We start from the raw sequence: 57,671 nt of genomic DNA, 5'->3' as shown, positions 1-57,671 counted from the left end.
CCAGTATCGTTTTTGATTAGGCTTATATAAGATGATCACATTTTTATGATAAACCCTAAGGATACGCTTTACCCAAAGGTTATAGGAAACTTGATGATCTATAAGCTGATTCAGCTTTGATTCTATATTACTGATAGTATCGGGGATTTCCATTTCCGGCTGATCACCCAAAACAAATGGATAAGCTATAAATTCATTTCCACGGATTGGATTAAGTGGTTTGAAGTCGTCATAAATTGAATTCAGTATTTCACAGTACGTTTGTCCAAATTGCTTAAGTTCCTTAGTGTTTACTGAATTTAGAACTTCACTTTTTTCACCTTCCTTTCTGAAATCAGAAATAAAGTTTGAAATATCACTTAATATGACTTTTTCGACATGGTTTAAATCAATCTTTGGGTAAGGTAATGAGAGAATGTCTGCCATTAACGGAACTCCTTCCCTTACTGTAATTACCTTGCCACTGATTAACCATATTAACCCAATATTTGCTTTGTCAGAAAGGAAATGTTGAATATGTTCCAACTCTTCTTTGTCATCGGTAGGTGTATGAATTCCAAACAAAGAGTCTTTAAAGGTTACATAATCATCCCTTAGATAAGTTGGGATTATGCCATTCCGCACATGTTCATGTACAATTAAGTGAGGTGACTCAAATAAGCTCTTCTTCCTAGGCCACTGAAAAAATTTAGTTTGGCAGGTAGTTATTTCACCATTTGTATCTATAAATTTTTTGCCAGTAATCCAATCTGCTCTATGCTTATTTTCTAAAGTTTTTAGCTCATTTTTTTCATTTTCAGAAATATCAGCTTTCGACATTAATCTTTTGATGTCTCTCAAAGGTTTAGAATCAGGACACTCCTGCCATCCTTCACCATATGCCCATTTTCGACTACCTTTTTTTTCCTTTAAGAAGTCCTTAAGTGTATTCTTCCCTGTAATTTTTTCTATTACTTGGAACAATCTACCTCCTCCCATAAAGTTAGCCTGCCAAATCCTTGGAATACTCAACGCTCTTTGCAAAGCCACCCAATGAAAATCATAGTGGTCAATTTCAAATTCAATCTTTTCACTTGATGCCCTTGTCCGCCTAAAAATCAAATGTTGAATGGGTTGTTCTGTATGGTCAGATTTTTCAGCTAAAACAGCTACCACGGGAGGCTTAGCACTGGAGCTACTCCCAATAAACAACTTGGCTCTTAACGGCGTAAAATCGAAAATCGTTTTGAAACGATTTGTTTCAATCAAGTAACTTCTAAAGTTGTGAACTTTTGTGTTGTAAAGAACGGGACCGGCCGGTAATATTAAACAGGTATTTCCACCTTCTTTCAGTAGCTTGAAAGATTGTTCCAAGAATAATAAAGCAATCTGTTTTTGAGGAACTTCAGGCCGTTCTCTATCTTCACTTTTTGCTTTATCATCTACAGAGGATGCCCAATCAGTAAATCTCTCCTCAAATGGAGGGTTTCCAATAACCAGATCGAATAGAGGTTCTAGTTTGTTTTCAAAAAGAGTTTTGAAGAAGTCACCTGAAATGAGGTTTTGATCGATAAGGTTATCAAAATGGACATTTTTCCAGATCTCTTTTGGTGATAGGGCATCTAGGAGTGCCAAACCGAGACTAAAGTATGTTAATGTTACTGCCTCTTCTTCCAGATCACAACCGTATATGTTGTTTTTTAGTAATGCTTTTAATTCATCAACATTATCCTTGGTTGGTTTTTTCCAATTATTTCTAACTCTCCACCATTGAATCATTCTTTTGTAAGCGCCCACAAGGAAAATTCCCGAACCACAGGCAGGATCGAGAACTTTAAAGTGCTCTTTTGGCGTACTAAGCGGCATAGTACGATCTACCAGAAACTGAACAAGGTATGGAGGTGTATAAACTACTCCTTTTTTCTTGTTTCCGTTTTCATCGGCTAGAAAGTCCTCATAGATATGACTAATCAATTCGATTGGTAAGTAGTTGAATTGATATAGTTTCCAAAGAGAAAGATTACCTAAGCCATGTTTTGAAGATGGAAAAATGGCAGCATCTCCTCTAACAAATAATTGAAAAATCCTTAAATCTACTTTCCTAAGTTCATTCAGTTCATCTTGGCTTAAATAAAAAATTTGTCCGTTGAAGTGTTCCTTGCTGGAAAGATCCTTTAGCATAGCGGAAAACGTCTCTACATTTTCCAATACACCTTCTAAAGTAGGATCATCTTGGTTATAATCTCTATAAAACTCTTCTGGGTTTAAAGCACCTTTTCCATCCTTATCTTTACGCTCTTCCAGGTATTTTATGAGGATAAGCATCATCAAAACTTTCTTAACCAAAAGAGCTTTTTCTTGTCCAACTTGACTGATAATATTTGCCTTGGCGTTTTTAAGCTGAGTCAATAACTGTTCATAGGCGCTTTGTCCATATTTGATGCCGCTTCCTGTTTCAGAATCCCAAAATAATCCTGAATCAAATTGACGTGCATGATATTGTTGGATATTGGATTGAACATCACTCAACAAGTTAATTACATCATGTGCTTTGGTTATGAATTGAGGGTCATCCTTATTCCAATCGGGTTTTAAACCACAGTTATAAACTAAAACTTCAGATTCACGAAAAATAAAAGCATATGGAACAACGCCTGCATTCCATAGGTGATGATGAATCTGAGCTGGAGAGTTTTGGTCTAAGTTAATTTCGGAATATTCGTAAATATATATTTGAGGTCTAGGAGGTCGTATATCCTCACTAAAAAACCTAAAGTATATAGCCTTTGCATTGAAGCGCTCAGCTTGTTCAAGTGCTAAATATATATGCTCGTTATCCTTCTCATTTTCTTTATCAGAAACCCATCGTAAACCATAGGAGCCATTCTTCATCCCCAAAGCTTCCAAACCACTTATCAACGATATGTTTTTATTTAAGCTCATCCCACAGGATATTTCTACATCTTATAAACTATAACAATTTTGGTTCACAGTTTCGAATATTTCTGTTTCAGAAATATTCAATTTCAGTTTCCATTCACCATTGTATTTTCCTTCGTTTTTTCCCAATGGATCTAAAGGATTGTAGGTTTGTGTAAGGAGGCCTTTGGCAAAACGGATAAAGGTTTTCATGCCTTTTTTGTCTAGTATCTCTGCCAAGTAGCCCATACGTTTTGTGCTAGCCTGGTTATTTACAACCCGGCAGTATTGAATCATTTTTTCGGCAGAGAGCTTCGCTGTATCAAAGGCTCGAATTAGTTCGGCATAGCCACCTGAATGTTGGGGAAGGTCAAAGCAATCCACTATAGTTTTCTCCACATCGGTAATCGCATAGCTGTGGTTGCCATAGCCTTCTTTTATAATGCCTGTTCTTTTGGTCGGAGCGATCTTTACAAACTGATAGTTTACACCAAAAACTTGTTTTGCTGGTTTTACTTTGGCGGTTTGGATGAATACGGAATTGGGAAATTGCTCCGTAAGCCCGTGCAGGTTTAAAGCTGACCAATAGGCTACAGCTCCGTCCTCTACTAATCGGGTGCCGATCACTTTTTCATCTCGAAAGCTTGAACGGCAGTATTTACCTCGTTCAATGCGGGAAAGGATTTTTTTGTGCGCCAAGTTTTCAACCAGTTCATTAATGTTATCAAATTGGTTTGAGGCGACTTCTTTTAACTCTTGTAGTGTGAATATGTCCATTTCATACTCGTCTAAGAGGAGCATCAGATTAATTTGATATTGAGTCAGGTTTTCGGAAATGTATGTGCTTCTAGCCATTATATTTTGGTTCGCTATAAACCCTAATAAATAGGGTTTATTCTTTCTTGAAACATTATCCAAATATAGATTTATTTTAAGAGAATCAAAATATTTTAGGTGGTTTATTCATTCTCATTTTCTAAGCATTTTTAATGGATATGAGGTGAAATGGCTATCTCAACCTGCCACTAACTCGATAGCCCTATCAGCTTCCAATTATTCTAATTCATAATTTGGATTAAACCTGATGGAATTTTATCCTCTTCATAAGTGTCTTATTATCTAATCGTTTTTAACACTTTTTACTAGAAATTTACTGAAATGAAGATTTTAGATAATGTGCCATAAAGCAATATCAACATGAGCTTTATGAATGTGTGAAGTTGTTATTTTAGCATTCAAATTGAAGATAAATTGAAATTGCTTATCAACCTGAGGAATTGTAATTAAACTGATAATTGGTTTGTCTGATGAATAAAAAAGCCTTCCGTTTTCACAGAAGGCTTTTAAATGTCGGGGTGGCAGGATTACAACCACCCCGTGCAAATCTTTATGTATCAGTAAGTTACAAAACGTAATTTCAGCGGGTTCACCGTTCAGTTCTCAATTTATCCGAACTGGTTTGAGTGCATTTGGTGAACTCCGAAACCTTTACAAATATACAAAAAAGCCTGCTTTTTGGGTTCAAATCGTGGCAAAAAGTGCTAAATTTTATTGGTAACTGGCGATAGATTTTAGTGCCGTTTGACTGCCTTCATCTGGCAAGGTCAATCGGTGATGTAGCGCTCTACAATGGACGGTGCAAGGCCAGTGAATTCGCAAAATTCGTTTACGCTCACGAACTGGTGTGACTCTTTAGCAAGCTCCTCCCTAATCCTGTTAAGGAGCTTCCTGCCGTATCGTTCACTCTTGCCAGTGATCCGCTGCACGTCTTTTGGATAAATACAGGCTCGTTTGGTTTCGATCATACTTTATCTATACTTCATGTATGCTTTTGGTGTACTGTAAATATACGGAATGCCATTGGCAGTTCATTTTGAACCATTCGGAATAAACGGTATTCAATGTTCCTAACCGGAACCTGTTTTTTGTCTGCCCTTCGTAATTATCGGATTTTCGAAGAGTTGCAACGAAGCAACAAATCAAAATTCAAATGATATGGCAAGACAAGCTGGGATTATCAAGTTGAAGGGCAAAGTCGGTGACATGTCCTTTTACAAAACGAAAGATGGCTACCTGGCCCGGGAAAAGGGTGGGGTGGACAAAGACCGGATCCAGAATGATCCGGCTTTTCAGCGTACCCGTGAAAACGGTGCTGAGTTTGGCCGTGCCGGTGCAGCCGGACGGACTTTGAGAACGGCCTTTAGGCCGCTACTTCTGCGTACCTCTGACAGTCGGTTGACCTCCAGACTGACCAAAGAAATGGTGAAGGTGATCAAAGCGGATGCAACCAGTGCCCGTGGAGAACGGAACGTTCTCGATGGTGAGCTGGAGCTTTTGCAGGGCTTTGAATTCAATGCAAATGGCCGTCTGGGAGCTACAATATATGCGCCATTTGACGCAAGTATTGACAGAGCTACTGGTGAAGCTGTAGTCAATGTGCCGGGCTTTGTTCCCCAAAATACCATTGCTGCGCCTCAAGGTGCTACGCACCTGAAATTTGTATCTGCTGCGGTGGAGATTGATTTTGAGGCCGATGACTTCACCCTGGTTGCTTCTGAAAGTGGAGAGATTGAAATCGGGCCACAGGCGGAAGCTGCGGTGAACCTGTCCAATGGTTTGCCTGCAAACAGTACCAAGGCACTAATGCTGGTTTTTGGTGTGGAGTTCTATCAGGAAGTGAACGGTAGCTTCTACCCACTAAAAAACGGCTCCTACAACGCCCTGGCGTTGGTGGCTATTGATGGTGCTCCTGCAGTTCAGCAAACCTAATTTTGGTTCGGATGGAATTGATTCTCACAAGAAGCTATTATCCGGAGGGAACCAACGGAAAGCTCTGTGATGGTGAGCAGCTGGTCTGCTCCACCATCGAGCTTCCCTGGAGGGAAAACCAGCGGATGGTATCGAGCATCCCGGAAGGGAGGTATGAGCTTGTAAAGCGATACACCGATAAACGGGGCTGGCATTTGCTGGTGAAAAATGTACCCAATAGAAGCGGCATCCTTTTTCACCCTGCCAATGACGCCCTGAAGGAACTGAAGGGCTGTATAGCCCCGGTTTCAAAGGTCATCGGTCCAGGTAAAGGGACGGATTCCAAAACTGCCGATTCCAGGCTGAAAACACTTGTGTTTGAGGCCATGGAAAGAGGCGAAAATGTATTTCTCAATATTCAAAAAGCAAAAAGCGTATGACGATCATAGAAAGGGCGAAAGCCCCAACACCCAAGTTTTTCAAAGTGCTCCGAAACGTGGGTTTGGCACTAGCGGCAGCTGGTGGCGCTCTGTTGGCAGCACCAATCAGTTTACCGGCCGGAATAGTTGCCCTGGGCGGCTATCTCACCGTAGGTGGGACGGTACTGACTGCAGTCAGTCAGGTGACTGTAGAGGATGGTGCAAAAGCGGACAGGAAAGATGGCTAACCTGGTAAGTGGAGGAGGCACGAAGGCAGGAACTGCCGGAGGCACGTTGCTGAGTGTCCTGGTGAATATCAGCTCCGGGGATATCCTCCACACCTGTGTATTAGCTGCTGTTGGAGCGGTAGTGAGCTTTACCGTGTCCATTCTGCTAAAGGTGCTATTCCAACGGTTCAAAAGAAAACATCCACCTCCGAAGGGGATGTGATTCCCGCAAGTCGGGAAAGTTTGTGTTCCTCTCAATTAAAAGGCCTCCTCGTGGGGTCTTTTTTCATTCCAGGAGGATCCGGAACATAATTGCTCTTTTTACCTGCTTCACAAGCTCCACCTGCTTTTGGAGAATCTTGGCTTTCTTCTCAAAGTCCTGAAGGAGTGCCAATGACTTTAGGTACTTCCCACGGTCTTTCAAGGCCTTTTCCTGCCCTGCCAGCAATACCGCTCTGGCATCACCTATCCTGATGAATGGGACAACAGAACCGGTCAAGTGTGGCGTGAACGCCTGTGCCTGCCAAAGACCGTAAGAGAGCCAGAAATAAAAGTTCCGTGCCTCTTCCGATTCTGTGGTGATGGCGAAGCAATTGGGACAAGGGGTATCGAGCGGCTTTCCCGCATTCAGCCCTTTGGACAAAATGAAGAAATGTGGCCGGGCACTGGAGAAGCCTGCATTGTAGGTTTTGATCTGAAAAGTGTGCATAGTATGAGCATTTAAAGTTTTGCTCGCTGCGCTTCGCACACATTTCAAAAGAGAAAAGAAAAAAGGGAAAAAAAGAAAAGAGAAAGCCTTTGGTCAGGTGGGCATGGACAGGGCAGTCAAGGTTTTTTGGAAAAATACTTCCGCCAATTGGCGGAGGAGATTTTTTCAAAAACCCGAAGGGCTTGACCTTGACGGTCCTGATTAGGGTTGGCCTAGTGCGGCCCGCCTAACTTAGCTGCACTCTTTGTTTTTGTTCTTCTTTGTCCGACACCAGAGAAAAAAAGAGCCCCCCTAAAAGGGAAGCTCTGAAAGGCACAACTCGAACCATAGAAAGCGAAGCGTATAATCTGTGATACCACAATGCTGAACGCCTGCATGGAACGGACGACCTGAGGTGCGAACGCCCGCCAGCAACCACCGGCTGCCGCAACGGACTCTAAATAATAACTTAAACATAATGCCCTTCATCACAGGAACGGTGTGATTGCGGCAAGGGCTGTGAAAAAAAAATACTACCTGAAGGGTGGAGATTTTTTTTGAAACAGGCGAAGCGGACCCTTGCAAGCTCTCACATCCGCATGCCTGTAACTTTGCTTTATGTTTTGGTTATTTTGAACCCGCTCTAATTGATGTTATTTACAATATCTCTTTCATTCAAGTAGTTGTTCAATTCATCAAACCTTAAATCCTTTAATTCATTATTCTCCCTGAGCTGGTCTATCATTATTCTTAACGAACGCCTTTGTCTATCCTTCCCTACTATTTCATTAAACCACTCAATACCATTGAGATTAGGGTCGGGTGACCTTTTATTGGTGAATTTGACGATGCTTTCGAGTCCTGACTCTGGAATAATATCCCATGAAATACAAAGCATATTAATTGCGGTAAGTAGCTCCCGATTGAAGGGATGTATTAATGCTTTGTCCTTGGATCCGGAAGAATTACTGTTGCCTGGAGAGTGATTCCCCTGCTCATGTATTAAAGGATTAAAAAGAGGAAGTGGGTCGTGTTTGATAATATCTAGAAATTCGTTGGCACAATGAGTACCGACAAAAAAGTATTTCGATTGAGTGTCATAATCACCCCTGGGTCTATACGAAAAGATGTAGTATTTGTCATCCAATGCCCCACAACAGCCTTGTTTGTGTTGACCATTAAGAAGTTTTAAGTAGTTAACGGGTTGAATATAAAATTTTCGGTTGAGTTCTTCCTTTCTTTTTCTGGTTCTACAATTCATAAATTATCAATATTGTTAGCTGTGGAAATTGAATTTAGTGCGGGAACGCAGGAAAACCAAAACGGCTGGACGGAGGCTGTGGAGCGCAGCGTAATGGACGAACGGCCAAGCCAGCCGAAGAGAGGAACGAACGGAGGCTTGCGAGCCGTCTGCGAGTGGAGCAAGGGGGCTAGACCGGAAAGCAGTGAGGTACGAACTGCGGGGGCTTGCTATGTGTGAAGTGGAATGCAGGGCTTTTGTAATTTGATCCTCCACAAAAGCCCGGAATGGAACGGAACTACACAAGGGCTGGCGTGATTTTTTGCCTTTTGAGCGTTGGCCGGGTATAAGCGATTACCTGTGTGTTGGGAACCGGGGTTGGTGCAAAAAGCATGACAGTCCCGCAGCCCGCAGCGACCCGCAGGCGAGCAAAAACACTGGCAGCCGGTGGATTTTTTGCGGCTGAACGAAGTGCAGTGAGCACTGCCAAGCTGAAGCAGACCGCTTTCAATTAAACAATTCCTGCAAAGCCTGGCAAGCGCAACGAAACGAAGAGAAGCGGCAAAAAAGACAGAGTAGGCTGCCGTGAGGATGACAACCGAGTTGCAAGCAGCATGACAGGCTCGGAGCTTTAGCGGAGACCTGTAAGGCAACACAGCTTATTTTTTGACCTTAGAAAATAGACCCTTTCAAAAAATGGGCTGTGGTGGCCTGGCATGATGCTATGCCGAGGGCGGAAGACGAACACCGCTTTTCCTGCGTGGGGTCAGGGTTGGGAAAAGCAAGTGTGGCACGGTATGGAATGGAGCGAAGTGGAATGGAATAACGGGCTACTCTTGCTGTGCGGTGCTGGAAGCTTGTGAGTGCAGCGCAGCGGAATGAGCAGGCTGGAGGCACAGGGGTGTGGGGAGAGACTATCTTCGGTAAGGGATTGACCTTAATTCGCTTCTCTTTGAAGGAGATCATGATGTATGTTAGACATCACTCAGTAATTCCGCTTTACACTTTCTTAAAAAGTACTTGAATTGAAGTAAATCAGATTGGCTTCTGACATCATTATTGAAAGTAGAAGGCTTACCATAAATCAAGGATTCAAAAGTGATTAATACTTTGTTCGTGCTAAGGCCATCGTAAAGGTTTATAAGCCCATCAAATATTTGGTCTCCCATCATGATGAAAACTCCTCGGATATTCAGGCTTATGCCGTGTTCAAAACTCATTATTTCTGATTCTAATAATTCCTCAGAAATTAGACCTCTATCTAACAGCTGTTTTACAAATTTCTTTCTAGCCTGATAGGCATTAAATTTTTCTTGATCAAAGGTATACTCGTTAATCTGGACTGTAACTTTTTCCAAATCGAGAAATTTGCACAAAGTCATTCTGTGCTGGCCGGTGGTAGTAAAATAAAGAGAGCCAAACTTTGAAACTGTTCTGGATTCGTTGTAATCACTTTGGGCGTGCTCGATCAACTCTTCATGAGTCATGTTTGAATGACGAATATCCTTAAACCTTTTCAAATTGTTCAATAAGTCAATCCAGGTAATATCACTCTCATCGTTATAAGCATAGGCGTATTGAATACCTTTTATATCTAGCGGACTAATGATTCCTCTGTAAGTCTTTGTTGAATTCCGAGAATAGAACCTATAGTTCTCAATTTCATTTATTCTGAGAACCTTTTCAGTATGCCACTTTTTAGGACGAATTGGGCATCTTTTTTTCAGCCAATCAAGATTGCTCTGCTTACTCTCCACCATAGATTTCATCAAATGTTGAATAGTTCTTAAAGCCTTTCCCTCTGTTGATCCTGCCTTGCTTTGTCTTGTCGATGCGATGCTGGAGGAACAAACATAGAGCCTCAAACTGGGCTTCTGGGACTTGGTAGGCACTGGCTTTAAATTCCTTTTTGATGATGCCCCAAATGGCAGCATAGTTCATTTTGGATTTACCAACATCGCCTTCCTTGTATTCGTTATATCGATCTATCAGATGCTTCACATAGTTTTTCAATTCCGCTTTTTTACCTATGGCACCATCAGCGAATTCCATCTTTGGTTTGCTTCTGGATTTATAAACAATGGTCTGTGCACTGATCGAATTGGCCACTGTAGAGTTGGACACATTGCCTTTGATGTTGATGGTATTTGATGACTTTGCACTGGATTTGCCTTTAGCTTTAATCATAAGATAGTTCTTGATTTGTTTGACCTCCTCCTCACTAATATCACCTTTTGTAATCTTGGAATGGCAAATCGGGCAAAGCATCAAAAGGTTGTCAGGGGAATTGTTTTCGGGAATTTCGTCAATATGATGAATTTCAAAATGATCTACATTCTGATCATCACAGATTGGGCACTGGGAGTTAATCTCTTGCTGTAAAAGAGATTTCGTTTTTTGGGGTATGGATTTTCGAGCTTTGGCCATGGTCTAACTTTGCTTCAGTAGTTGGTACAATTGCTGGTTGATGAAAATATTCTCTTTCCCGATAGGTTCGAGTTTTAGGATTCCAATGGATTCCAAAGTCTTTAAGTACCTGGAAGCGGCTTTTCTTTCTACGCCCAGCCCATTAGAGATATATTCTATTTTGGTATAGGGGTGAACAAACAATTGTTCGATCAAGTCTTTCGAGTAGATTTTAGGGGCTTCATTTTTTACCTTATCCTGAATCTCATTGAAGATGCTGTTGATCCCATGGATCTGGGAAATGGCCTTTGTCGCAGTATCCTCAATGGCCTTAAGCATAAACAATATCCAACCTTCCCAATTGTCTTTAGTCCTCACCTCTTGTAGCAATTTGTAGTAAGCTCCTTTGTGGCCTATAATGTAGCCACTGAGGTACAGCATGGGTATTTCCAACAGATTGTGAAGGATGAGGTAAAGCACGTTAATAATCCTGCCCGTCCGGCCATTTCCATCATAGAATGGATGGATGCTCTCAAACTGGTAGTGTTGTATGGCCATCCTGATCAGGGGAGACATTCTATCGGGTTCATCATTGATAAAGTCTTCCAGATTTTTCATCAGTCTGACTATTGTTTCTTTATCGTCCGGTGGTGTATAGATGGTTTTACCCGTCAGATCGTTTTTTAGGGAAGTACCAGGTAGTTGTCTAATTCCGGCCTCATTCTCTTCCAATATGGATTGAATCCGGACAATACCATTGGTGTTTAGGAAGCCTTTCTTTTTAATCTCCTCAAAACCATAGAGCAGGGCTTCCCTGTACCGTAGGACTTCCTTGGTCGAAGGATCAATTGTCATCGACTTGGCTGCCAGAGCCTGATAGAGCTTGTCATGCGTGGTAATGATGTTCTCCACCTCTGAGCTAGCCTGTGCTTCTTTGAGTACAATGGCATTGATCAAAATACCCTGGTTGGGCAAGGTCCTTGCCAATCCCTTCAGCTCTGCAAGGGCAACAGCAGCTTTACTTTCCTGTTTGAGGATTTGGATAGTCTCTACTTTTTCCACCGGAGGAGGTAGAAGAGGCAAATCATTGAGTGGTTTCGATGGATCGATATTCTTCATTCCTATTAATTACGTGAGACAAAAATACAAAAATTGGGACATGAAACAAGTTATATGTACCGTGATGGGACATGAGACAAAAACATTAAAAACGGGACATGAAAATCTGCACATGTACCACTAAGGGACACGTCATATCCTTTTGTCCTTGGCCTCCTTCTCAAAAGCTATTACATTCATCATCTCCCTCATCCTTGATCTAACCCTATTCCCATAACAGTTCTCTATCTCACTGGCGGAAAGGTTGGTCGTGGCATGCGTGAGCATGTGGCGGCTGATGAACATATCATAGCGGCTCAAAAGAATCTCGGCCATTACATTGGTTTCGTTTCCATAATACTTGATGTTGGATTCCACGCCCAAGTCATCAAAACAATAGGCTTTAGGGATCAGCTCTCCGCTTGTTTGCTGGAAGGCTGCTTTGGAGTATTTGTTGATAACAGGATAGCCGTCCTGGATGAATTCCAGGGTGATATCACGAGCGGATTTGATGATGTATTGCTCTTTGGGAGCCAACATAAACCGTAGAAGGGTCATCAGGGAAGTTTTGCCACAACCGACCGGGCCGGTTAGCAAAATGCCTTTGTGTAGGTCAATGCCGTGCTTTTCAGCATTGGGTTTGTCCTGATAAAAGTAGACCAAAAGTTTGAATATAATCAAGTGGTCTTCCTTCCATATCTGGAATTTTGGACTGATGTATTCTTTGCCTGCTTTCTCCAGGAATTCAAGGCATTTGTCGAATTGGATGACGTTGCTTCGAACACTCTCTGAGTGAGACTTAGAGTGGCTCGCCATAGTCCTTGCCGGTTCCTGAGTGGAGGTTTCCGGGTTTAGGACCTGGCTGATAGTTTCGCTGATCTTTTGCATAGGCATTGAATTTTTGTGCGTTCAGCATCCAGTTGCGGGCGGCTGCTTTCCAGTCCTTCATCTTGGAGCGGCCACCTACCAGCCAGCCATTGCTCTGGAAGTAGTTGTAAAACTTCTCGGCCTCCACGGGCGGATAGCCTTTTTCATCAAAGTAGATTTTGACATGATCTTCCAAAGGAGGGATGTCTGGACCATAGCCTGAGACTTCTTTTTTCTTTTGCCGCAACTTTTCTTTTTTCTTCATTTCCAAATCATTTGAACCAGTCTCCATTTTTTTTGCTCGCTCACCCAAGTTTGTTGCGTTTTCACTGTTTAAAGGGTTTGTATTGTTTGTAAAAGGTCTCACAGCTATTTCACTTCCATTATCAGCACCTGTATCACTACCCTTATCAAAACTGTACAGGTAAATGAGGCTGCCCCGGTGCGGATTGTAGGAAGGTTCATATCGGATAAATCCGAAACGATCCAACTCCTTCAAGCACTTGGTATAAGTATTTACCGAACCAATTTTTGACAACCTCATCAGCTCATCCCTGGATACAGAAATGGGGTTCTTGAAAAAGTTAAGGTTCCATCGCCTGAACAAGGCCATATACAAACTGATATGGTAGGGCGTGAGCCTGGTATCTGCATCCATCTGCTGGAACACTGCGGAAAGGTGCTTGATGTAGTTCATGCCCGGCCATGTGCTTTACCTCAAGCGGTTTTGAAACTTGTTGGACTGGAGCATCGCCTGAATGTCCGCATAGTCGTAATAGATTACTCCTCCGATCTTGGTAAAGGGTAATGTGCCGTTTACCCGTAGGTTCTGTAAAGTGCCGGGCGAAATGCCCAAAAGCTTGCGGACCTCATAGGATTTTAGCCATTTCTTTGTAGGCTGACCGGAATGTTCTTTGAGTAATCTTTTGAGGTCTTCCAGGAGCTCGATCTTGAACTCACGCAGGTCGTCTGTGGTAATTACTTCTGCTGCCATATCTTAACAAATGTTTATTGAACAGCGAAGATGTTCCCGTTTAGTGGGTTTTATTCACAAGCTAATCCGAAGTTCGGAAAGATTTTATCCTATTTTTCATCAGCTTCATCCATTCTACGAATGATACTTTCATGGAGGGAGTCCAGAAACTTGGTACGTCCGGTCTTGCGGATGCGAATTTCGAGGAAAGTGCGATGATATTGCCCCAATTCGATACCAAAGGTGTCTTCAAAAAATGCTGCAACTTCTTTCAGATCCGCAGTGCCATTGTTGAACACTCCACGAGCCTGAAGAGCATACATCAGTTCGATAAGAGAGACTTTGGAATCTGTCCATGTTAGTTTCCCCTTCGGTTCACCTTGTGATCTTCCATTGCTTAAGTCCCTCATATCCAGTTTGTTCAATTCATCTTCCAAATAGACATTGAGCAGGTCATTGGCCAGGATGTTGGAAACCTTAAAATCATGGCTAGTTGAGAAGTTCGGGTCAGTTTCAAAGAAGAAAGAATCAAGCGTTAACCTTATGTCCTGTTTGCCCCTTACAAAATATTTGTGATCCAGGTAATTGCTGTGAGTACGGTAATAGCGGTAAAATTCCAGATTGTCATCAAAATATCGTTTCAGTTTGTCCAGTTCATTCTGATAGTATTTGCGTCTTACTTTGATACCTCCATTGGGCTTGTTGGTTTCAATGTTGAACACACTAAGATGGTAGATGAGCTTACTGACGAATTTCGGTTTGATCTCCTTGAAAAACAGGATTTCGCTAGCTTGAGAATCTAATGGGTTTTTAGTCAAGCCCTCCCTTAACTGGTTAATGGCAATCAGGACCATTTGAAAGCTCATCTCTGATTTTTTGAGGAGGTTATCTTCCTCCAGATCGATCATTCTAAGTTTGTCCTCTAAATCTTCATATTGTTGGTTATAATTTTCAGGCATTTAAATAGTGAGTTTATTGATTCCATAGCATGTTCTAAGTTAATTTTGCTGTATCCTTACTGCATTTAAAATAGCCAATAATGCCACACCTACATCAGCAAAGACGGCTTCCCACATTGTGGCCAGGCCTCCGGCTCCAAGTGCCAGCACAATAAGCTTCACCCCAAAAGCTAGGCTGATATTTTGCCATACGATCCGTTTGGTCTGTTTGCCTAACTGAATAGCAGTAGCAATTTTAGAGGGCTGGTCGGTCTGAATGACCACATCGGCTGTCTCGATAGCGGCATCACTACCCAAACCACCCATTGCCATGCCCACATCTGCCAGAGCAAGGACGGGCGCATCGTTGATACCGTCCCCTACAAATGCGATGACACGGCTGGTATCTTTTTTCAGTTCTTCTACCTTTTCCACCTTTTGCTCTGGCAGCAGATCACCAAAGGCTTTATCTATTCCGAGTGATTTTGCGACTTGTTGAGTCACTGCATTCTTGTCTCCTGACAGCATGATCAGTTCCCGAACTCCTGATTTGTGTAATGCATTGATTGCCTGGGCAGCATCCTCTTTGAGTTCATCGGCTATCACCAGGTAACCGGCATATTTTTGGTCAACCGCTACATGAATGACGGTATTGACCTCCTCGGCAGCATCAGCACAGGTAACGATCCCTTCCTTATCCATCAGTTTTTGATTGCCAATGAGCACATGCTTACTATTTACTTTTCCTTTCAGGCCGTGCCCGGCTATTTCTTCCTGTTGCTCGGGTTCTGAAATTTTCCCTCCCTGCTTTTTAGTATATTCTGTAATGGCTTTTGCGATGGGATGGGTGGATTTGCTTTCCATAGCTGCCGCCAGACTAAGCCAATCTGTAGTGATACCCTCCATGGTCACGGCTTTCTGAACTTCAAACACTCCCTTGGTAAGCGTTCCGGTTTTGTCCATCACCACAGTATTGACTTTTGTCATGAGGTCAAGGAAGTTGGAGCCTTTGAACAGTATCCCTTTGCGGGAAGCTGCGCCTATTCCTCCAAAATAGCCGAGCGGTATTGAGATGACCAGCGCACAGGGACACGAGATCACCAGGAAGATCAAAGCCCTGTAAAGCCAGTCTTCAAACACATAGTTTTCTACAAAGAAATAAGGCAGGAAGGTCAATCCCACTGCCAGAAAGGTGACGATGGGTGTGTAAACTCGTGCAAACTTACGGATAAACTGCTCGGTTTTTGCCTTGCGGGCGGTGGCGTTCTGCACCAGCTCCAGGATGCGGGCAAGTGAACTTTCGTTGAATGGCTTGCTTACTTTCAGTTCGATCAGCCGATCCAGGTTGACCATTCCTGCCAGTACTTTTTCTCCTTTGTTGTAAGTAGCCGGTTTGCTTTCTCCCGTCAGGGCGGAGGTATTGAAGCTGCTTTTTTCACTAATCATTTCCCCATCGAGCGGTACTTTTTCTCCGGGTTTAACCTGTATGGTTTCCCCAATTTGTACTTCTTCCGGGTGTACGGACACCATTTGCCCGCTTCTATACACAGAGGCCGAATCCGGGCGTATGTCCAACAGGGCTTTGATGTTGCGTTTGGCCCTGTTCACAGCTGCATCCTGAAACAACTCACCGATAGCATAAAAAAGCATCACCGCCACCGCCTCGGGATATTCGCCTATGGCAAAAGCCCCCAGCGTGGCTATGCCCATGAGGAAAAACTCAGTGAACACATCACCTTTCAAGATGGACTTCCAGCCTTTGACCAATACCGGCCAACCCACGGGCAAATAGGCAAGCACATACCAGCCTATGCGGATCCATCCCTGGAAAAATGCAGGCTGTACCCATTGGTCAACGGCTATTCCTGCAAGCAACATGACAAGGCTTACAATACCACTTCCCCAGGTTTGCAGGAAAGTGGAGGAGGCTTTTTCATCCTGCTTTTTTGGTTTGTCCGGATGTTGCTCGGTGCTGCAGCAATCTTTGTCTTCTATATTGTTTGCATTAGTCATACGCTTGTCAGTTTTTAATGTGTGAAAAAGGAAATGATACCTGTGATAATGAGGATGCAGCCTGAAACCAGCCCGGTATTATGCTCCAACCTGTGCCAATTGAATCGGTGCAGACCTTTCTGTGCGAGATACACCCAAAAGGTGATCCCCAACACGGAAACGATGGTGTAGAGCAAGCCCACTGTCAGGATCATCGGCCATCCATGAGTCCCTGCCATCAGGAAGTAGGCTTCAATTTCCAGGCAGGGCGAAAGAAACATCATAAATACCAGCAAGGTTACCACTTGTGTTGCTCCGGCCTGGTCCAGTTTTTGCTTTTCATTGAAGTGAAAATGATGGTGCCTGTGGTGTTGGATGATGAAATAAAACCCAATGGCAATGAGCAAAGCAGGAATGACCCAACGGGTATAACTGTTCAACGTTTCTGCCAGTGAAAGGCTAAATAGGCCCAGAAATACTCCCAGCAGAAAGGTACTTAGCGAATGAGCCAAAGCTGCCATAGCCGCAATGCGAACCGTCTTGCTTCCTTGCCAGCCAAACCTTTCTTTCAGAGCCAGCACCGGCAGCCAGTGGCTGGGAATCAGCCCGTGAAGGAGGCTGAGCATGATGGTACCGGTGAGTAAGGTGGTCATAGTCTTGTATCAATTTATTTTTTGAATTGATCTATTATTGCCTTCAGGTCTTCTGGGATTTCCATGGGCAAAAGGGGCGGAACATTGGCACCTCCCGTATTGCCTACAGGTACTTTACCTACAAAGGATTTTACTCCTCCTACAAATAGCCTTAGAATCTGCCCCCGGATTTCTGCCCAATCCTTGATCATGAAGCCGAACCGGAGCATAAGCCAATGCGCTTCCGAGTGCTGGTATGGATAGGCTTGCCCAAGAACATGTGCCCGTTCCAGATGTCGCCAGGCCTCCTGAAGGTGACCCTTGGCGAGTTTTTCTTTATACAGGACGAGCTCCTGACAATAATGTGGTTTGAGGCCCTTAGGCATGGCAGTGTTAAAGTTCATAGCGTTAAATGTCTTACCTGAAAATACGTGTAAACTCAATGCACAGTCATTGCAATTTTCATCCTGCACATTTCCCGCAAACACCTTTTACCACTAGGTTGGCTTCTTCGCCTTTGAATGCGGTTGGCAGGTTAATTTCCGGGATTTTGTATTTGGGCAAACAGAAGGTTTCGCTACACACCCGGCAATGGAAATGTACGTGCAAGTCCCGTTCGATATTGCATTCACAGCCTTCTTCGCAAAGGGCATACTTGGGCGCTCCGGTACCGTCATCTATACTGTGTACCAGTCCGTTTTCCTGAAAGGTCTTCAGGGTGCGGAATAGTGTCACCCTGTCTGACTTTTCAAATGCCTTTTCCAGGTCAGAAAGGCTGATGGCGGCCTCCTGACTGGTCAGGGCTTCCAGCACCAACAGCCGCATGGCTGTTGGTCGGATGTCCTTTTCTTTGAGTTTATTTTCGAGATCTTTGATCATGGCATCTTTGTGTTAAAGTGAATTCCAAAGCAGATATATGGCTGGGTTAATATTTATTTGATTCCTCCTTACATTTCCTACACCAATTCCCCTGCATCCACTATCAGCGGTAGCCTGGAAACGGTGACCATTTTTACATTGCCACCTCAGTTTGGACTTGCTATTGATATATAAGTCCGATAGACAAAGCCCGCCCCATGTCCTGGCCAAATGTTGCATTTCTTCAATTGGAGACCCCATGATGTTCCTACTTCATGTCAAATCTTTTGATGGACTTTCCAGTCTTGATTCTATACGCATCCTCTATTTCCGAAACGTAAATGATCCCATCGCCAGGTTCTGGCGTTTGGGCTTTGCCGCATATTAATTGCACGGCTTTGTCCATTTCTTCATTTTGGCAAACCAGCTCCAGTTTTACTATCGGGCTATCGGTAAAATGAAAGTCCAGGGAAGGAGAAGCATCAGGATCTTTATGAGCTCCCGTACCTTCTCCTTTTGATAGCGTTACACTTTCAAACCCTGCATCCCGCAGAGATTCTACCACTACCTGTACTCTTTTTGGTTTTATAAATGCTTTTATTTCTTTCATCTTTTTAGTCGTATAATTTTTAATTAATTTGGCAATGGGCAAAAAGCAGTTGGCAAAAGTTGTCGTAGTAAATCCTCTTTTGCCAACTGCCTTTTACCAACTTAGCATTTAGTCATCGTCACCAGTCTCCCCTTTTTTCATTTCAGAAATCAGGTAATAAGCGTTGTTCCAGGCTACTTTTGTGCCCTCAGGAAGCGGCTCCAATAATTTGATCTCTACCCAACCATCTTCGGTTATACCTGTGCGCACTTCTATGGCTTTAAATGCCCATTCGGTTTTGCCCTCTTCTTCATGCGCTTCTGCCATAAAAATATAAGGCTTGCCTTCTTCTTCTATAATGGCGCTTTCCGGTAGGGCTTTTACCTGATCATCACCCGTTCTTATTTTACCATTGATATACATACCGGGAATCAGAAAGTCTTCCTTATTGTCAATCTCAGCATGGATATGTACCGCTTTTGGGTTTTGCTCAAACTGCTTACCGACAGAATAGATTCTGGCCGTCAAAGTAGCCCCCGGAACGGACTCCACAGTAAAAGATATTTTCTGGCCTACTTTCACTTTATAAACATCTTTTTCAAACACCATCAGGTCGGCATGGATGTGATCTGTGTTGACGATCATAAACATCACCGTCTGAGGATCAACATACTGCCCTAGCTGAACTTCTACCTTTACAATATAGCCTTTGATCGGGCTGACAACCGGCACCTGGTCATAGATTTCGCCTTGTCGTATCTTCTCCACATTCAAATTGAGTTGTTTTAACTGGGCTTCATAACCTTTTGCTTCACCTTTTATGGTTTGGTAGTCGGCCAATGTCTGTTGATAGGTCTTGCCCGAACCCACGTTTTCTTCGTAGAGCTTTTTTTGACGTTCGTACTCTTTCTCCAGGTATTGCAACTGACTATACGCTCTTACATAGTTTGACTGAATGCTGCTCAAATTGGGGTGAGCAAGGTAGGCTAATACCTGTCCTTTACTTACCTTATCGCCCTCTATTACTTTAATAGAAGTAACATTGGCTCCCAGAATAGCAGTAACTGTCGCCTTATGCTGTGGGGGTACTTCCAATTGTCCGTTGGCTTCTACCACACCGGAAAGGGGACGAGTTGGCAATGTATCTATTTTGATGCCCAGGCTTTCAAACTTGAGATCTGATAGGTGGAGCTCGGCCATTCCCTCTTCGCTATGTCCTTCTTCTTCACCTTCATGACCGGCTTCACCTTCGGCATGATCTTCATGACCGGTTTCGGTGGCATCTGTCGATTTGCTGCCACATCCTGTAAATACCGATACCGTCAGTACCAGCGCCAGTATATATATGATTTGCTTTTTCATTTCTTCTATTATTTGTCTGACTTTATTATTGACTTTCAATTCCATCATTAGTTTGTTGTTTTTAAGTAGTACTCCAGTTGGTAGCGACTGTCCAGGTAACTGCCAAAGGCATTCCATGAGTCCACCTCTATGCGAATGGCATCCCTGATGTTTTGAAGAAAGGTCACATAGTCAATGGCCCCTTCCCGATAAGCCAAAATAGCTCCGGCTCGTTGTTCCTGCGCCAGGGGGAGTGCTTCATCCCTGTAGTAGTTCCATGAATAAAGCCATTTCAGATACTGCTCTTTCATTTCCTGATAAGCTGCATTCAACTCCAACTGGTTTTGTCGCAGGTTTTGTCCTGCAATATCCCGCTGTATTTTGGCCGATTGTGTTCTGCCAAGCTCAGGCCCAAAAAACAAAGGGATCCGAATACCAATTTGGTACTGATAAAATCCTGATTGCCCATCAACTTGTTGTCGTCCATATTGGCCTTGCAACTGTGGAAAAAACTGCGAACGCCTTTCTTTTATGGTCGCATCCGCTACATCTACCTGTTGTTTTGAAACATTCAAAATAGGATGGTTCATTAGGGAATCGGCTACATAATTCAGCGGTTCATCCAATTGAGTGGCCGGGATATCCGGCACGGTAAAGAGGGTATCATTGGCAAACCAAAGGTTGAGCCGCTGCAAGGCGCTGAGATAATCTCTGTACGCCTGCTCCTTCTGTATCTGTACCTGATTGGCCTGGTTGGAAGTAGCCAAATATTCCAGCTTGGAAGTGGCTTCTGTTTCTAAGCGGATTCGTGCGGCTCTTTCAATATCGGTAAAAACCGAATCCAACTGCTCATACACCTGGTAATTATTCTTTGAAGCATATACCTGCGCCCAGGCCTGACTTACTTCCCTTTCCAGTTCTATTACAGACAAATCCAGAGCGGCTTCAGCCAATGCCACCCGTTCCTTTTGCAATTTCAAACGTGGTGCTATACCGAACACATCAATCTGCTGCTGCTGGATGCCAAATTGTGTGTAGACACCATCCGATCCATTGCCCACTTCCTCTTTAGCAGTAAATATTTGGGTATTACCTAAGTCCCACGCTGTTTTCTTCAAAGCCTCTTGGCTTTCTATTTCAAGACGTGCCGATTGTATCTTAGGATAACTTTCTAAAGCCCGCTTCCTGGCTTGCTCTAATGTAATCGTTGGTAGGCTGTCATTCTTTTGTTCCTGCTGCTGGGCATTAGCCATAGCCGGTACACCAAACAATCCACCACAAATAATCAATATGATGATCACATTGACATTTGGTGCACTCAGGTTATTTCTTTTATCGCTTCTTCCTTCTACAAAAGTGTAAAGCACCGGCAGCACTACCAGCGTAAGCAAGGTGGCAGTAAGCATACCACCAATTACCACAGTAGCCAAAGGCCGCTGCACTTCTGCTCCTGCAGACGCTGAAAATGCCATAGGAAGAAATCCGAGAATATCCGTGGTTGCGGTAAGCATGATAGGCCTGATCCGTTCTTTAGTTCCTGTAAAAATGCGGTCCCTGATGCTGGTGACTCCTTCCTCTTTTAGGGAATTAAATCGGTTGATCAATACCAAACCGTTCAGGACAGCTACACCAAAAAGCACAATAAAACCAACTCCCGCTGAAATACTAAATGGCATATCTCTAACCCAAAGTGCAAATACTCCCCCAATAGCTGCCAGTGGAATAGCTATATAGATCATAATGGATTGAGAAAATGACTTTAGCGCAAAATAAAGCAGTATGAAGATCAAAAAGAGTGCTATGGGAACAACAATTGTTAACCTGCTTTTAGCCCGCTCAAGGTTTTCAAACTCCCCACCGTAGGAAATATAATAACCCGGAGGCAAGTCTAGTTGTGCATCCAGTTTTTCCTGAATATCGTTTACTACTGACTCCACATCACGACCTCTTGTATTGACCCCCACATAAGTGCGTCTATACGTATTGTCCCGGGAGATCTGCATGGGGCCAGGCACATAGCTAATGTCGGCCACTTCTTTTATCGGAACTTGGGTACCATCGGGTAGATCAATGTAGAGTGTGCGCAGGTCATCAATACTTTTCCGGTGCGCCTCATCAAAGCGGATGACCAGATCAAATCTTTTTTCACCTTCAAAAATCACCCCGGCCACACCACCTGCAAAGGCTGAACTCACATACTCATTGATCTTTTGAATGTCCAATCCATATTGGGCAATTTTATCCCGATTGTAACGAACGGTCATTTGGGGAAGTCCTGATGTACGTTCTGGGTTTACATCACCGGCTCCTGGCACGGTAGAAATTATATCCGCCATTTCCTGCACTTTTGCGGAAAGCACTTCCAGGTCTTCGCCATAGAGTTTTACGGCAATGTCCTCCCGTACCCCTTCCAGCAACTCATTAAAACGCAGCTCTACCGGCTGGGTAAATACCAGGTTAACCCCGGTCAGATTGGTTTCCAGCTTTTCCTTGATTTGCTCAATTAGCTCGTCCTTGGTTTCAGCTGAAACCCATTTATCTTTATCTTTTTCCAATATGAGGTACATATCGGCTATATCCATCGGCATGGGGTCCGTAGGGATATCGGCCACCCCAATTCTGGCAGTTACTGTTTTTATTTCGGGAAAACTTTCCAGCAACAGGTTCTCAATCTTGATTGATACCTCTTTAGACTCACTTAGGGAACTTCCGGGCCTGATGAGTGCCTGCATCGCGATATCTCCTTCATCAAGCTGTGGCACAAACTCCCCTCCCATACGTGAAAAAATGAAACCGGCTGCTACTAGTAGCACAATAGCTACGGTGATCACAATTGCTTTAAAACGCAGCGCACCTTTTAGCAAAGGCAAATAAACCCATTGAATGCCATCTATTATTTTATCACTAACCTTTTCCAGCCAGCGTTCAAATCGTCCAAACCAGTTCTTTTTGTTTTGAACAGGTTTCATAAACAAGGCCGACATCATCGGTACATACGTCAGACAAAGGAAAATGGCACCAATCATGGCAAAGCCAAATGTATAGGCCATCGGCTGAAACATCTTACCTTCCACCCCGGTAAGGAATAAGATGGGGGTAAATACAATGAGGATGATAATCTGTCCGAAAAAGGCCGAACTCATCATTGTACTGCCCGCATCATAAGCAACCTCATCCATTACACCCTGGTTGAATTTGATTTTCCCTGACCGGATGCGCTTTTGGATTTCATACACTGTGCCCTCTATAATGATCACCGCCCCGTCAATGATGATCCCAAAATCAATGGCCCCAAGGCTCATCAGGTTGGCCCACACATTGAACTGCTTCATTAAAATGAAGGCAAACAGTAGGGAAAGCGGAATGGTAGTCGCAGTGATAATACCGCCACGAAGGCTACCCAACAGAATCACCAGGGCGAAAATGACAATCAGCGCCCCTTCTATAAGATTGGTTTTTACAGTATCGGTAGTCCTGGAAATTAAATCACTACGATCAATTATCGTATTGATCGCTAATCCCTCCGGAAGAGATTTTTCTATCTCTTCCATACGCTCTTTTACATTCTGAATGACTGCATTGGGATTGGAGCCTTTTAGCATCATAATAATGCCGCCAACAGCTTCTTTTCCATCCTGTGTGAAAGCCCCATATCGCACCTGGCTGCCGAAGTGTACTTTAGAGGCTACATCACCTACCGTAACCGGGATCCCATTTTCTGTTTTTATGACGATTTTTCGGATATCATCCAGAGAGCGCACCAAGCCTTCTCCACGGATGAAATTAGACATCCTGTTCTTCTCAATGTAAGCCCCACCGGTATTAACATTGTTTCTGGCCAGAGCCTCATATACTTGAGAGATGCTCACATTCTGTGCATTGAGTTTATCCGGGTTAATGGCCACTTCATATTGCTTAATATAGCCACCGAAAGAATTCACCTCAACCACACCTTCAAGCAAAGTTAATTGCCGTTTTACAATCCATTCTTGAATCGTGCGCAACTCCATAGGTGAATACATCGAGTCATAACCCTCTTGTGGTTCAATGGTGTATTCATAGATTTGGCCTAAACCAGTGGAAATGGGACCCATTGATGGGCTTCCAAATTTCTCCGGTATGGTCTCTTTTAATTCGATTAGTTTTTCCTGTACCAGTTGGCGGGGCAGATAGGTACCCATATCGTCTTCAAAAACAATGGTAACGACAGAGAGGCCGAACCTCGAAACAGAACGGATTTCATCTACTCCCGGCAGGTTGCCCATGGCCAACTCTACAGGGTAAGTAACAAACTGTTCGATATCTTCGGTGGCCAGGTTTTGAGATACTGTAATGACCTGTACCTGATTGTTGGTAATATCCGGCACAGAGCCCAGATTGATTGTGGACATGGAGTAGATCCCCACCCCAATGAGCGCCATCGTGAGCAGGCCTACGATGAATTTATTCTTTATTGAAAAAGAAATGATTTTATTGATCATACGACTTTTAATTATTTTAAGTGAACAGTGAAGTAGAGGTGCAAACGATCTGAGAGTCCCGCCAGGAGGATAACGCCTGTCGTAAGGACACCTATGATCAGTTTGTTTTTGACTGAAAATTGAATGATTTTATCCAGCATTTATTTTGCATTTTGAATCCTGATTTAATGAATTGATTGGGACGAAAATGCCCATCTGAGGGATGTCGGACGGCAATAGAAAAACGACATTTTACTTCATTACGCAGTGCAACGAAGTAAAAGGGCTCATTTTAATATGTCCGGTAAATCAGACTTTGGGAGGCTGGAAGGGAGATTCTGAGTATTCGGAGCAAAGAGAAAAACTATAGCGTGTTGCTCTGGTTTCTGTTGTAATGTGAATAGGAGTCATTTCTGCATACCCCCATGGTTGGGCTATGTAAGTGTACCCGTGACAGCACTGGTGCTGACCGTGAAAAGGCAAGTTTTTGTCATGTTCGTCATCATGGTGGCCTTTTACATCTTGCCCGTCACCATAATGAAAGTCGATAAACTCTACGAATGAAGTTCCATCGTGTTCTGCATATTCCTCGTAGTGTTCAAAAAGCACTGGAAGCTTTGCCAATTCACAACATAAATCCATAGTAGGCCCCATTGCCTGCATCAGGAACAGAAAGCTGAACGATATGGATAGAATGGAATTCATTTACCTGCAAATATACACAAAATTAAGGTGCAAGGGTATTGCAAAAGTCGGCAAGTACCCTTGGGAGATTTCTAAATAGTTCAGCTTTTCATCTTCCTTTTCAGCAATTGCGCATTGATGGCCACTATGACCGTACTCAGGCTCATGAATACTGCGCCTATAGCAGGACTGATCACCAGGCCTGGAATAAAGCCTGTGGCCAGTGGCAATGCGATAGCGTTATAGCCTGTTGCCCAGGCGAGGTTCTGGATCATCTTGTTGTAGGTGGCTCTGCCAAATAGTACCAGATTGGCAATGTCCTTTGGGTTGCTGTTGACCAATATGATGTCGGCTGTCTCAGCAGCCACATCGGTACCTGAACCTACAGCAATACCCACATTGGCTTGTGCCAGTGCAGGGGCATCATTTACCCCATCACCCGTCATAGCCACAAAGTGGCCTTCTTTCTGAAGTTTCTTGATGATGTCTACTTTTTGGTGTGGAAGCACTTCGCTATAGTAGCCATCCAGCCCAAGTTTGTCGCTTACTGCTTTGGCCGTTTTCTCATTGTCACCGGTAGCCATGTATAGTTTCATGCCTTTTTCCCGAAGCGTTTCGATGGCCTTAGGGCTTTCTTCCCTGATTTGATCGGACAAGGCTATGAAGCCAATCAACTTTTCTTCCAAAAGCACAAAAACTATGGTTTCTGCGGCATCAGATCCTGCCTGTTCAGGGATGTTTATGTTGTTTTCTTTCAGATAGCCGGGGCTGACCACTTTCCAGTTTTGTCCATCGATCTTGCCCTGAATGCCCTTGGCCGTCAGCGATTCAAAATTTTCAACCTTTTTCAATGTCAGACCTGCTTCTTTCGCTGCTTTCACAATGCCTTGTGCAATTGGGTGCTCAGATTGCTGCTCCAGTGAAGCGGCAAAGGACAGCAGCTCCTTTTTGTCCATATCATTCGAAAGACTCTCATATCGTGAAACCCCAAACTTCCCTTCGGTCAGAGTCCCGGTCTTGTCAAATACCATTGCAGTAATTTTCCGGGCATTCTCAAAAGCAGTACGGTTACGGATTAGCAAGCCTTTGCTTGCGGAAACAGCAGTGGAAATGGCTACAACCAGTGGTATGGCCAAACCCAATGCATGTGGACAGGAAATAACCATGACGGTCACCATTCGTTCCAGTGCAAAATCTAACGGCTTACCCAAGCTGATCCAGGTCACCAGCGTAGCTGTACCGGCACCAATGGCGATGAACGTGAGCCATCTGGCGGCAATGTTGGCCAGGTTTTGGGTTTTCGATTTAGCTTTCTGAGCCTCTTCTACCAGCGTGATCACTTTGTTGAGGTAGCTTTCTTTCCCGGTTTTGGACACCTTTACTTTGATGGACTGGCTGCCATTTACCGATCCACCAATGACCTGGTCTCCTTTGGATTTTTTCACCGGCTTGCTCTCACCGGTGAGCATGCTTTCGTCCAGGTGGCTTTCCCCATCCACCACTGTGCCGTCCGCAGGTATTTTCTCATTGGCTTTTATCAGGATGATATCCTCCTTTTTCAGTTGATCAACCTTGATGTCCTTGATTTGGTCTCCCTGAACCAAATGTGCTTCGGAAGGCATCATCTGCACCAGTAATTCGAGCGCTCTTGATGCACCCATTACCGATTTCATCTCGATCCAATGCCCCAGCAGCATGATGACGATCAGTGTGCCCAACTCCCAGAAGAAATCCATCCCTTCCAAACCAAACACCACTGCCGAGCTGTACACGTAGGCCACAGTAATGGCTACTGCAATCAGGGTCATCATACCCGGGTTTTTGTCTTTCAACTCATCCCAAAGTCCTTTGAGAAAAGGCCAGCCCCCATAAAAGAAGACAATGGTGGAAAGCCCAAAAAGGATGTACTGATCACCAAAAAAGGTCAGCTCAAATCCCAGTAATTGCTGAATCATGTGAGACAATGCAAGAATTGGTACGGTGAGCACAAGAGAAACCCAAAAACGTTTTTTGAAATCCTCGATCATCATGGCGTGGTGGTCGTGGTGTCCATGCTGATGGTCTGATTTGTTGTTGGTTTGATGCCCTGATGAATGGGACTTTTTAGTCTCGCTACCATGCTCATGATGGTGATGCTTTTGATGATCGTGGTTATGCTTTTCCATGAGTAAAATTTTTAGTGGTTAATCTGTTTTAAAGGGAAGGGAAATACTGAGCTTTTCCCATGACATGTGGATGGCACCTGAGCCTTCTCCTTTGTCTTCTATGGTATAAGTTAGCCGTTCGGTAAGTGGCATTCCCGTTTCCGGTGTTACCTCAATCCTGATGACATCATCGGCCTGATCGTAATCATCGGCCAGGTGCTGCTCCCAGTTTTTATTCAGGATCAATGTCCAGCGTTCCTGTCCGGGAATGGTAAAGAACGCATATTTTCCTTTTGGGATCGTAGTTTCTTCGATTTGGATTACTTTGGAAAATTCTATCGTGGTGGCACTGTGTGCCCCGGTTACCCAAACCTCATCATAGGGTACTAAGCCTCCCCAAATGACCCTACCTCTAACGGCTGGTGAATGGTAGTTAATAGAAACATGGGCATTACCCACATTGCCATGCGCTTCCTGAGGAATGCTCTTTTTCGAGTTGTCCGATTGTTCAGTAGGTGCTTTTTCCGGCTGATGGTGCTCATGCTCACCGTGTTCGCTTTTTTTGTTTTGGCAGGATGCGATCAGCAATCCCAGTGCAAGTGTGTAAATCAGTTTGTTCATCATTTTTTCTTTTTAAGTTTTGAAGCGGTTTCTATAAAAGTTTTGGAGGATACTGAGTAAAGTGTAAAGCCTGAGAGCACCGTAAAAAGGCCAAAGACTGAAAATGCCCTGAGCAGCCAATTGTTGAAATTGTCCCGCCCGGCATAATCCATGGTGTGAAACATCCAAAGAAAGTCGAACCAGCGCCAACTGCTGTGCCTTACCCGCTCAAAGCGGCCATTGGAGGCATCTATGTATGCTACCAGTTTGTCGGGATGATCAAAGTGGACAGCCCAGGCTGGTAGCGGCCTGCCACGGTACTCATGATGGTTGCCGGTTTCATTAATCAGTTCTGTTTTCAGGATTTCCATGTTTTCTACGAGATGGTTCTTTGCGATTTCAGTCGCCTCTTTTTCGGTTATACCTTTCTTTATTTGCCCGGTTTCTGCATTAAAAAGCAGGCTATCGTTGACCCAATAATGCGGTTGGTGATTGAAGTAGCGAAGCTCAAGGGATGAAATACTAAGTGTTGAATCCAAATGTGGCGGACTGACCAAGTTCCTGGATGAATGCGGTATGACATGCTCATGGTGGAACTGGTCTCCATGGATTTCATCAATATCCGTCCAACTGAAATAGAGGCCGCTGATAGTCCAACCAATAAACTGAATGCCAATAATAAGCCCCAGATACCGGTGTGTCTTTCGGATGTAGTAGTTTCTGTTTCGTTTCATTTTTTTAGGTGGATTTATCTGTCCGACTTAAGAACCATTTTTCACCTGCGAAAACCAGTAGTATCACAGATGCAGAAACAAAAAGAACCAACAGGTCAGACGATGCCTTGATCCATAAGAACGCTGCCAATACGATGAAATCCAACACCATCGCTGTGAGTACAATTGTTCCATTGGCTTTCACCTCTTTCCTCAAATACTTATATACACCCCAATGAATAATGATGTCCATCACCAAATAAAAAATAGCTCCTATGGAAGCAATTCTGGTCAGATCAAAGAAAATAGTCAGGATAATAGCGATAAACACCACATACACCAACATGTGCTTCTGTATTCGGCCTGACATACCTAAATGGCTATGTGGAATAAGTTCCATATCTGTAAGCATAGCCGTCATACGAGAGACTGCAAAAATGCTGGCAATCACTCCCGAAATAGTAGCTATAATGGCAATCGCCACAGTGAAGTAAAGTCCGTAACTACCGAAAGCAGGCTTGGCAGCTTCAGCAAGTGAGTAATCTTTGGCCTGAATAATTTCAGAGATTGTAAGGCTTGAGTTCACAGCGAAAGCAACCATAAAATACACCACTGTGCATATCAATAAAGAAATAATAATAGACCGGCCAACATTTTTTTTGGGTTCTGTAATTTCGCCACCACTATTAGTAATCGTAGTGAATCCTTTGTAGGCCAAAATGGAAAGTGCTAAGGCCCCAATATAACTGGTTGCTGAATAATCAGTGTTTTCGATGGCTTTTGGTATCAACCCTTCCAGAGAAAAGCCCACTGCCCAGAGAGCTCCTATGGCAAAAACCAGAATTCCGATAATTTTGATAAATGACATGAACTGTGATGACTTTCCTATCAGCTTGTTGCCAGAGATGTTAATCAACAATGCGCAGATCAGAAGAGCAACACCCAAAATTGGAATCCACAGTTCCTTATTTTCAACTTCGAATAATTGAAGAGTATAAGAGCCAAAAGTTCTGGCAACCAGGCTTTCGTTGATTACCATGGATAGTGCCATCAACAGTGATGCAGAACCTGTAATGGTTGATTTACCATAAGCTTTTTTCAAAATCATGGCTATTCCCCCGGCCGAAGGATAAGTATTAGAAACTTTGATGTAGGAGTAAGCACTGAAGGCTGAAATGATGGCTCCCAAAACGAAAATGTAAGGAAACCAGGTCCCTGACAGTTCAGCCACCTGGCCCAATAATGCAAAGATTCCAGCACCGATCATTACACCAGTACCTAAAGCAATTGATCCTAATAAACTTAAACTTCCCTTTTTATAAACTTCTTCCATAACTTCCATTTAAAACATGACTGACAATCCTGCACCTGCCCCAAAGCGATTGTCGTAGCTAGTCATCAGTGAAAAATTCTTAGACAGCATGTATTGTGCACCGGCACTCCATACAATTTCTTCTTTGTAATCTTGGCCAGCCTCCAGGCTGTTTACCCATCCTGCGTCAATTTGATATTCGTAATAGCCAAAAACGGACAATTTTGGAAATACCATAAGCGAGCGACCAATTCCGATCCTGGGCCGAAGTTCATTATCTACCCGCAGATCAACACTGAACATATAAGGTGTAAACCATCTGATGCCAGCCACTGCAATTGTCTTCATTTCATCTAAACTATTTCTGGTGGTATTCTCAACATTGACACCTCCGAAAACCCTCAAATAATCGTACAGATAATACTCATAAGAAAATTCAGCTTCCAGATTTTGATTCCATCCGTATTCCATTGATAAATTGAATTGATTGCGGATGTTTGAGGTGGTCAGATTTACGGTTGTATTATGTGAAGCAACATCTGCCATTCCCCAACTGTAAAAGCGGTTGGCTTCGTGGATCAGTTTGGAAATGGGAAATGGTTTCATTCTTGGGTCTTCCGGGGTATCATAGCTTACTACACGTGCCATACCACCCATCATATGATAGAGAATGTGACAATGGAAGAACCAGTCACCGTATTCATTTCCATAAAACTCAATCGTTACCTTTTGCATCGGTGGCACATTCACGGTATGCTTTAATGGTGAATAATCTCCATTCTCATTGATTACCCTGAAAAAATGACCATGTAAGTGCATTGGGTGGTGCATCATGGTGAGGTTGTTGAAAGTGATCCTTGTTACTTCTCCTTCATTGATTTTAATCTTGTCGGTTTCAGCCAATGGTATGCCATTCATACTCCAGATATAGCGGCTCATATTACCTGTCAGGTTTAAGAGAATTTCTTTTACGGGAACATCCTCAGAGTAGGTTGTATTTTCTGTAGACTTGAGGTAATCATAGTTATATTCAGAAAACATATTCATTCCGCCCATTTCTGCAGATTCCATATTGGTTGATGGTGGTGAGGTTTGCATCATTTTATCATCACCCATTCCGCTCATTTTAGTTTCTTCAGGATCGTCCTTTTTCATATCCATCCCCTGATGCATTGATATGTCACTTTTCGTGTTGTCCATGTTCATGCCGCTCATTCCATCCTTCATCTGCATTCCCCAGTTTCGCATCATTTTTTCAGGGTCAACTTTTTTTGGACGGAATTTCAGGGCTGGGGCTCCCATACGCATATCCATTTTGGACATTTGCTTCATCATTGCAATTTTATCTGGCCGGGGCACCGCAGGTGCTGGTAGCATTTCACCTTGCCCCAGAAATGCGGATGCGGTACCGGATCCATCTTGGGCAGTGATTTTAAATTCCATTTTGCCTTCTTCTGGAATAGTCACAATGAAATCATACGTTTCGGCTATAGCGATAAAGGTCTTGTTGTGGGCAACGGGCTCCACATTCAGGCCATCGGCAGAAACAATAGTGGGATTTCCACCACCAAAGGTCATCCAAAACTGCGTTGAAGCTGCGCCATTGATAATCCGTAACCTTACTTTTTCATCCGGTTTGAAGTCTGGGTATTCTTGCTTTTGCTCGCCATTCACCAACAAAGCCGGGTAATAAATATCTGCTATGTCGGCACTTTCCATTCTCTGCCTCCAAAAATTAAGTTGCGCACCCAGCGCTCCACGAGCGATTACCTGGTTCAGTGGCGTGGCCGTTCCTTTTCGCCAGTTATACCACTCCGTTCCTCTTTTTAGAAAACGAAGAACGCTCATTGGATTTTCATTGGTCCAGTCTGAAAGCACCATCACCAACTCTTTATCATACTCAAGGCTCTCTTCCCTTGGGTCAATGACAATAGAGCCGTAAACTCCACTTTGTTCCTGAAGCATGGTATGCGAATGGTACCAATAGGTACCGGATTGATTTAAAGGGAATTCATATTTTTGGGTATGACCAGGCTCTATTGGCGGAGTGGTCAAGTAGGGTACCCCATCATAAAAATTAGGTAAAAGCAGTCCATGCCAATGAACTGAGGTTTCCACGTCCATTTCGTTTTTCACGTAGATGACGGCATACTCTCCTTCAGTGAACCGGAGGGTAGGTCCGGGAATGCTGTCATTAACAGTCATTCCTTTAACATCTTTGCCGGTCTTGTTGACCATTTCCTGTTTCAGTGTGATCGTGTATTCCCTGACCGGGAGGTTGTCCACGTTTCCTTCTGATGATTTTTCTGTAAGGTTTTGAGCCTGCACTGAAAATACACTTGTCCACAGAATGGATATAAGAAATACGATTTTATCATTTTTCATAATATTTGATTTTATCACTAATTATTTCACTGCTCTTGATGAGCTATGGGTTTTGATAATTTTCCATTCATCATCCATCTTTTTCAAAATTGATGTGGCCGTTGCTTTACGCTCGACCTTGCGGCCATCTTCCTTCAAAACAATGTTGTAGATATAGGATTCAGTCGTGAATGCATAGGGCATATCCAACACTACCGATATTTCATATTCACTAAAAGTCATTAGCGTCCTAAATAAGAAATGAGAGGCCTTGTTTTTTGCCCAAAATAGTAATTTTGGGTTTGCACCAAAAACCGAAGACCTCTCATGGGTAATATTACATTGTTTTCGCAGATTATTAAAAAGATTGACCGATCAATTTTCAAGAAATTCGTCAAAGAGAAGCAGACAGATAAAGGCAGCAAAGGATTTGACAGCTGGACGCATTTAGTTTCGATGCTTTTCTGCCATTTTGCCAAGAGTACGTCTGTACGGGACATCTCCAACGGCTTACGTTCGGCTACGGGTAATCTTAATCATTTGGGTATAGCAAAAGCTCCCTCCAAATCTAGTATTAGCTATCAAAACAAGCGCAGGGACGCAGACTTGTTCAAAGAACTTTATTTTTTTCTATTGAATAGTTTAGGACAGCAGGCTTCACTTAAACGGGTTAAACTCAAAATTAAAGTTCCAGTTTACTTGTTGGATGCTACGCTCATCAGCCTATGTCTTTCTGTCTTTGATTGGGCAACCTTCCGTGCTAAAAAGGGGGCTGTAAAGATGCATACACTGTTAGATTATGATGGTAAACTTCCTGTCTATGTGAATATTACTGAAGGAAGTGTAGCAGATAACAAAGGAGCATATGATATTCCTTTGGAGAAAGGATCCGTTATCGTAGCCGATAGGTATTACAATGACTTTCCCATGCTCCATGTTTGGGACAGCAAAAAGGTATGCTTCGTGATTAGACACAAGGGCAATCTAGCTTACACCACAATCAAGGAGCGAGAATTACCAGAAAATACAGCTCAACACATCCTAAAAGATGAAGAAATAACACTGACGAATCCACTATCTAAACTTAAGTACGCTAAAAAACTTAGAAGAGTGGTTGTATGGGATGAGGTAAACCAACAGACGATAGAACTCATTACCAATAACTTCAAGTGGGCGGCACAGACCATTGGTGAGCTTTATAAATGCAGATGGGAGATTGAGATATTCTTCCGAGATATTAAGCAGTTACTTCATATCAAAACCTTCATAGGGACGTCCAAAAATGCAGTAATGATCCAAATATGGACAGCTTTGATCACTATTATGCTCCTAAAAGTAATGAAAGCGATAGCGAAATATGGATGGCATCTGTCCAATCTTGTGGCCTTTATCCGCTTAAATATATTTGTGAAAATTGACCTGCAAAAATGGTTAGATAGACCCTTTGAGGAGCATGATAAACCACCCAATATTGATCCACAGGGGATACTGTTTCCAAATTATTCGTAAAACCATTTAAAAAATACTAAAACCTAGTTTTACAGGTACTAAGAAAATTATTTAGGACAGCATTGACTAAAAGTGAATGATTCAAAATGACCAAGTTCGGGCCCAATGTGATTGGCGATATAGTCTCGGTAGGTTCCTTCTATTTTTCCTTGTTCCAGTACCTCCGAATCCTCGGTGAACAATGCGTAGGAATCTGTCACATCCAAACTTTCCAGGGTTTCCTTGTAAGTCTTCATTACTTTTTTAACTGCCTGCACTTCTGCAGCTAAATCAATAACTTCTTCCTGTTTCATCTCAGTTTTCTGATTTTCATCCGAGGTGGGCGAATTACAAGAGGAAGCCAGTATTAACGCTGTGAGTAGATATAAAAAATTCTTCATGGTGTTGCTTCTTTTAGTTATTAAGGATTTAGTTTTTCCAAATATTTAATTAATTGTTCCTTTTCATCATTGGTCAGTTCTGCCTCCGGATGCATCCAGAGGTATTCTTTTAAGGGCATTTCACCATCACTGATTTGTGAAATCATTGAGCGAATTTTTTCACGCTGCATGCGCCCGGAATATTCCTGAAAGGTGGAGAAGTTAAGTTCGTCCTTGCCATCATCAATGTGCTGCTGCAATAACCAGGCAAACGGCCGAACCCTGCCGTACCACGGATAGTTGGTATTGTTGCTATGGCAGTCATAGCAAGAGGCTTTTATCATCTGCTGAATGTTAAAAGGTGCCTCAATCGTTTGTAAAAAGTCCGTTTTAGATACTTCATCGCTCTGATTTTTAGGCACAGGAATAAATTGTATTCCTATGCCCAAAATCAAAATAATTATAGCTGCCTTTTTCATGACCGCTCTTACAAGCTAATGACTTCCTGTACTTTGCCACACTTCATCATCTTATCACCGAATAGTGGATTTTTAATTTCCTCACTGGCACTTAGCCACATACCGCCTTTGTTATCGTTGTACATTGGGCAATACTGGTGGTATAGGGTTCTATCTGTACCGATAATAGCAGTCAGGTCTTTTATATCCTTGCTTAAGGCCTCAAAATGCTCTCTTTGATGTCCAATTTCGCTCTCCGAGATATGCTCACCATGGTTTTTAGCTACTTCCACAATCTCCTGCAGCTCAGTTTGCTTATCAGCATCAAATTGAGATATATCTAAACTTGCCAGAGCTGTAGCCAGTGTACCTCCTGATTTGGCAGCTTCCTCTTGATTGTCATTCACAAGGCCGTTTTTCACTGCCAGATAAGCGTCAATAATCGGTGTAATAGCTTTTTCACCTTCTTGATCACTGGCAGCCGTATTCTCTGCTTTGGCTGTCGTTTCATTCGTGGTTTCAGCTGCTCTTTTTTCTGTTTTTGAGTTGTTGCATGAGATAATTGTCAATGCTAATCCGATTGTTAATAGAGTCGTTTTCATTTTTCTGATTGTTTAGTGTCCAAGGACAAAACACAAACTTTTATTTTTTTCAAAAATTTGCGTGACGCCTTAAACTATTTATTAAATTGTTTTATTTACTTGATTATTTCTTTTACACTTCCGCACTTCAGCATTTTGTCACCGAAGTAGGGATTGCTGATTTCCTTTTCGTTGGATAGCCAATAGCCTCCGGTGTTGCCGTTGGCCATCGGACAGTATTCCAGGTAGAGTTCACCCATGCTGATATCAGCACCCTTCACCAAAATGGTCATCTCATTGCTTAAGGCAGTAAAAGCCTTTCGCTGGTTTTCCAGTGAACCCGCCTGCGCAACTTTGGCCGCCTCTGTATGGACTTTATCACTGCCTTTTACATTGTGAATGGCTTTCACCAAAGATTCAGAAGCAGATTTTGCTTTCTGAAAATCAGACGCCACCAAAGCATTCTTCAAAGTGATGTAGTGTGTGTAGGAAGAACCTAATGCCTTGTCTTTGAACATTGGTTCCATCTTTTGACTGCTCGTTTGTGCTCCATGCGCTGCATGGTCATGTTGTGCGGTTGCTCCCCAGCTTACTAAAGCCAGGCATAGCATGATCATTGTTTTTTTCATTTTTCTATTTGTTTAAAGGTTAAATACTTGAATCAGGGCTAAACCAGTGACCAGAAGAATGACTACTCCCCAGACCATCCGGCTGACCCATTTTTTTATTGTTGAAGGAGCTTTTTCATCTCCGGTTTTACAGCAACTTTTCATCTCTTAATGGTTATGTCCACTGGCTGCTTGCTTGGCAGGGCCTCCTTCTTCAAATACTTTTTGTCCCTTCAGATAAGTTTCTTTCACCTCTCCACAAGACAGCATGGCCTCTCCGTAATAGGGGTTCAGGATTTCCTCCGATTCACTGAGCCAAAAAGCCCCTTTATTGTCAAAAGCCATGGGGCAGAAATCTTTGTATACTTTATCTTTCTCCAACCCGAAGGACTCTGTCACTTCCAGTATGCTTTCTGAAAGCATCGAGAAGTGTTGCCGCAGGCCATCGAGGTTTTCTTCATCCTGCATCATTTTAGTTGCTTCTGAAAGCTGCTGTTTCAAAGCCATCCAATGATCATGTGCCTGGCCTTTCAGTTCGTCCATGGCAATTTGGTTCAAGGCTTCCCGTAACTGTTCCAATGCGGATTTTGTCGCCTTAGCATCATCAGCGACCAAACCATTCTTTACTTTGAAATATGCATCGGCCAGCGCTGTAATTTGTTTCTGGAAAGCCTGTGGCACGTCCATGGTTTTAACATCCGGGCGCATGAGCATGCTATAGTTCCCGGAAAGTTGTGCAGCCGCATCAATGGCAAATACTCCATTGGTCACTATCTCTTCGCCAGCTTCCAGTCCTGCCTCCACCAAGTACATTTCACCCATGCGGGGACCTATGGTGATTTCACGCATTTCGTAAGTTGGAAATTCAGTATCAGGTACTTTTACATACACGATTGAACGCTTGCCCGACCAAAGCAGAGCGGTGCGAGTTATGGCCAAAGAGGATTGCCCTTTGCGTAAAGTGGTCCGCACCCTGGCGTTGATGAACATTTCAGGTCGCAGCTCTCCGTTGCTGTTGGAGGCCTCAGCCCTCACAGAGGCTGCACGGGTTGAAGAATTTATGACCGGATCTATGTAGGTAATCTTAGCTTTAAAGGTCTCTCCGGGAATGCCTGCTGCGGTAAAGTTGACCTCATCACCGATTTTTACAAATGGGAGATCGGATTCATACGCATCAATCATTATCCATACCCGGTTCAGGTCAACTATATCAAATAAAACTGATCCAGTGTTCACATAATCACCAACTGAAATATTCCGCTGGGTTACAATACCACTTTTGTCGGCCAGCACATCAAATTGATCCTGCACTTTTCCAGAACCTTCAAGATCGTCAATTTGCTTCTCATTAAGTTTCCATAAGCGCAGTTTTTCCCTGGCTGCCTGATAAAGTTCGGGATAGGTGGATTTGGTAGAAGCAGCCTCCAAAAGTTCCTTTTGTGCTGTAACCAGCTCGGGTGAATAAATGGTGGCCAACCTTTCGCCCTGCCGGACAACCTGGCCGGTGAAATTGACAAAAAGCTGATCGATACGTCCCGGAAATTTGGCCGTGACAGAAGCCAGTTGGCGTTCATCGGCTTTCACTTTTCCGGTTAGAAAAAGCTCCCCTTCAGGAGATACTCCTGTAACCAGGGAAGTATGGACATTGGCCATGGCCACTGCTTCGGGTGTCATCTCATGCATAAGTGGACTGGCCGAGGCAGCAGACCGTTTACTTGAAGCTGGGATCAGGTCCATCCCGCAGATTGGACAACTGCCCGGTTCTGAAAGCCGTATCTGTGGGTGCATGGAGCAAGTCCATATTTGATCAGAATCTTCATCATGTACATGAACAGCTTCTTCGGTCTCCGATGGACTTGGAGATGGCTTTGCCAGCCAGCCTATAGTGCCCCCAAGCATAAATGCTACAAGCACGGTCAGGAGGACTTTCTTATTTTTAATTAATTCTTTCATCTGTTTATAATTTATTTTTTATAGGTCAGATGGAATCTCGCATAGGTAAATTCATGCCTTTGGGCGTCATTTTGGTCATGCTCGATTTCATCGTTTTAAAATTTTTGATCACCATTTAATTCAGTTCTATTGCTGCCAGATTTTCCAGCACCGCTATTGTAATATGCTGATCCACAATTGCTGCGATCAGCTTGAGTTGATAGTCGAGAAGCTGCTGTTGCACACGCAATACTTCTTCGAAATCCCGACCATCCGTAGCGTAGCTGGTCATCAGCAGGTTCAGGGTTTGCTTTGCCAGATCGGTTTGCTCTCTGTGCAGCCTTGTTCTCCTATTTGCATCATCCAGGTCACGCATGGCGCTTGACCATTGCGTTGAGAGTTGGTTGACCGTGTTTTCTCTTCGTTGCTGCACTGCCAATTGCCTTAGCTCCGCCTCCTTTTGCAAGGCATTGTACTTTTTACGGTAAATGGGTATGGTTAACCTGACCATAGGCATCACCATGTCATTGCCACCCATTGGCATACCATCTTCAATTCGTGGAGAAAAAGGGATATAGTTTACCCCAGCCCCCAGCATGGGTCTGCCTTCCAGTCTGGCCATTTTCTTTTGTGCTTCATACGCCTGTTCCTCGGCATCCAGCATTTTCAGCATCGGGTTGTTTTGGGTGATGCTGTCCAGTATTGCCAATCGTTCCAAAGGCAGTGCTGTATCAGTCAGTGAATCCACTGGTGACACACGCTCATCGATGTTACGGTTGAGGAGTTGGTTGAATTCTGCGACAAGTGGTACCCTGGAATCTCTTAGTAGAGCCAGTGTATTTTCCAGCTCCTTGATTTCGATCCTTACCCTAAGCACATCACTCATACCAGATTTACCCTCGCCCATTGATGCGGATGAGTTCATCGAAGAATTACTCTTTGCGCTGTTTTTACTTGTAGAACCACTGTTCATACTTCCTCCCATACCACCAGTAGAAGATGTTGATGAGGTGGAGTTACCACTGCTCATCGTAGCATTCCCCGACATACCGGAAGAACTTGAACCACCTCCTGTACCTGCACTCTGAAAACGGATAAGTGCCAGTCGCTCATACTGTTTCAGGATTTCGAGGTTTTCCTCCGTGATCCTGATGTCCTCCTCCAGGCGGTACATTTCGTACCAGTTGTTTTTTACCTGAAAAAACAAACGGTTTTTAGCATCCTGGAATACTTCGTATTGGGCCAATGCCATTTTGCTGGCTTCATCCTTTTGGGTTTTCAGCATCCCAAACCAAGGGAACATCTGCATCAGTTGAATGTCTGCCTGCTGGTTGCCCATGAATCGTTCCATAGGCTGGATAAAAAAGCCTATGCTCAATTCCGGATCCGGCAAAGTGCCCACCTGCGGCACTTGTTCCAGTGCCGCCAGGTAATCATTGAAATAGGCTTTAAGCTCCGGATTGTTTTCAGCAGCTATCTCCAAGGATTCTTCCAGGCTTTGTGAGAAGCCAATGTTTTGAATTCCCAGAAGTAGTAGTATTATAATTGCTATTTTTTTCATCTTCCTAGATTTAAGATTCTGTAAATACTTCGGGATTGCGTTTAATCTTGCGCTCTGCCCACCAACAGTATAGGACTGGCACCAGCAGAACCGTCATAATTTCGATGATCATGCCCCCGAATGAAGGAATGGCCATGGGTATCATAATGTCGGATCCTCGCCCGGAAGATGTGAGTACAGGTAAGAGGGCCAGTAAAGTGGTGGCGGTGGTCATCATGGCCGGGAGTGCCCGCTTTTGACCAGCCTCCAATACAGCTTTGCGAACCTCCTTCACGTTTTCAGGTTCCCGTTTCTCAAAGCTTTGCTTGAGGTAAGTAGCCACCACTACGCCATCATCGGTAGCGATTCCAAACAGTGCTATGAAGCCTACCCAGACGGCCACACTCAGGTTGTAGGTCTTCATCTGGAAGAGTTCTCTCATATTGGTGTCAAAGACCGAAAAATCCATGAACCAACCCTGACTATACAGCCAGAGCATCATGAACCCACCTGAAAAAGCCATAGCAATGCCTGAGAATACAAATAAGGTGGTAGAGATGGCTCGAAACTGAAAATACAGGATCAGGAAAATGGCCATAAGGCATAGCGGGACTACAATTGCGAGTCGTTTCTCTGCCCGCACCTGGTTTTCGTAGCTTCCCGAAAATTCATAGCGGACACCAGCAGGAATGGTCAGTTCACCTGCATCTATCTTTGATCTCAGGTAGCGTTGCGCATCCTCTACTACGGTAACCTCTGCAAACTCCTTTTTCCTGTCCAATAGCACATAGCCTACAAGGAAGCTGTTCTCCCCACGGATCATTTCGGGCCCGGGGCGATAGGTGATTTTCGCTAATTGACCCAACGGAATGTAGTTGCCTAAGGGTGTGGGTACCTGCATGTTTTCAATGGATGAAGGATCATCACGGTATTCACGGGCATAGCGTACCCTTATCGGAAAGCGCTCCCTTCCTTCCACCGTGGTGCTCAGCTTCATGCCACCGATGGCTGTTTCTATATAGTCTTGCACGTCCCGTACGTTCAATCCGTAGCGGGAAATCTGATCCCGGTCTATGTCAATCTCCAAATAAGGTTTTCCCACAATCCGGTCAGCAAAGACAGCTTCACTTTTTACCGATGGCACTTCTTTCAGGTATTTCTCGAGTTGAAGGCCGAATTCTTCAATGGTCTTCAAATCAGGTCCATACACCTTAATACCCATAGGGGCCCGCATACCCGTTTGCAACATCACCAGGCGTGTCTCAATAGGCTGTAATTTGGGAGAGGAGGTTACGCCCGGAATATTGACGACACCAACAATTTCGTCCCAAATGTCATCCGGTGTTTTGATGTGATCCCGCCACTGGCGGAAATATTCTCCATCAGGATCAGGAGTGAGATGCTTTATATCTATTTGCTCAGGGGACATGGTTTCCGGGTCATAAACGTCTCCATTTTGAAGCAGAAACTGACCATCATCATTCACCCGAAAGCGTTGCTTGGTTCCATCTATATCCGAAACATATTCGCTTTTGTAGCTGATGGTATTTTCAAACATGGAGATAGGGGCCGGATCAATGGCCGTTTCCGCACGGCCTGCCTTACCTACCACCATTTCCACTTCGGGAATGGCTGTTACCATCATGTCCAGTTTTTGCAGTACCTCACGGTTTACTTCTATGCCGGAGTGCGGCATGGATGTGGGCATCAGGAGAAATGAACCCTCATTGAGAGACGGCATGAACTCTTCGCCTAAGCCCGGAAACACTTCAGATACAGCCGTCCATCCCGGGGTTTCCCTTAAGTTCCAGCCTAATTTTTCTGTTGCTTTTGGCAAAAAGCCGAATACCTTGTCAAAACCCAGCCAGATATTGGCACCTAATAAAATAATGACAACAGGTATAACCAGGAACAAGCCCTTATTGTCCAGGCACCACATGAGTATTTTAGGGTAAAGCCTGAGGAACAAAGCGAAGGTGCCAAGCACAAAGCCTAGAATCACCGCTATAAACAGGAAGTTGACCAGCAAGCTGTTGGACACACCCAGCGGAACCCATTCGGTGGCCAACAGCCAAGCAACCGCAACCACTGTAACGCCTACCATCATCAGGTCACGGTACTTACCTAATCTTTCAGGAAAATGATGCAGCAGCACATTGATCAAACCAAAACCAAACAGCAACCATCCTGCCCAAGACCAGACGGTGAAGGCTATTACCGGGCCGGCAATGAGTAACAGGTAATTCAGGTACAGACTTGTTTTGCCTTTGCCTTTTTTCATGGAGAATATCCAGTGAGAAAAGGCAGGCATGATGATGAGGGTAAATATCAGAGCAGCAACCAAAGCAAAGGTTTTGGTGTAGGCCAATGGCCCGAAGAGCTTACCCTCAGCTGCCTGCAAGGTGAAAACTGGTAAAAAACTGACAATGGTGGTACTCACTGCGGTAACAATGGCGGAAGCTACCTCTGTAGTGGCATCATAGACAGTTTTTAACTTGGACTGGCCTTCCGGGGCAATTTCCAGGTGCCGCAAAATGTTTTCATTGAGGATAATACCAAGATCGACCATGGTGCCGATGGCAATGGCAATACCGGACAGGGCTACAATGTTGGCATCTACTCCGAAGTATTTCATGAATATGAAGCACATGAGTACCGCCAGTGGCAAAAGCGCTGAAATGAGGATAGATGCCCGCAGGTTGTACACCATCACAATGATCACAATGATGGTAATCAATATTTGCAGGCTGATGGCTTCATACAAGGTACCAAGGGTTTCGTAAATCAAGCCGGTGCGATCATAGAAGGGTACTATCGTTACTTTAGAAACCGTGCCGTCTGCCAGTGTTTTGGACGGAAGTCCATCGGCTATTTTTTCAATTTCTGCTTTTGTCGCATTGATGATTTTCAAGGGGTTGTCACCGTAGCGGGCAATGACCACTCCGCCCACAGCTTCAGCTCCTGACTTATCCAGGATTCCGCTCATGTTGCGGGGCTGTGGGCCAATGTTTACCACGGCCACATCCTTCACCCGAATGGGTACATTATCGGTTACTTTCACCACGGCCTTGTCCAGGTCGGCCAGCTCCTCCACATATCCCAGACCTCTGACGAAGTAATCCACCCGGTTTACTTCAATAGTGTTGGCACCTACATCGATGTTGCTGTTTCTCACTGCCTGCATCACGTCCATGAGCGTAACCCCATGCGCTTTTAAAGCTGCCGGATCGACATCTACCTGGTATTCTTTGACATAGCCACCTACGGAAGCTACTTCGGCCACACCCTCTACAGCAGTAAGCGCATAACGGATGTAATAGTCCTGGATGGTACGAAGTTCGTGCAAGTCCCAACCTCCGGTAGGGTTGCCGTCTTTATCGCGACCTTCCAGCGTGTACCAATACACCTGCCCCAGGGCGGTAGCATCCGGCCCCAGTTTGGGTTGTACATCCGGTGGCAATAGTCCTGACGGAAGTGAGTTCAGTTTTTCCAGTACACGTGAACGGCTCCAGTAAAACTCTATATCTTCATTGAAGATGATATAAATACTGGAAAAGCCGAAGGCTGAACTACTTCGAACGCTTTTTACACCGGGAAGGCCCAGCAAAGCCGTGGTGAGCGGATAGGTGATCTGATCTTCCACATCCTGTGGAGAACGTCCCATCCATTCAGTGAAAACGATTTGCTGGTTTTCGCCAATGTCCGGGATGGCATCAACCGGAACCGGGTCACGTGGGAGGAAACTTGTCTCCCAGTTAAAAGGAGCAGTGACTATGCCCCAGGCTACAATGAGTAGCAATACGAGAACGGTAACGAGCTTATTCTCGAGAAAGAATTTGATTATGGAATTGAGCATTTTTCATTCAATTTTCTTTAAAACTGGATTGACTTGAGCGCATACAAATGCATGCACTTGTGGCGCAGCATAATGCTATGCCTAGTGAAAGAATTGAATGAAAAGCTTAAATAAGGAAGGATTGAACGAGCACAGGTATGTCACGCTCAATCAGAGGGGGGGAATAATCGTTATACGAATAATAATCAACTGCAGGAGCGCTGAAAAGAAAGGATACCACAGCGTAGAAAACTGCGATCATTTGAAAATCAGGAACCGCAACTTTGGTCACTTGCGTAAGGTCTTCATGACCCTCAATTACTAAAGTCTGGTCTTCACAGCAACCTTTTTTAGTCACCTGCTGGTGTTCGCAATCCGGATCATGCTTATCATTGGCACAAGGTGATTTTTGAGTGGCCATTTCGCAGGGCTCAGCCCCGGAAAAAAGTGCAATGCTCTCTAGCTGGCTCATACAGAAATGCATCCCAAACGTGAAACTCGTGGAACTGAGTAGCACCAGGCAGGATAACAAAATGGCCGATATTTGTCTAAAACGTTGCACTTTGGAGAAAGTCTAATGCGAATTTACGGGATTTAGTTCAGAATGTTCAATTTTAACGTCAAAAATAACGGTTTTCATTTCAAATACTTCAACATGTGGATGTTCATGCTTTATTTCTATTGGAAAATCATAGTTTGCTGATGCTTATTTTTGGAGTCATTATCTTTTACACAGCAGTAAAAAGAATCCCATGTGGATGAGTCACCCACACGGGAGTTCCGTCAGAAACTAATCACCGCTTCAACCACGACTCCACTAAATTCAGCCCCGGCAAAACGCCCTGTCCAAGCATTGCCTTCATATTGCTGCTTCATGTACTCAACTTTTGTTAAAACGTTCTTTGAAAGATACCAGCCTCCACCAAAATTGACCCTGCTGATTTCCAAATCTTCTGTGGCACTTTCACGCATTTTACCAGTTACTGTATTATATCTACCCCCAAGATAGAAACGTTCATCAGCTCCAAACCTATACAATACCTCAGCTGCTATTTGTGTGAATGCACCCTCTGTGTCGGCTTGAGGTGTTGTGAATTCATTGCTTCCATCAGCCAGCTCATAAATACCAAAGAACTCCAGGCCTTTGTACTTGATGAATGGGTTAATTTGCAAGGCTGTGAGTTTTGTGAACCTGGCATTGAACTGCCCATCACGAGGGCCACCTTCTGTATTGCCATCCACATCCGGTACTGTAAAAAGCACATTGTAATACCTGGAGCCTCCTCGGTCACCACCATACAGATATGTGCCTGTTGAGGTTCCTTTATTGATGTACCAAGATCCGGTCAATCGTACTCTCAGATCCTCGTTCAGTTGTTTATCGTATCCCAACTTTCCGAAGAAAGAAGGCTTATTGTCCGTATTGTCATTCACCGTTACATTTTGATTGAGCTTACCGTTTGTCAACCCAACCACTGCCAATAAGCCATTCTTTTGAACGGTAATCTCTCCGAATGCTTCTGTGGAGAATGCATCCATAATGTAGTTGCCAACAAAGGGATTGAAGATCGCCCGGGCATTGTCAGAACGTCTGAAATGGGCATCACCATAATTGAACTCATCCAACCCAATCGTTATACTGGTATATTTCATTACCCCTTCTAGGAATTCAGGCTTGATAAAATCCAGTTTATCAATTTGCATATAACCACCTTTGATCCAGGATTCATTATGAGCTCTGGAAGAAAGATAGGTCCTAAGATGCATGCGAACTCCGTCCAATACCTGGACGTCCAGGTTGAGGTTGGCAGACGGCAAATTGAAGTCTGATCCCAGTTTGGTCAGGTTACCTGCCGTATTGCTTTGCCTAATACCTTGAAACTGCATGGCGAAATCGCCACCAACCCTCACTTTTAATCCATCAAAGATAACTGTATCCTCTTTTGAGGGCTCGAATACATTCAGGCCGTTTTTATCGTTTGGCCTGAAATACTGCAAGCCTGGTTGTTGGGCATATGTGGTATTGATCACCATCAGTGTCAAGGCAATGAATACCAATTGAATTTTATGAAATGTTTTCATGATTTTAACATTTTGTTGAAAGTCTGATTAAATAAACTTGATGATAGTTTTGTCGGATAGATGGTGTCTAATGCTGTTTAAATATCCCGGAACAGCTATATTTCACAGAACCATTTCCGACATTGCCCAAGGTTTTGTAACCCGGACAACTAACTGATAATCAGATGTTAGCTAAAGAAGAAATGACTGGAACAGGATAGAGCGATACCGCCCTGACCAGCCGGGGGGAGCCTTTTTAGAAGTTGTGTAGTCTCTTGACTCGAAAAATTGTGTAGAAGGCAAATGAAAAGATGGCTGAGCCAATGCCGCTGGTGAAGAAGCAATGACCGGAATGTCAGAATGAGGTGTCCTGAAATCATCGAGAGAGAAGATGGTTTCCTGATCCTCACAACCATCACAAGGGTTGCTGTGATCGTCACAGCATGGTTCGTGGTGTTTTAGAAAAAGCTCGAAGCTGATCAGTTCGCCCCCGCAAAAGTGCTGAAACACTGCCATCCCTTTGCCAGGGAGAAGCATTAAAATGAGCAGGACGATATATAAGTTGCGCTTCATGAGCCTTTTGATGTAAAATGCCATTCATTGAAAGGGTATCTATTTAGTATTCCCTTCAATATGACCCAAAAGTACGCAACGGTTATTGAGAGGGCTATGACATTGCACATGTCAAAACATGATGTATGTCACATAAAGCATTGTCTACCCTAGCAACATGCTTGATCAGAATCCAATTGTACTGGTGGACAAGGTGCTGAACCATAGGAGCAATACACACAGCAATCTCCTGCTTTTGGCTTTAATACCTGGTGGCAGTTTTCACATTCATAGAAATACTGACAGGCGTCAGTGGGCATGGTTTCATCTTTTTGATGTCCGCATTCCGGGCAGGAGATGGTTGATTCTAATATGATTTCCATTTATTTCTCTGCTTTATTGGTCACGGAATATCCGGTTGAGTTGATGGCTTCCTCAATTTTCGGGATACTTGTTTTGGACTTGTCAAACTCCACGATGGCATTCCCCTGGTCGGAGGAGGCAGTTACATTCAGGATGCCGCTGAGCTTATTTACTTCATGCACTACATGCGCTGCGCACCCCTGACAAGTCATGCCTTTGATTTGAAAATTTACGGTCTGAATGTCTGACTTATCAACGATGATCACTTGCTTTTCAGATTTAGGGTAGAAAATGTGAGCATAAAGCGGGAACACCAACATCAGGGCAGCAAAGACCGTGATTATTGAAAGGAACTTTTTTGTTTGCCAAAAGGAGGGCTGAAGGTCCTCCTCACAGGCACATTCTTTTTCCTCTTTGGCCTTTGGTTTGAATTTCTGATACCAGGCAAAGCCTAATATAACCACTGTGATGCCGACAAAAAAAGGCCTTGCCGGATCGAGCCATGAGAAAGTGGACGCAATCCCGCTTGCACCGGCCACTAATGCAAGCACCGGGGTGATGCAGCAAAGTGAACTTACTAAAGCAGCTAAAAGGCCGCTGGTTAAAAGGGAATTTTTCATATACTTAATTTTCAAAAAAAGAAGGGCTCTGCGCCCTCCCAGTTACTTTTTCTTACAGCAGGCGGGTACTTCCGCCACTTTCAAATCATAAGGACATTCCGGAGTGCCTGCCAAAGGGCAGCTAACTTTTGGACAATCTGGAGTACCTTCCAAAGGACAAGCTTTTGGAGATGAGTTGATCCCGTAAGCAAGGCCACCAATTGCGAGAATACCCGCTGTGGCGAAAATCATGAGTTTACTTTTCATATCAATCTATTTTAATGAAACATCTCTCCAAAGGTCAGTCACGGGGGGAGGGGGTATCCAAACGTTCGGATAAAAATTTCTTCAATTCTTCTTCCACCATGCGGGCTTCTCGTAGTTTTTCAGGCACTTCTTCAAGTTTAAGCTCTGGAAATAGTGTTCTCAGCTTTTCTATTGTTTCTTCATTGCCACAGTCGCCAGGGCAGCTCTGGTAAGCTGACGAGATCCTTTCTGCTAGTGCTTTCCTGTAGGTATCATCCAATAGCTCATAAGTAGTCTTAGTAAGCATGGACTGCACAGCTTTTAGCTGCAAAAGGATATTTTCAACCTGGTCCACATCATCTATTTTGCTAAGGATGTATCCCAGCTGACCTGTTGCTGTTTTTAGCGAAACCTTTATGCTTTGAGTGAGATCATGGGGTATCATACGGCAGGAATTGAATTTGGGAGCTTAAACAATTCGAGCACAGATGAAATGATTCGCTGACTTTGCGCTTCTACTGAATAGAATATAGTTTGTCCGGATTTTTTGGTCGTCACGATCCCAGCATCCTTTAGTTTTTTCAGATGTTGGGAGACGGCCGGCACGGTCATGCCCAAGATGTCTGATAAGTCGCACGGACAAAGTTCATTTTCCTGTTTCAAGAGGTACAGGATTTTGAGGCGAACCGCATTACCGGCAAGATTCAATACATCTGCCAGTTCTAAAAGACCTTTCTCCTTGCTTTTCAAGTCCTCCCTGCACCTATTGATCTGGTCGCTATCGGCAAAGACACGGATACATGTATTCATAACTTTTTATTTAAGCATTTGCTTAACAAAGCTATGGAATGAAATTTATTTAAGCAAGCACTTAAATACAGAAAAGGGCTATTTCGCCCTCTTCATCAATTTTGGTGCTGCCAGCCTTTCACGGAGAGCCTGCATGTCTTCACTCACTTTCTTCTCCACCACCTTTGCATAAACCTGAGTAGTGGTGATTTTTGAATGACCCAGCATCTTGCTCACAGTTTCCAAAGGCACACCATTGCAAAGGGTAACAGTGGTAGCAAATGTATGTCTGGCCAGGTGAAAGGTGAGGTTCTTTTCAATTCCGCAGAGGTCGGCAATTTCTTTCAAGTAGGAGTTCAGCTTTTGGTTAGAAATCATTGGAAATACCGATCCTTTCTGCAATGCCCTTGGATGGGTCTTGTATTTCTCTATTATTTCCCAGGCTTTGGGAAGGATAGGAACCCTTACTGGCTGGTCAGTCTTTTGCCTGCAGGTGGAAAGCCAGTATTCCCCATCAATGCCAATCGTAATATTGGATGGTGTCAGGTTCATGGCATCAATGTAGGCCAGTCCGGTATAGCAGCTAAATACAAACAGATCTCTTACCCATTGCAAGCGCACAATTTTGAAGTCTTTCTTTTCTACTGCCTCCAGTTCTTCATGATTGAGAAAATCCCTATCCACCCGATGAAATTTGAGTTGGTACTTATCAAATGGATCCCGGCTTACCCATTCCATTTTTACAGCCATGGTCACCATCTTCCGGAAACGTTCCAAGTGCTTCATCACTCCATTATTGCCAAGCGGCTTCTGGTGGTCTTTGGGTTTGTAGTTGCGGAGGTAGAATTCAAAATCGGTGATAAACTTATAGGAGAGCTCAGATAGAAACATGTCGGTAGTGCCAAAGCGCTCTTTCAAAAATCTGCGGATGTACTTCTGAGTGGTGAAGTAGTTTTTCATCGTGCCCCAAGCCAGTGTATCTCGCATAGCCTGGTTGTGATAATCCACCAGCTTACATAAGGTGAAGTCTTTTTGATCTGTACCCAGGAACATGCTTTTGATGGCATCTGCAGTAATCAGCCGCTTTTGTACCTGCATCTCCTGATAGCATTCCATGATACGGGCCTGGACTTCATCCAAATAATGATTCAGCGATTTGATTTCTTCCCGGCTGCCCTTGGCCATGCCTTTGCTGCCATTCCAGTCACCTGGTTTGATCCAGCGTTTCAATGATATTTCAACTCTGCGGCCATCAACGGTGACCCTGGCATAGATTGGGAGGAGGCCATCCTTGGCCTTGTTCGTTCTTGTGATGAACTGAACTCCGAAGGTGTTTGTAGTTCTCATGACAATTCAGCTTTTGAGTGTTTGTGTTAAAATGATTCCTCTCGTGGTGAACTGCTTCCACAAGGTCACTCAAACAGACCTAAAGCAGTTCAAAATACTCAATGCAACTATCTGTTTTACAGCTATTTGCATCAATCTGGTGAACTAAAATAAACCATTCATTTGGTTCACCGGATAGGTCTCATTTTTGCTGAAATTGTCTAAATCGAACTGATACATAAAAAATAAAAAAGCCCGCAAATCGTAAGATTTGCAGGCTTTTGGGTTCTGATGAACCTTTGTTGTCGGGGTGGCAGGATTCGAACCTACGACCTCCTCGTCCCAAACGAGGCGCGATACCGGGCTACGCTACACCCCGATCAATATCGCTTTAAAATTCAGAACTAATGTCCTGATTGCGGGTGCAAATATGCTTGGTCTTTTTATAGAATCCAAATATTATTTTCACCAAAAAAGAAAAAAAAGTGATCCCATCAGGAATCGAACCTGAAACCTACTGCTTAGAAGGCAGTTGCTCTATCCAATTGAGCTATGGGACCTGAAAAATAGTTCGAACTTCCGAACATCTTTCGGAATTGAGAGCGCAAAGGTAATAAAAAAGCTAAAATGATAAAGTCTTTTGGTGAAAAATTATTGTTGCAATCAATAGTTTTTATTCGCTAATTCAATTATTGCTTGGAGCTAAGTATATTAGGATGAAATTAGCTTTATCTCTACAATCATTAATCTCAATCGAATGAAGTCCTTACTCTTAAAATTCAGTTCATTTATTCTTTTATGTACCCTTCTATTCGCTTGCTCCTCAAAACAAGAAACCACAGCCCAAATTGATAAAATCCTTAGTAATGGCAAGATTTGGACGGGCAATGAAAGTCAGCCTTGGGCCACTTGGATAGCTATAAGTGGCGATCGGATTCACTCGGTAGGCGTGGAGGCTGATCCAATGCCAGAGGCAACTGAAATAATAGATTTGCAAGGCCAGCTTACGGTGCCTGGCTTCAACGATTCTCACGTGCATTTTGCTTCAGCTGGCCATTTACTTATGAATATCAATCTGCTTGATGTGAGTGATGAGCAGAAATTGATAGAGAGAGTGAAGGAAGCTACTGAGCGATTGCCAGAAGGCAGCTGGATAGTTCGTGGCGACTGGGGAGCCTATGAAGCTTGGAATATGGGCAGTATGGGAGGCGATACCCGCCAGCAAGAGTTTATCCCAACTAGACAAATGATCGATTCCATCAGTCCTAATCACCCAGTGCTGGTAACCCGGTTCGACAGACAAGTGGGCTTAGCAAATGGCGCAGCACTGTCATACTTAAATATCAACTCTACGGATGGAATCTTGCGAGGCGAGTTGCTTACAGATGCTTTGCGAAATATACCTGCCAAGTCTTTTGAACTTCGAGTAGCAGAGGCTGAGCGAGCATTCAAGGAATTGCGAGAATGGGGCATTACAACAGTGCAAGATATGTCTCCGCCTGATCAGTTGGATGTTTATAATCATATCCGTGAAAAAGGTGGATTGACTGCAAGAGTAAACTTCAGTCCCTCCCGCCTTTCTGAGTATGAAGAGATGGCTGAGAAAGGCTGGATTATTAGCGAAGAGAATGGTGTATTGCAACCTGCAGGCGACGATTGGATCAGTTTTGGCACCTTAAAAACCCATGTAGATGGTATTATGGGAGCACGAACCGCCAAATTTTACGAGCCTTATAGCGACAACTCTATCGAAAATAGAACTTGGACGGGTGGTTGGAGAGAGTTTTCAAACAACATGGTCAATTTTAAGGAGATGATTACCAAAGCAGATAATGAAAATATTCAGCTTCGAATCCATGCAATAGGTGATCAGGCAAATGCAATTTTATTAGATATTTTGGATTCTCTTGAGATCAAAAATGGAGAGAAGGAAAGACGGTTTCGATTGGTACATGCCCAGGTGATAAAGGATACAGATTTCGAAAGATTGCGAGATAGAAATATTGTGGTAGAAGTACAGCCATATCATGTGACGGACGATATGCGCTGGATGGAAGAGCGGATTGGTTATGAGCGATGCAAAGGAGCTTATGCATTTAAAACCTTACAAGACGTAGGTTGTATTCTCTCTTTTGGTTCGGATTGGCCGGGAACAAATGCGTCTTATTACACAGTAAATCCATATTACGGTATTTACGCTGCTGTTACTCGTCAGACGCTTTTTGGAGAACCGTCGGGAGGTTGGTTTCCTGAACAAAAAATAAGTCTTGAGGACGCATTAAAAGCCTATACTTGGGGTTCATCTTATGGCGCTTTCGAAGATCATATCAAAGGGACCTTGGAAGTAGGTAAGCTTGCTGATATTGTGGTTCTCGATACCGATTTGTTCTCAACCGAACCAGAGCAATGGCTTAAAGGAAAAGTAGCTATGACAATGGTTGGTGGTGAGGTTGTGCATCAAAATTAGGGTTGGGTATTTCCATAAACATAAGAAGCTTTGGGTTTCATTATTAGAGCTAAACTCTGACTTATTGTCGGTAAGCCGGTCGCTTTTTTGTCTGAATTAAGCCTTTCTATCCTTTAAGTGGGACTTTTTGCTTTTTTTATTAAGGAAAGAGAAGGTGGAAGAAGAGTTTAGCTAATTGTTATGCTATTACTTATTGCAATCTTTGTAATACAAAGAGTTGTTTTTAAAAATTACTTTAAGTAATTGAAATTCAATATTTTTTGGAAGTTTTCTTCTTACTTTTTGTCATTGCCACAAAAAGTAAGCAAAAAAGTCTAGACAAAAAGAAGCTTCCACGCACAAGGCCTGCGCCGGCTCGCCTTTTTGTCCTCCCACCCGCGAACAGCCATTCTTCAATGTTTTTTCATTTCTTCCTTCGGCCTAGGAGATTTTCCCGTTAAGAAATATGTGTAATAAATAGGCTTTCTAGAGCCAAAGACTGTTTGAGCGCAGCGAGTTTCTTTGGGTCGCCTATTTATGGAACATATTTTAGGGAAAAGATCCTCAGCCTTTATTTTTTGGTTCTTTGGCATCAAGGCAAAAGAACGTAAAGGTGGGTTTAGTTATGAATTATGATATTAATTAATGTAATTATTTTAATAAAAGAAGTTGCTTGTTAATTTCAATAACCCATTGAATTTCAATTCCTTCCTATCTCCTTGAAAACCTCTCAGGCGAGAACCCTTCCAATGGAATTGGTGCTAGTTTTTTGATAATTAATTCAGACAATATTTTACCTGTAGCCGGCGCTAAACTAATGCCCATCATGCTATGCCCAGTGCCGAAAAATAGATTCTCATATTTCGAGCTTTGGCCTATATAAGGCAAGCCATCTGGTGAGCAAGGACGCAAGCCACTCCAAATATCCTTTACCTCTGAAGCCTTACTTTCGAAGCTTGGATAATATCGATTGATGGATTCAAAAATGCCCTGTACTCTACGGAGATTTACACTTTCATCTGTTCCGGTGATTTCCATTGTGCCACCAAAACGCACTTTTTCGCCATAGGGACTTACAGAAACTCTAGCTTCAGTCAAGATAGTGGCTTGCTTCAATTCGGGCTGATTATCCTGCCAAAATGTATAGCCTTTGCCTCCCATCATTGAGAGCTTCAATTTCAATTTCTCAGCAATCAATCCTGACCAGGCTCCACCGCAAATAATGAGCTCATTTGGGATTATCTCACCTTTATCGGTGATCACTTTTGCGATTTTACCATTTTCGATCTGGAAATCAGTGACGGTAGTTTTAGTGAGAACTTCTGCTCCATTTTCCTTTAAATACTGAAGCAAGAATTGCTGCAAAACTGCGGGTTTCAAATGAGCATCTCCTGGATAATAAACACCGCCCATCGCAGCGGTTTTCACATTTGGTTCCAAACTTACTAATTCAGAACTGTCCAAGATTTCAGCTTCCAAGCCATGATGCTGTGCCAAATGTGCAGCTTCTATTTCTTCAATACCCGCTCTATGACCAAGGTAGAGCATCAAAAGTCCTTTTTGCTGCAATCCTATATTGGAGTCTTTATGCTCGGCATCGAAATCGAGATATAGCGCCTTGCTCAAAATACTCAATGTTTTGAGATAGGGAATGCTGCGCTCTACATGGCCTACATTAGATGAGCGGAAGAATAGTAAACACCAATTCAACAGCTTTTTGTCCAGCTTGGGATGAATGTAAAAAGGACTTTTGCGAGAGAAAAGCCATTTGATGCCCTTGCCAACTGCACCGGGCGATGCTAGCGGAATAATATGGCTTGGTACAATCATTCCTGCATTGCCTGTAGAGCAAGTGCTTTTTAGGTCACTTTTGTCGATTATACAAACTTCCTTACCCTCCCGCATCAGATAATAGGCCGTAAATAAGCCAATAATCCCACCACCAACTATTACCGTTTTTGCCATATCATATTACCTGAAAGCCTTCTTTGTATGGATCTGCATCATCCAAAAATATTGTATTATAACCCGTTACTCTTGCCCAACCTTCTATACTTGGAACAATTGCTTTTTTGTCTGCAAGGGTGGTTTCTTCTTCAATTCGGCCAATAAATACAGAACCGATAATGCTTTCGTGGATGAATTTGTCGCCCTTTTTCAATAAGCCCTTTGCATGCCATTGTGCCATTCGGGCGGAAGTGCCTGTGCCACAAGGTGAACGATCTATTGCTTTATCGCCATAGAATACGGCATTTCGAGCGGTTGAATTTGGATCAATTACTTTGCCTGTCCATAAGATATGGGATAGGCCAGAAATGGAAGGGTCCATTGGATGAACAAATTTATGGTCGGCATTTGTCCTCGACCGTATCTCACGACTCCAAGAAATAAGTTTATCAGCTGAGTAATTTTCTAGGCCAGCAAAATTCTCCTGCGCATCGATGATCGCATAGAAGTTTCCACCATAAGCCACATCAAATGTAAGAAGGCCTAAATCCGGACATTCAACTTGTAAGTTTTCAGCAGCTAAGTATGATGGAACATTCGTCAATTTCACTGATTCTACCTTATTAGCTGTTTGCTTGTATTCAATAGTCACCAAGCCGGCTGGAGTTTCAAGTCTTAATCTGCTTGGAATTTTAGGCACAATTAATCCTTCCTCAATAGCGATGGTGACTGTTCCGATGGTGCCATGTCCGCACATAGGAAGGCAACCACTTGTTTCGATAAACAACACAGCCATGTCGTTTTCTGGATTGCTTGGCGGATAGAGAATACTACCCGACATCATATCATGTCCACGCGGTTCGAACATCAATCCTTTACGAATCCAATCGAATTCGCGGAGGAAGTGAAGTCTCTTTTCGCTCATGGAATTACCTGTAAGAATGGGCCCTCCACCTGCAACTAACCGCACAGGATTGCCACAAGTATGCGCATCAATACAGAAAAAGGATTTTCTGGCCATAAATCAAATATCCTCCTTGCTTAATTCGCCCTCAATGGTTCGCCAGATTTTCAAGGTATTATTGTCTTTCAATTCCTCTGGTAACAATTCTTGTGGACAAGATTGCCAAGTTACTGGTCTAGCGAATCGCTTAATTGCATAAGTGCCCACAGAGGTACTTCGGCTATCTGTAGTTGATGGAAAAGGCCCGCCATGTGTCATGGCAAATCCCACTTCCACGCCTGTGGGAGCGCCAGCAAAAAGTAACCTCCCGCATTTTTCTCTTAAGATATTGGCCAATTGTGCATTTGCCATCAACTCATCATCTGTGGCCCAAATACTGCATGTAAGCTGGCCTTGCAATTTGCCGGCAATTTCAGTGAGTTGAGCTTCACTTTTATAGATTACAGCCAATGTAGATGGTCCAAAAACTTCTTCATGCAATTGCGGATTTTTAAGCCAGGTTTCTGCATCTACTTTGGCAATTGCAGGTGCTGCGGATAGGGAATTTCCATTTTGGGTAAGGTATATCAGAGAGACACCTTTTTGTGCCATCTGAGCATCCAATTTTTTGCGATAATTATCTGCAATCCCTTGATGTAGCATTTGCGCCGGCGCTAGTTTTTCAAATTCAGATTTGATGGAAAGGATAAACTCATTTGCGCTGATTTCAGGAATAAGAATAAGCCCGGGATTAGTACAAAATTGACCAACTCCCAAGCTCACAGATGAAGCAATTTGCTGAGCCAACTCTTCCTGCTCTTGCTCAATTTTTTTAGGAAAAATAAATACCGGATTAATACTGCCCATTTCTGCAAAAACAGGAATTGGAATAGGGCGGGAGGATGCGGCATCGAAAATGCTTTTACCTCCTGCATAAGAGCCAGTAAATGCTACAGCTTTTAAGTCAGGGTGCATCACCAACTCTTTACCAATTTCAATTCCACCAGAAATATGCTGGAAAACACCTAGAGATAAATTATGCTTTTGGATGGCTCTTTCAATCGCCTCAGCCACCATTTTTGAAGTGTTTGGATGGGCAGGATGCTCCTTATAAACCACTGGACAGCCAGCAGCGAGTGCAGAAGCGGTATCGCCACCAGCTGTTGAAAATGCTAATGGGAAATTACTTGCTCCAAATACAGCTACAGGCCCAATTGGGATTAGCATACGGCGTAAATCTACTCTCGGCATTGGAGTTCTATCAGGCAAGGCTTTGTCTATAGTAGCTTCGCACCAGCTGCCTTCACGCAATAGCTTGGCAAACATCCGCAACTGTCCGCAAGTGCGACCTCGCTCGCCTTTGAATCGAGCTAGTGGCAGATTACTTTCAGCAGAAGCGACTTCCAGTAGTGGATCGCCAATTGCTTCAATTTCATCTGCTATACTTTCCAAAAATGCAGCTCTCTTATGTCCAGAAAGCATTTTGTAAGATTCAAATGCTTGGCTGGAGTTTTGTAAAGCTTTATCAATAATATCATTCATACACTTAGATTTTTGGCAAAATGGGTCTGTTTTTCAGTCCATTTGCAATTACGGCTAATACATCCTCCCGCTCTTTTCCGATCAGTGCTAATCTTGGCGCACGCACGTGTTCGCTTCCGATTCCTACTGCTTCTTCAGCTAGTTTGATGTACTGCACCAATTTTGGATGGATGTCTAATTCCAATAAAGGTAAGAACCATCTATAGACTTCAAGAGCCTCAGCAATTCTTCCTTGCTTTATTAGCTCATATATTACCACTGTTTCTCTAGGAAATGCGCAAACCAGACCTGCTACCCAGCCATGTGCGCCCATTAGCAGGCATTCCATTGCTAAAGTATCCACTCCACAGAGGATTTTAATTCTATCTCCGTATCGATTAATCATGCGTGTGACATTGGAAATATCGCGGGTGGATTCTTTTACAGCTTGGATATTCTCAAGCTCTATTAGCTCATCAAACATTTCCAGTGTAACCTCAATTTTATAGTCAACAGGATTGTTGTAAATCATTATCGGCAAGGAAGTGCTATTTGCAATTGCCTTGAAAAAGGCTACCACCTCACGATGATCGGCATTGTAGCGCATAGGAGGGAGGAGCATTAGGCCTTGCACGCCTAGCTCTTCAGCTTTGCGAGCCCAATCACAAGCGATAGAGGTACTTGCCTCGGCTATATTTAGAATGACTGGGACTTTGCCATTTACATGGTTTAAGCAAGCCTTTGTAATAGTGATTTTTTCGTCTTCTGTAAGGGTGGCAGATTCTCCTAGTGTGCCACCGAGAATAAGCCCATGCACTCCTGCAGCCAATTGCGCATCGATATTGTGCAGAAATAAGTCTAAATCTAAACTGCCATCAGCTGTGAATTTGGTCGTGATAGCAGGAAATACACCGTTCCAATTGATCATGATTTTTTATTTCAAAGATATAAGGGTTTTTGGAAAGAGCATTGTTTTGTGTGATGGGACAATTACTAATTGGGGTGGGAGGAAGTAGAGGTGAAATAATTTGATTAGCAATAGAAAAGGGTCTACGAATTTGAATCGTAAACCCTTGAATGTGTTTGTGGGCCCAATTGAACTTTTTTCGAACCATTTTGAGGAAGATTTGACGAGATTATCCAATCTTTAGAATCACCAACCGACAGAACTATTCAGTATTCTTTATGAGGTTAACCAGAGAAATATGGCCTACTGCGGATCTCTATATAAGGGTGAGCACCAATGAACAAGCCATTCACGGCTTTTCCCAGCTTAGTCAGGAAGACAGGTTAACCAATTATTGCCATTACCACGGAATTCATCCTTATCCAAGAGTTGCAATCTCGGCTCGAATGGGGCCCGTCAAAAGATCAATTGGTATGACCCAGGAATAGAAAAGTACGATGAAGTATTCGAGGGCATAAAGCTAATATTCTAGAGCTCCTTATTTCTTAGTATGCGCATGCATCTATCGCCACTTTTTACTATCTTTCGCATAAAAATACTAAAAAATGCAGAGCGTTGCTGATTTTGTGGGTAAATGTTTGTCGTATGAACAATACGCATTTTCCTGGGATGAATTAAAAAGTGAAGTCCCTAAAACAGATGTGGCTTTACGGCATGAGATCGTGCGACTTTCCAGAAAGAAAGAGATTATTACGCTCCGTCAAGGATTTTATTTAATTCTACCTCCACGTTACAAGCAGTATGGAAGACTTCCGTTAGAACTTTATGCAGAGAGACTCTTTAGTTATATAGGAAAACCCTACTACATCGCATTTTTTTCAGCAGCGGCTTTTCATGGGGCAAGTCACCAACAGGTTCAGCAAAGTTATCTTATGACAAAAATACCGAACATAAGAGA

General features: G+C 43.5%; 50 protein-coding genes, 2 tRNA genes and 1 pseudogene (2 of these 53 cut by a window edge). 5 read left to right on the top strand and 48 right to left on the bottom strand.

All coding sequences use genetic code 11. From position 1 onward, the window contains the following. Positions 1–2,922, bottom strand: the 5' portion of a protein-coding gene (locus tag ACOXY8_RS03535; RefSeq protein ID WP_458330166.1) for an HsdM family class I SAM-dependent methyltransferase. The gene continues 66 nt to the left of window position 1, outside the view; the window shows 2,922 of its 2,988 coding nt (coding positions 1–2,922); it begins with the start codon at positions 2,920–2,922; the stop codon falls past the left edge of the window. Between the two features lie 21 nt (positions 2,923–2,943). Further along, on the bottom strand, positions 2,944–3,753 hold the full coding sequence (locus tag ACOXY8_RS03530; protein ID WP_458330165.1) for a type IV toxin-antitoxin system AbiEi family antitoxin domain-containing protein: 810 nt from the start codon (positions 3,751–3,753) through the stop codon (positions 2,944–2,946). Between the two features lie 1,140 nt (positions 3,754–4,893). Between ACOXY8_RS03530 and ACOXY8_RS03525 the strand changes: the two genes are divergently transcribed. Together ACOXY8_RS03525 and ACOXY8_RS03520 are read left to right on the top strand one after the other, a co-directional pair. Next, on the top strand, positions 4,894–5,667 hold the full coding sequence (locus tag ACOXY8_RS03525) for a hypothetical protein (protein WP_106565249.1): 774 nt from the start codon (positions 4,894–4,896) through the stop codon (positions 5,665–5,667). An 11-nt stretch (positions 5,668–5,678) separates the two neighbouring features. Beyond that, positions 5,679–6,086: a DUF5675 family protein gene (locus ACOXY8_RS03520; protein WP_106566052.1), complete on the top strand. Its 408-nt coding sequence runs from the start codon at positions 5,679–5,681 to the stop codon at positions 6,084–6,086. A 492-nt stretch (positions 6,087–6,578) separates the two neighbouring features. Here the strand turns inward: ACOXY8_RS03520 and ACOXY8_RS03515 are convergent, their stop codons facing one another. The 24 genes and pseudogenes from ACOXY8_RS03515 to ACOXY8_RS03400 form a co-directional block, all read right to left on the bottom strand. Next, positions 6,579–7,001, bottom strand: a complete 423-nt coding sequence (locus tag ACOXY8_RS03515) for a DUF6943 family protein (RefSeq protein WP_349530794.1) — start codon at positions 6,999–7,001, stop codon at positions 6,579–6,581. 622 nt (positions 7,002–7,623) lie between these two features. After that, on the bottom strand, positions 7,624–8,241 hold the full coding sequence (locus ACOXY8_RS03510; protein WP_349530793.1) for a hypothetical protein: 618 nt from the start codon (positions 8,239–8,241) through the stop codon (positions 7,624–7,626). A gap of 953 nt (positions 8,242–9,194) precedes the next feature. Next, a complete protein-coding gene (locus tag ACOXY8_RS03505; RefSeq protein WP_130276927.1) occupies positions 9,195–9,980 on the bottom strand; it encodes a hypothetical protein in 786 nt (261 codons plus the stop codon). Beyond that, complete coding sequence (locus ACOXY8_RS03500; RefSeq protein ID WP_458330588.1) at positions 9,967–10,407, bottom strand: hypothetical protein; 441 nt, start codon at positions 10,405–10,407, stop codon at positions 9,967–9,969. The genes ACOXY8_RS03505 and ACOXY8_RS03500 overlap by 14 nt, the downstream gene beginning before the upstream one ends. A 57-nt stretch (positions 10,408–10,464) precedes the next feature. Next, positions 10,465–10,647, bottom strand: a pseudogene (locus ACOXY8_RS03495) (HNH endonuclease signature motif containing protein); the annotation flags it as partial. A gap of 3 nt (positions 10,648–10,650) precedes the next feature. Then, complete coding sequence (locus ACOXY8_RS03490; RefSeq protein ID WP_084121506.1) at positions 10,651–11,745, bottom strand: Fic family protein; 1,095 nt, start codon at positions 11,743–11,745, stop codon at positions 10,651–10,653. A 132-nt stretch (positions 11,746–11,877) separates the two neighbouring features. Then, on the bottom strand, positions 11,878–12,540 hold the full coding sequence (locus tag ACOXY8_RS03485) for an ATPase (RefSeq protein ID WP_458330164.1): 663 nt from the start codon (positions 12,538–12,540) through the stop codon (positions 11,878–11,880). Next, the gene (locus ACOXY8_RS03480; protein ID WP_084121508.1) at positions 12,524–13,288 is read right to left on the bottom strand and encodes a hypothetical protein; all 765 of its coding nucleotides are present in this window, start codon (positions 13,286–13,288) and stop codon (positions 12,524–12,526) included. Before ACOXY8_RS03480 ends, ACOXY8_RS03485 begins: the two co-directional genes overlap by 17 nt. Before the next feature lie 15 nt (positions 13,289–13,303). Continuing rightward, entirely contained in the window at positions 13,304–13,585 is a 282-nt protein-coding gene (locus ACOXY8_RS03475) for a helix-turn-helix domain-containing protein (RefSeq protein ID WP_084121509.1), read from the bottom strand. A gap of 89 nt (positions 13,586–13,674) precedes the next feature. Beyond that, a complete protein-coding gene (locus ACOXY8_RS03470) occupies positions 13,675–14,523 on the bottom strand; it encodes an RteC domain-containing protein (RefSeq protein ID WP_084121510.1) in 849 nt (282 codons plus the stop codon). Positions 14,524–14,562: 39 nt separating this feature from the next. Further along, positions 14,563–16,515, bottom strand: a complete 1,953-nt coding sequence (locus tag ACOXY8_RS03465) for a heavy metal translocating P-type ATPase (RefSeq protein WP_458330163.1) — start codon at positions 16,513–16,515, stop codon at positions 14,563–14,565. A gap of 14 nt (positions 16,516–16,529) precedes the next feature. Next, positions 16,530–17,147, bottom strand: coding sequence for a hypothetical protein (locus ACOXY8_RS03460; protein WP_458330162.1), 618 nt, complete (start codon positions 17,145–17,147; stop codon positions 16,530–16,532). Positions 17,148–17,161: 14 nt separating this feature from the next. Then, a complete protein-coding gene (locus ACOXY8_RS03455; RefSeq protein WP_458330581.1) occupies positions 17,162–17,530 on the bottom strand; it encodes a DUF3703 domain-containing protein in 369 nt (122 codons plus the stop codon). A gap of 58 nt (positions 17,531–17,588) precedes the next feature. Then, on the bottom strand, positions 17,589–18,005 hold the full coding sequence (locus ACOXY8_RS03450) for a Fur family transcriptional regulator (RefSeq protein WP_458330161.1): 417 nt from the start codon (positions 18,003–18,005) through the stop codon (positions 17,589–17,591). Positions 18,006–18,252: 247 nt separating this feature from the next. After that, positions 18,253–18,594: a P-II family nitrogen regulator gene (locus ACOXY8_RS03445; protein ID WP_458330160.1), complete on the bottom strand. Its 342-nt coding sequence runs from the start codon at positions 18,592–18,594 to the stop codon at positions 18,253–18,255. Positions 18,595–18,702: 108 nt separating this feature from the next. Further along, positions 18,703–19,983, bottom strand: coding sequence for an efflux RND transporter periplasmic adaptor subunit (locus ACOXY8_RS03440; protein ID WP_458330159.1), 1,281 nt, complete (start codon positions 19,981–19,983; stop codon positions 18,703–18,705). After that, a complete protein-coding gene (locus tag ACOXY8_RS03435; RefSeq protein WP_458330158.1) occupies positions 19,983–24,395 on the bottom strand; it encodes a CusA/CzcA family heavy metal efflux RND transporter in 4,413 nt (1,470 codons plus the stop codon). Before ACOXY8_RS03435 ends, ACOXY8_RS03440 begins: the two co-directional genes overlap by 1 nt. A gap of 288 nt (positions 24,396–24,683) precedes the next feature. Then, on the bottom strand, positions 24,684–25,016 hold the full coding sequence (locus ACOXY8_RS03430) for a hypothetical protein (RefSeq protein WP_458330157.1): 333 nt from the start codon (positions 25,014–25,016) through the stop codon (positions 24,684–24,686). A 143-nt stretch (positions 25,017–25,159) separates the two neighbouring features. After that, entirely contained in the window at positions 25,160–27,223 is a 2,064-nt protein-coding gene (locus ACOXY8_RS03425) for a copper-translocating P-type ATPase (protein ID WP_458330156.1), read from the bottom strand. 18 nt (positions 27,224–27,241) lie between these two features. Then, positions 27,242–27,826, bottom strand: coding sequence for a DUF2911 domain-containing protein (locus tag ACOXY8_RS03420; protein ID WP_458330155.1), 585 nt, complete (start codon positions 27,824–27,826; stop codon positions 27,242–27,244). Next, positions 27,823–28,536: a PepSY domain-containing protein gene (locus ACOXY8_RS03415; RefSeq protein ID WP_458330154.1), complete on the bottom strand. Its 714-nt coding sequence runs from the start codon at positions 28,534–28,536 to the stop codon at positions 27,823–27,825. Before ACOXY8_RS03415 ends, ACOXY8_RS03420 begins: the two co-directional genes overlap by 4 nt. 4 nt (positions 28,537–28,540) lie before the next feature. After that, positions 28,541–29,848, bottom strand: coding sequence for an APC family permease (locus tag ACOXY8_RS03410; RefSeq protein ID WP_458330153.1), 1,308 nt, complete (start codon positions 29,846–29,848; stop codon positions 28,541–28,543). Positions 29,849–29,857: 9 nt separating this feature from the next. Then, a complete protein-coding gene (locus ACOXY8_RS03405; RefSeq protein WP_458330152.1) occupies positions 29,858–32,212 on the bottom strand; it encodes a multicopper oxidase domain-containing protein in 2,355 nt (784 codons plus the stop codon). A 21-nt stretch (positions 32,213–32,233) separates the two neighbouring features. Next, on the bottom strand, positions 32,234–32,434 hold the full coding sequence (locus tag ACOXY8_RS03400; RefSeq protein WP_458330151.1) for a hypothetical protein: 201 nt from the start codon (positions 32,432–32,434) through the stop codon (positions 32,234–32,236). Between the two features lie 84 nt (positions 32,435–32,518). Between ACOXY8_RS03400 and ACOXY8_RS03395 the strand changes: the two genes are divergently transcribed. After that, positions 32,519–33,700 (top strand): IS4 family transposase, encoded by a 1,182-nt coding sequence (locus ACOXY8_RS03395; RefSeq protein ID WP_458330150.1) that lies wholly within the window; start codon positions 32,519–32,521, stop codon positions 33,698–33,700. Positions 33,701–33,747: 47 nt separating this feature from the next. Here ACOXY8_RS03395 and ACOXY8_RS03390 read toward each other — a convergent pair whose 3' ends face one another. From ACOXY8_RS03390 to ACOXY8_RS03305, 18 genes are all read right to left on the bottom strand, one after another. Then, positions 33,748–34,080, bottom strand: coding sequence for a hypothetical protein (locus tag ACOXY8_RS03390; RefSeq protein ID WP_458330149.1), 333 nt, complete (start codon positions 34,078–34,080; stop codon positions 33,748–33,750). 20 nt (positions 34,081–34,100) lie between these two features. Then, a complete protein-coding gene (locus ACOXY8_RS03385; protein ID WP_458330148.1) occupies positions 34,101–34,538 on the bottom strand; it encodes a heme-binding domain-containing protein in 438 nt (145 codons plus the stop codon). Positions 34,539–34,546: 8 nt separating this feature from the next. Next, a complete protein-coding gene (locus ACOXY8_RS03380; protein ID WP_201924021.1) occupies positions 34,547–35,119 on the bottom strand; it encodes a DUF3347 domain-containing protein in 573 nt (190 codons plus the stop codon). Between the two features lie 95 nt (positions 35,120–35,214). Further along, positions 35,215–35,709 carry a DUF3347 domain-containing protein gene (locus ACOXY8_RS03375; protein WP_458330147.1) on the bottom strand — a complete coding sequence of 165 codons (495 nt, stop codon included), beginning with the start codon at positions 35,707–35,709 and terminating at the stop codon, positions 35,215–35,217. Positions 35,710–35,874: 165 nt separating this feature from the next. Beyond that, entirely contained in the window at positions 35,875–37,659 is a 1,785-nt protein-coding gene (locus tag ACOXY8_RS03370) for an efflux RND transporter periplasmic adaptor subunit (protein WP_458330146.1), read from the bottom strand. Between the two features lie 115 nt (positions 37,660–37,774). Continuing rightward, positions 37,775–39,199, bottom strand: coding sequence for a TolC family protein (locus tag ACOXY8_RS03365; protein WP_458330145.1), 1,425 nt, complete (start codon positions 39,197–39,199; stop codon positions 37,775–37,777). Positions 39,200–39,209: 10 nt separating this feature from the next. Then, positions 39,210–43,034 (bottom strand): efflux RND transporter permease subunit, encoded by a 3,825-nt coding sequence (locus ACOXY8_RS03360; RefSeq protein ID WP_458330144.1) that lies wholly within the window; start codon positions 43,032–43,034, stop codon positions 39,210–39,212. 106 nt (positions 43,035–43,140) lie between these two features. Continuing rightward, on the bottom strand, positions 43,141–43,575 hold the full coding sequence (locus ACOXY8_RS03355; protein WP_458330143.1) for an HYC_CC_PP family protein: 435 nt from the start codon (positions 43,573–43,575) through the stop codon (positions 43,141–43,143). Between the two features lie 221 nt (positions 43,576–43,796). Beyond that, positions 43,797–45,095, bottom strand: coding sequence for a hypothetical protein (locus ACOXY8_RS03350; RefSeq protein ID WP_458330142.1), 1,299 nt, complete (start codon positions 45,093–45,095; stop codon positions 43,797–43,799). A 171-nt stretch (positions 45,096–45,266) separates the two neighbouring features. Then, entirely contained in the window at positions 45,267–45,647 is a 381-nt protein-coding gene (locus ACOXY8_RS03345) for an HYC_CC_PP family protein (protein ID WP_458330141.1), read from the bottom strand. A gap of 149 nt (positions 45,648–45,796) precedes the next feature. Beyond that, complete coding sequence (locus ACOXY8_RS03340; RefSeq protein WP_130276912.1) at positions 45,797–46,009, bottom strand: GDCCVxC domain-containing (seleno)protein; 213 nt, start codon at positions 46,007–46,009, stop codon at positions 45,797–45,799. After that, positions 46,010–46,609 carry a mercuric transport protein MerTP gene (merTP, locus tag ACOXY8_RS03335; RefSeq protein ID WP_458330140.1) on the bottom strand — a complete coding sequence of 200 codons (600 nt, stop codon included), beginning with the start codon at positions 46,607–46,609 and terminating at the stop codon, positions 46,010–46,012. It abuts the gene before it with no gap. Positions 46,610–46,651: 42 nt separating this feature from the next. Beyond that, a complete protein-coding gene (locus ACOXY8_RS03330; RefSeq protein WP_192347873.1) occupies positions 46,652–46,855 on the bottom strand; it encodes a hypothetical protein in 204 nt (67 codons plus the stop codon). A gap of 34 nt (positions 46,856–46,889) precedes the next feature. Beyond that, complete coding sequence (locus tag ACOXY8_RS03325; protein WP_130276909.1) at positions 46,890–47,279, bottom strand: metal-sensing transcriptional repressor; 390 nt, start codon at positions 47,277–47,279, stop codon at positions 46,890–46,892. Beyond that, positions 47,276–47,644, bottom strand: a complete 369-nt coding sequence (locus ACOXY8_RS03320; protein ID WP_458330139.1) for an ArsR/SmtB family transcription factor — start codon at positions 47,642–47,644, stop codon at positions 47,276–47,278. The genes ACOXY8_RS03325 and ACOXY8_RS03320 overlap by 4 nt, the downstream gene beginning before the upstream one ends. Before the next feature lie 78 nt (positions 47,645–47,722). Next, positions 47,723–48,970 (bottom strand): site-specific integrase, encoded by a 1,248-nt coding sequence (locus ACOXY8_RS03315; RefSeq protein WP_458330138.1) that lies wholly within the window; start codon positions 48,968–48,970, stop codon positions 47,723–47,725. Between the two features lie 284 nt (positions 48,971–49,254). Beyond that, positions 49,255–49,328, bottom strand: a tRNA-Pro gene (locus tag ACOXY8_RS03310). Between the two features lie 107 nt (positions 49,329–49,435). Next, positions 49,436–49,509: transfer RNA gene (locus tag ACOXY8_RS03305), tRNA-Arg, on the bottom strand. Between the two features lie 197 nt (positions 49,510–49,706). On the opposite strand from ACOXY8_RS03305, the gene ACOXY8_RS03300 reads away from it, so the two are divergent. After that, the gene (locus ACOXY8_RS03300) at positions 49,707–51,416 is read left to right on the top strand and encodes an amidohydrolase (protein WP_458330137.1); all 1,710 of its coding nucleotides are present in this window, start codon (positions 49,707–49,709) and stop codon (positions 51,414–51,416) included. A 690-nt stretch (positions 51,417–52,106) separates the two neighbouring features. Here the strand turns inward: ACOXY8_RS03300 and ACOXY8_RS03295 are convergent. From ACOXY8_RS03295 to ACOXY8_RS03280, 4 genes are read right to left on the bottom strand one after another with little or no spacing between them, the layout of a single operon-like run. Continuing rightward, a complete protein-coding gene (locus ACOXY8_RS03295) occupies positions 52,107–53,360 on the bottom strand; it encodes an NAD(P)/FAD-dependent oxidoreductase (RefSeq protein ID WP_458330136.1) in 1,254 nt (417 codons plus the stop codon). A 1-nt stretch (position 53,361) separates the two neighbouring features. Continuing rightward, positions 53,362–54,363: a 4-hydroxyproline epimerase gene (locus tag ACOXY8_RS03290; protein WP_458330135.1), complete on the bottom strand. Its 1,002-nt coding sequence runs from the start codon at positions 54,361–54,363 to the stop codon at positions 53,362–53,364. A 3-nt stretch (positions 54,364–54,366) separates the two neighbouring features. Continuing rightward, positions 54,367–55,827 (bottom strand): aldehyde dehydrogenase (NADP(+)), encoded by a 1,461-nt coding sequence (locus tag ACOXY8_RS03285; RefSeq protein WP_458330134.1) that lies wholly within the window; start codon positions 55,825–55,827, stop codon positions 54,367–54,369. A 4-nt stretch (positions 55,828–55,831) separates the two neighbouring features. Then, entirely contained in the window at positions 55,832–56,731 is a 900-nt protein-coding gene (locus tag ACOXY8_RS03280; protein ID WP_458330580.1) for a dihydrodipicolinate synthase family protein, read from the bottom strand. Between the two features lie 587 nt (positions 56,732–57,318). On the opposite strand from ACOXY8_RS03280, the gene ACOXY8_RS03275 reads away from it, so the two are divergent. Further along, positions 57,319–57,671 carry the start of a type IV toxin-antitoxin system AbiEi family antitoxin domain-containing protein gene (locus ACOXY8_RS03275; RefSeq protein ID WP_458330133.1) on the top strand. 442 nt of this gene lie beyond the right edge of the window, so 353 of the gene's 795 nt are visible here — the first part of the coding sequence; its start codon is at positions 57,319–57,321; the stop codon falls past the right edge of the window.

The sequence above is a fragment of the Peijinzhouia sedimentorum genome (assembly GCF_049340005.1).
In the GTDB taxonomy this organism is placed as follows: domain Bacteria; phylum Bacteroidota; class Bacteroidia; order Cytophagales; family Cyclobacteriaceae; genus CAXBDP01.
Note: the sequence above shows the minus strand (reverse complement) of the source record. Positions and strands in the feature narration are given on the sequence as shown.

Coding starts and splice junctions, on each gene's coding strand:
- ACOXY8_RS03505 (WP_130276927.1), bottom strand. CDS start 9,980: ATGGTGGAGAGTAAGCAGAGCAATCTTGATTGGCTGAAAAAAAGATGC.
- ACOXY8_RS03290 (WP_458330135.1), bottom strand. CDS start 54,363: ATGGCCAGAAAATCCTTTTTCTGTATTGATGCGCATACTTGTGGCAAT.
- ACOXY8_RS03380 (WP_201924021.1), bottom strand. CDS start 35,119: ATGAAAACGACTCTATTAACAATCGGATTAGCATTGACAATTATCTCA.
- ACOXY8_RS03400 (WP_458330151.1), bottom strand. CDS start 32,434: ATGACTTTTAGTGAATATGAAATATCGGTAGTGTTGGATATGCCCTAT.
- ACOXY8_RS03470 (WP_084121510.1), bottom strand. CDS start 14,523: ATGCCTGAAAATTATAACCAACAATATGAAGATTTAGAGGACAAACTT.
- ACOXY8_RS03350 (WP_458330142.1), bottom strand. CDS start 45,095: ATGAAAACATTTCATAAAATTCAATTGGTATTCATTGCCTTGACACTG.
- ACOXY8_RS03445 (WP_458330160.1), bottom strand. CDS start 18,594: ATGAAAGAAATAAAAGCATTTATAAAACCAAAAAGAGTACAGGTAGTG.
- ACOXY8_RS03435 (WP_458330158.1), bottom strand. CDS start 24,395: ATGATCAATAAAATCATTTCTTTTTCAATAAAGAATAAATTCATCGTA.
- ACOXY8_RS03520 (WP_106566052.1), top strand. CDS start 5,679: ATGGAATTGATTCTCACAAGAAGCTATTATCCGGAGGGAACCAACGGA.
- ACOXY8_RS03530 (WP_458330165.1), bottom strand. CDS start 3,753: ATGGCTAGAAGCACATACATTTCCGAAAACCTGACTCAATATCAAATT.
- ACOXY8_RS03500 (WP_458330588.1), bottom strand. CDS start 10,407: ATGATTAAAGCTAAAGGCAAATCCAGTGCAAAGTCATCAAATACCATC.
- ACOXY8_RS03320 (WP_458330139.1), bottom strand. CDS start 47,644: ATGAATACATGTATCCGTGTCTTTGCCGATAGCGACCAGATCAATAGG.
- ACOXY8_RS03300 (WP_458330137.1), top strand. CDS start 49,707: ATGAAGTCCTTACTCTTAAAATTCAGTTCATTTATTCTTTTATGTACC.
- ACOXY8_RS03440 (WP_458330159.1), bottom strand. CDS start 19,983: ATGATGGAATTGAAAGTCAATAATAAAGTCAGACAAATAATAGAAGAA.
- ACOXY8_RS03395 (WP_458330150.1), top strand. CDS start 32,519: ATGGGTAATATTACATTGTTTTCGCAGATTATTAAAAAGATTGACCGA.
- ACOXY8_RS03410 (WP_458330153.1), bottom strand. CDS start 29,848: ATGGAAGAAGTTTATAAAAAGGGAAGTTTAAGTTTATTAGGATCAATT.
- ACOXY8_RS03295 (WP_458330136.1), bottom strand. CDS start 53,360: ATGGCAAAAACGGTAATAGTTGGTGGTGGGATTATTGGCTTATTTACG.
- ACOXY8_RS03390 (WP_458330149.1), bottom strand. CDS start 34,080: ATGAAGAATTTTTTATATCTACTCACAGCGTTAATACTGGCTTCCTCT.
- ACOXY8_RS03365 (WP_458330145.1), bottom strand. CDS start 39,199: ATGAAAAAAATAGCAATTATAATACTACTACTTCTGGGAATTCAAAAC.
- ACOXY8_RS03415 (WP_458330154.1), bottom strand. CDS start 28,536: ATGAAACGAAACAGAAACTACTACATCCGAAAGACACACCGGTATCTG.
- ACOXY8_RS03330 (WP_192347873.1), bottom strand. CDS start 46,855: ATGAAAAGTAAACTCATGATTTTCGCCACAGCGGGTATTCTCGCAATT.
- ACOXY8_RS03370 (WP_458330146.1), bottom strand. CDS start 37,659: ATGAAAGAATTAATTAAAAATAAGAAAGTCCTCCTGACCGTGCTTGTA.
- ACOXY8_RS03360 (WP_458330144.1), bottom strand. CDS start 43,034: ATGCTCAATTCCATAATCAAATTCTTTCTCGAGAATAAGCTCGTTACC.
- ACOXY8_RS03510 (WP_349530793.1), bottom strand. CDS start 8,241: ATGAATTGTAGAACCAGAAAAAGAAAGGAAGAACTCAACCGAAAATTT.
- merTP (WP_458330140.1), bottom strand. CDS start 46,609: ATGAAAAATTCCCTTTTAACCAGCGGCCTTTTAGCTGCTTTAGTAAGT.
- ACOXY8_RS03515 (WP_349530794.1), bottom strand. CDS start 7,001: ATGCACACTTTTCAGATCAAAACCTACAATGCAGGCTTCTCCAGTGCC.
- ACOXY8_RS03480 (WP_084121508.1), bottom strand. CDS start 13,288: ATGAACTACATCAAGCACCTTTCCGCAGTGTTCCAGCAGATGGATGCA.
- ACOXY8_RS03405 (WP_458330152.1), bottom strand. CDS start 32,212: ATGAAAAATGATAAAATCGTATTTCTTATATCCATTCTGTGGACAAGT.
- ACOXY8_RS03385 (WP_458330148.1), bottom strand. CDS start 34,538: ATGAAAAAGGCAGCTATAATTATTTTGATTTTGGGCATAGGAATACAA.
- ACOXY8_RS03465 (WP_458330163.1), bottom strand. CDS start 16,515: ATGACTAATGCAAACAATATAGAAGACAAAGATTGCTGCAGCACCGAG.
- ACOXY8_RS03315 (WP_458330138.1), bottom strand. CDS start 48,970: ATGAGAACTACAAACACCTTCGGAGTTCAGTTCATCACAAGAACGAAC.
- ACOXY8_RS03420 (WP_458330155.1), bottom strand. CDS start 27,826: ATGATGAACAAACTGATTTACACACTTGCACTGGGATTGCTGATCGCA.
- ACOXY8_RS03455 (WP_458330581.1), bottom strand. CDS start 17,530: ATGAACTTTAACACTGCCATGCCTAAGGGCCTCAAACCACATTATTGT.
- ACOXY8_RS03425 (WP_458330156.1), bottom strand. CDS start 27,223: ATGGAAAAGCATAACCACGATCATCAAAAGCATCACCATCATGAGCAT.
- ACOXY8_RS03490 (WP_084121506.1), bottom strand. CDS start 11,745: ATGAAGAATATCGATCCATCGAAACCACTCAATGATTTGCCTCTTCTA.
- ACOXY8_RS03285 (WP_458330134.1), bottom strand. CDS start 55,827: ATGAATGATATTATTGATAAAGCTTTACAAAACTCCAGCCAAGCATTT.
- ACOXY8_RS03475 (WP_084121509.1), bottom strand. CDS start 13,585: ATGGCAGCAGAAGTAATTACCACAGACGACCTGCGTGAGTTCAAGATC.
- ACOXY8_RS03485 (WP_458330164.1), bottom strand. CDS start 12,540: ATGGCGAGCCACTCTAAGTCTCACTCAGAGAGTGTTCGAAGCAACGTC.
- ACOXY8_RS03375 (WP_458330147.1), bottom strand. CDS start 35,709: ATGCTATGCCTGGCTTTAGTAAGCTGGGGAGCAACCGCACAACATGAC.
- ACOXY8_RS03340 (WP_130276912.1), bottom strand. CDS start 46,009: ATGGAAATCATATTAGAATCAACCATCTCCTGCCCGGAATGCGGACAT.
- ACOXY8_RS03460 (WP_458330162.1), bottom strand. CDS start 17,147: ATGACCACCTTACTCACCGGTACCATCATGCTCAGCCTCCTTCACGGG.
- ACOXY8_RS03450 (WP_458330161.1), bottom strand. CDS start 18,005: ATGATCAAAGATCTCGAAAATAAACTCAAAGAAAAGGACATCCGACCA.
- ACOXY8_RS03345 (WP_458330141.1), bottom strand. CDS start 45,647: ATGAAGCGCAACTTATATATCGTCCTGCTCATTTTAATGCTTCTCCCT.
- ACOXY8_RS03430 (WP_458330157.1), bottom strand. CDS start 25,016: ATGGATTTATGTTGTGAATTGGCAAAGCTTCCAGTGCTTTTTGAACAC.
- ACOXY8_RS03525 (WP_106565249.1), top strand. CDS start 4,894: ATGGCAAGACAAGCTGGGATTATCAAGTTGAAGGGCAAAGTCGGTGAC.
- ACOXY8_RS03325 (WP_130276909.1), bottom strand. CDS start 47,279: ATGATACCCCATGATCTCACTCAAAGCATAAAGGTTTCGCTAAAAACA.